A 55,118-nucleotide genomic window follows, 5' to 3' on the forward strand; every position below is an offset into this window, starting at 1 on the left:
CAAGGCCCTCAACCAGCTGAAATCCCTCGGCTACGACGTCCAACTCACACCACGAGCCGCGGCCTGAGGTCACCATGTTTTCCTAGGAGACCCGGTGTCGTCAGCAGGGCGGGTCTGCAGACCCTTGTTCTTGTGCGGGTGGATCTCGAGACGCCCGCTGCGGGCTGCTCGATCAGCAGGCGGAACGCGGGGGAGCTCACGGGGCACGCGGGTAGCGTGGGGCGGATGGAGCGACGGGCACGGCGGCTGCGGCAGTGGGACGAGGGCGTGGCGGCGGCGCGGGACGGGCTGTCGTGCGAGGTGTCGGCGGGGATCGTGCTGTGCGGGCTGGCCGGTGGTGGGCTGGCGGCGGCGCTCGCGCTGGCGTCCGGCGGGATCCTCGAGTCGGCGCCGGTGGCGCTGCGGACGGTCACGGCCTTCGCGCTCGCGCTGATCGCAGGCGGGGTCCTCGTGGCGACCGCCACCGCCCTGCGGCGACGGACGGAGGCCGCGGGAGCCCGCTTCGCCCGGGCCGCGTGGCCGGTCCCCGCCGACCTCGGCCGGGACGACCTCGCGGAGACCGCCGATCTGCCGTTCGACGTGCGCCTGCCGGAGGACGCGCTCTCGCCGGCGGACCTCGTCGGCATCCTCGCGCCGTCGCGTGCGGCACGGGCCGAGGCGAGGAGGAGGGCGGCCACGCGGGATCTGCGGGCCCACTCCCTCCTGTTCTCGGCGCTCTCGCTCGTCGGCATCGTCCTCGCGCTCGCCGGCGTGCTGCTGATGATCGCGGCGATCGCCCTGCAGGGCTCGGAGGGGGCCGTCGTCACCGCGGCGGTCGTCGTCGCGGCCGGAGCTGCGGCCGGGATCGGCTCGTCCCAGGCGAACGGGCTGCCGCTGGCGGTGCTGCGCGCGTCCGACGCCGCCCTGGCCCGGAGCCGCGGGCTGCTGGTCGAGCGCTGGCCGGGGGATCTCGAGGAAGGACCGCTGTCGGTGCGCGGGGGAGTGGCGGCGATCGACCGCCGTCGGCTGACCGGACTGGCGCGGAGGCCGGCGCCGTCGAGCGCGGGTGCGGGACGGGTGGCGCCGATCGTGATGCTCGCGGTGGCGCTGCTGCTGGTGGCGGGGCTGCCGCTGCTGTCCTAGCGGCCGGCGCATCGGGATCGGGCGACTCGTCGCGCAGAACATCAGCGGAGAGTGCTGCTCATCGCCGATGGCGGATGACGAGTGCTCTCGGCTGATGTTCTGCGCGTGAACGCTCGTCAGCGGGCGGCGTCGCGGGCGAGGCGGCGCAGGCCGCCCTTGGGCGGGACGAGCACGGGCTCCGGCCAGCGCGGGGAGAGGTGGTCGCCCAGGGTCACCCGGCGGATCTTCCGGCCGACGAGGGGGAGCACCCAGTCGTGCGCCCAGCGGTACTGGTCGCGCAGCAGCTCGCGCGGCGTGAGCGGCTCGGGCGGGTCCCACGGGCCCACCGAGATCGTGTGCGGCACGCCGAGGACGTCCAGCACCTGGGCCGCGAGCACGCGGTGCCCGCGCTTGGAGAGGTGCATCCGGTCGCTCGACCACATCGCGGCGTCGCGGAACGCCTGCATCCGCCAGTAGTCGACGAGGACGGCGCCGCGCTCGCGGGCGATGCGGCGGACGGCGCTGTTGTAGACGCGGTTGCGCTTCACGAACATCCGCGGGGCGGGCAGCCCGGGGATGTCGAAGCCGGTGAAGAGCACGAGCGACGCGCCCGTCGTCGCCAGGGCGTCGACCAGGTGCTCGTAAGCGTCGATCAGCACGCGCATGTCGGTGCCGAGGTCGAGGATGTCGTTGCCGCCGGCGTAGAGGGTGACGAGGGTCGGCCGCAGTTCGAGCGCGGGCGTCAGCTGCTCCGCGGTGATCTGGGCGAGCCGCTTGCTGCGGATCGCGAGGTTGGCGTACTCCCAGCCGGGTTCGGCGCGGGCGAGCCGGTCGGCCACGCGGTCGGCCCAGCCGCGCACGCCGTTGGGCAGGAGCCGGTGCGGGTCGCCGACGCCCTCGGTGAAGGAGTCGCCGATCGCGACGTAGCGGCGCCGGCCGGCCTCCACCGCGCGCTCGTCCGTCCCCGACTGCTCCGCCATCCCCCGAAGGGTCGCCCGCCGGGGAGGCCGGGCGGTGACGCCGCGGTGGCGGGGAGGTGTCGGGCTGCTCCGAGCCGACGGCGAGGCCGCGCGGCTAGGGTGTTGCGGTGATCGACAGCAGACCCGAGGACGACCGGGACGACGACGCGCTCAGCTGGGCGGGCGAGGGCGGCGACCCCACCCTGGTGGCCGGTGACGGGACCGCGCGGCGGAAGGCGCCGCGGGCGGTCCGCTCGGCCCCGGCGGAGCGCGCGGCGCGCGAGGGCGACGTCGAGGAGCTGCCGGACGAGCTGCGCGAGGACGACGCGGACGAGGAGCCGGACGACGACGACGAGCGCGATCCCGCGGAGGCGGCGGCCGCCTCCTCGGTGCTGCTGGTGGCGATGGGTGTCGCGGCGGGTCTCTACCTCCTCTCCACGATCGGCTGGATGATCACCGCGACGCGGCAGAACGCCACGGTCGCCGCGACGTTCGCGGGCGACGCGCTCGGCGGCGGGCTCTACGGGCTCGGACTCTGGCTCGCGGTCGCGGGGCCGGCCGCCTGGTTCGCGGCCGTGCTGCTCGGCACGCGGAACGCCCGCACCCGGACCAGGGTGCTCTGGCTGATCGCCGGGCTGATCCTGCTGGCACCCCTGCCGTTCCTGAAGGGGGCGTGATGAGCGACACCGCATCGACCGACTCCACCTCGACCGAGAGCTCGGCGAAGGCGACCCTCGGCGGTGCGCGCCGCAGCGACCCGCGCCGGCGCCTCCTCCTCTCGGTGCTGATCGCCGCAGTCTTCGCGCTCTTCTTCGCCTGGGACGTCTGGGAGGGGATCGGCAACCTGGTCGGCCTGCGCACCTACGCCGCGACGCTCGGCACGGACCTGAACAGCACGGGCTGGACGGTGCTGCTGCTCGGGCTGGCGCTGCCGGTGGTCTGCTTCGTGCTGGCGCTGGTGCTCGGCCGTCGGCGCGGGCTCCTGGCGCGGACCGGGCTGCTCGTCGCGGCGCTCTGCCTCTCCGCGGCGCTGTCGCTCGACGTGCAGCTGATCCTCGGATTCGAGAGCCTCGTCTCGCTCTAGACGCGTCGTTCGCCACCGGGCGAGACCGGACGTCACACGGCCGGGGACGGCTGCGGCCCTCCGCTACAGTGGCGGGGGCTCCACCGGCCCTCGTGCTCGGTGCCCGCTCCGTCCCCTCCCCGAAGGAAGCGCCTCTCGTGACTAAGCCGGTCGTCCTGATCGCCGAAGAACTCTCGCCCGCCACCGTGGACGCCCTCGGTCCCGACTTCGAGATCCGCTCCGTGGACGGCACCGACCGCCCCGCGCTGCTCGAGGCGCTCGGCTCGGCCGACGCGATCCTGGTCCGCTCCGCGACGCAGGTCGACGCGGAGGCGATCGCCGCGGCCCCCTCGCTGAAGGTCGTCGCGCGCGCCGGCGTGGGTCTCGACAACGTCGACATCACCGCGGCGACCGCCGCAGGCGTCATGGTCGTGAACGCGCCGACCTCGAACATCATCTCGGCGGCCGAGCTCACCGTCGGCCACATCCTGAGCCTCGCCCGGCACATCCCGGCGGCGCACAGCGCGCTCGCGCAGGGTCTCTGGAAGCGCTCGAAGTACACCGGCGTCGAGCTCTACGAGAAGACCGTCGGCATCATCGGCCTGGGCCGCATCGGCGCGCTGATCACCGCGCGCCTGCAGGCCTTCGGCGTGAACGTCGTCGCCTACGACCCCTACGTCACCAGCGCCCGCGCGCAGCAGCTCGGCGTGACGCTCCTGCCGCTCGAGGAGCTCCTCGCGCAGAGCGACTTCATCACCATCCACATGCCGAAGACCCCGGAGACCACCGGGATGATCTCGGACGCGCAGCTCGCGCTGATGAAGCCGACCGCCTTCCTGGTGAACGTCGCCCGCGGTGGGCTGATCGACGAGGACGCGCTGCACCGCGCGCTCGTCGCGAAGACCATCGCCGGCGCCGGGCTCGACGTGTTCGTCAAGGAGCCGCCGACCGACTCGCCGCTGCTCGCCCTCGAGAACGTGGTCGTCACTCCGCACCTCGGCGCGTCGACCGACGAGGCGCAGGAGAAGGCGGGCGTCTCGGTCGCGAAGTCGGTGCGGCTCGCGCTCTCGGGCGAGCTCGTGCCGGACGCGGTGAACGTCGCCGGCGGCGTCATCGACCCATACGTCCGCCCGGGCATCCCGCTGGTGGAGAAGCTGGGCCAGGTCTTCTCCGGCCTCGCCGCCTCGCCGGTGACGTCGATCGACGTCGAGGTGCGCGGCGAGCTGGCCGGCTTCGACGTCAAGGTGCTCAAGCTCGCGGCGCTCAAGGGCGTCTTCAGCAACGTGGTGTCGGAGACGGTGTCGTACGTCAACGCGCCGGTGCTCGCGGAGCAGCGCGGCATCGAGGTGCGGCTGATCACGGACGCGGTCTCGGACGAGTACCGCAACGTGATCACGCTCCGCGGCGCCCTCTCGGACGGCTCGCAGATCTCGGTCTCGGGCACGCTGACCGGCACCAAGCAGGTCGAGAAGCTCGTCGCGATCAACGGCTACGACGTCGAGGTGCCGCTCGCGAAGCACCACGTGGTGATGAGCTACGTCGACCGCCCCGGGATCGTCGCGGTCTACGGCCGCGAGTTCGGCGAGGCCTCCGTCAACATCGCGGGCATGCAGATCGCGCGCACCGAGGCGGGCGGCAAGGCCCTCTCGGTGATCACGATCGACTCGCCGGCGCCGGACGGACTGCTGGAGAAGGTCCGCGTCGCGATCGACGCCGACCTGATGCAGGAGATCGACATCACGGAGTAGGTCCGGGCGCGGCGGAGGAGACGGCAGCATGGAGCGCAGATTCGCCCAGGTCGACGTGTTCGGCGCGGAGCCGTTCCTCGGCAACCCCGTGGCGGTGGTCGTCGACGGCGACGGCGTGTCCGACGCGTCGATGGCCGCGTTCGCGCGCTGGACGAACCTGTCGGAGACGACGTTCCTGCTGCCGCCGACGTCGCCCGAGGCCGACTACCGGCTGCGGATCCTCACGCCGCGGCGCGAGCTGCCCTTCGCCGGGCACCCGACGCTCGGCAGTGCGCACGCCTGGCTCGCGGCCGGGGGAGTGCCCCGCGACTCCGGAGTGCTGGTGCAGGAGTGCGCGGCCGGGCTCGTGCGGCTCCGGGTGTCGGACGGGGCGATCGCGTTCGCGGCGCCGCCGCGGCAGCGCACGGGGCCGGTGGACGAGCCGACGCTGGCGCGTGCGGCGGCGGCGCTGGGGCTCGCGCGCGAGGAGATCCTCGGGCACGAGTGGGCGGACAACGGGCCGGGCTGGCTGGCGCTGCGGCTGGAGTCGGCGGAGCGGGTGCTCGCGATCCGGCCGGAGTCGGCGCGGCTCGGCGGGCTCGCCGTCGGCGTGGTAGGACCGCATCCGGCGGGTGCGGAGTGCGCCTTCGAGGTGCGCGCGTTCATCCCGGATGCGGGGGTCGCCGAGGATCCGGTGACGGGGAGTCTCAACGCGGGGATCGCGCAGTGGCTGATCGGGGCCGGGCTGGCGCCCGAGCGGTACGTCGCGGCGCAGGGGACCGCGATGGGGCGCGCTGGACGCGTGCTCGTGGAGCGCGTGGGGGACGACGTGTGGATCGGCGGGGCGACGGCGACGCTGATCGAGGGGACCGTGCGGCTGTAGGGGGCGGGTCTCGATACGCCGGCCTGCGGCCGGCTACTCGACCAGCATGCCCACAGGCATGGCATGGCAGCGCGTGGCAGGCGCATCAGCCGCTGCTCCTTGCATGCTGATCGAGTAGCCCGCGGAGCGGGAGTATCGAGATCCGGCGTGCTGGCGGTGATGGGTCTCGATACGCCGGCCTGCGGCCGGCTACTCGACCAGCATGCTCCGCGGCCTGCGGCCGGCTGGTCGACCAGCATGCCCACGTCCTGTGGACGGCGGGTCGACCAGCAAAGAGGGCGGGCGGCCGCGACTGCGGACGCTCCTCAGACGGTCGCGGATGCGGCCGCTCCACCGGCGGCGGGGACGGCGCCGCTCCTCCGGGGTCAGCTCGGGAGGAGGCGGGCGATGACGGCGAGGACGTCGGCGGCCTCGCCGCGGGGGCTGTCGCCGGTGGGGAGCAGGGCGGAGTTGTAGTAGAGGCCGTCGCTCAGCAGGACGATGGCGCGGGCGACCAGGGGGTCGCCGACGGCCTCGGCGACGACGGCGTACCAGCTGTCGTGGATGCGGGCGAGGCCGGCGCTCGCGCGCTCGTCGTGGCCCTGGGCCACGCGCGAGACGGCGAGGATGGTGCGGTCGAAGGGGGTGTCCGCGGCGAACGAGGTGCGGATCAGGTACGGGACGACGCCCTCGTCGGACGTGCGGATCCGATCGATGTCCTCGGCGAGGCGGTCGTCGAGCCGTCCGACGAGTCCGTCGACGAGGGCGTCCTTCGAGGGGAAGTGATAGAGCAGCCCGCCCTTGGAGACTCCGGCGGCCTTCGCGACGGCGTCGAGGGTGGCCGAGCGCTCGCCCTGCTCGATCAGCAGGGCCTCGAACGCGTCGAGGACGCGGTCGCGGGCGGGGGCGGCGGGCATGGGCTCCATCCTAGGGACGGATCCCGGTTCCGCCCCTGGCTACTGTACCGGCTGGACGGTATACTCGGTGGCGATCACCCCGTTCGAGAGAGAGCATCACTGTGTCCGCCCGCACCGCACCTGTCACCACCGTCACGACCCCCGGCCCCGCCTCGCGCGCCGCCGTCGAGCCCGACGGTCCCCGCGTCGGGCGCCGCGCCTGGTTCGCGCTGGCCGTGCTGATGCTGCCGGTGCTGCTCGTCTCGGTCGACAACACCGTCCTCAACTTCGCGCTGCCGCTGATCGCGGAGGACCTCGGTCCCTCCGGCACCGAGCTGCTCTGGATCGTCGACGCCTACCCGCTCGTGCTCGCCGGACTGCTGGTGGCGATGGGCAGCCTTGGCGACCGGGTCGGCCGGCGAAAGCTCCTGCTGATCGGCGCGGTCGGCTTCGCGGTGGTCTCGGTCGCGGCGGCCTTCGCACCGACGGCCGGCGCGCTCATCGCCGCCCGCGCGGCGCTCGGTCTCTTCGGCGCGACGCTGATGCCGTCGACCCTCTCCCTCCTGCGCAGCCTCTTCCCGAACCGCGACCAGCGCCGGATGGCGATCGCGATCTGGGCGACCGGGTTCGCGGTCGGCTCGGCCGTCGGCCCGCTGGTCGGCGGCGTGCTGCTGGAGAACTTCCCCTGGGGCTCCGTGTTCCTGCTCGCGGTGCCGGTGCTGCTGCCGCTGGTGGTGCTCGCGCCGATCCTGGTGCCGGAGTCGCGCGACCCCAAGCCGGGCCCGGTCGACGTCGTCAGCATCGTGCTCTCGCTCGCGACGATGGCGCCGATCGTCTACGCGATCAAGTCGGCCGCCGAGCACGGGATCGACGCGGTCGCGGTGCTCTCGCTCGTCGTCGGCGTCGTGAGCGGCGTGCTCTTCGTGCGCCGGCAGCAGCGCCGCGAGGTGCCGATGCTCGATCTCTCGCTCTTCCGCCGCGGCTCGTTCAGCGCGGCCATCCTGGTCAACCTGCTCAGCGTCGTCGCGCTGGTCGGCGGGCTGTTCTTCGTCTCGCAGCACCTCCAGCTCGTGGTCGGCCTCTCGCCGCTCGAGGCGGGGCTCGTGCTGGTCCCGGGACTCGTCGTGATGATCGGCGCGGGGCTCGGCGTGGTGCCGATCGCCCGGCGGATCTCGCCGCGGATCGTCGTGCCGGCCGGACTCGTGATCTCGGCGGTGGGCTACGCGCTGCTCGCCATCGGCAGCGCGGCGCCCGGCGGCGCCTCCGCGCTGACCGTCGCGGTCTCGTTCGCCTTCCTCGGCCTCGGCATCGGCGCGGCCGAGACGGTCTCCAACGAGCTGGTGCTCGCGAACGCGCCCGCCGACAAGGCCGGGTCCGCCTCGGCGGTGTCGGAGACGGCGTACGAGCTGGGCGCGGTGCTCGGCACGGCGACGCTCGGCACGGTGCTGACGGCCGCCTACCGGAGCGGCGTAGTGCTGCCCGAGGGCCTCGACGCCGGCCAGGCGCAGCGCGCGGGGGAGACCCTGGGCGGGGCGGTCGCGGTCGCGGGCGAGATCCCTGCGGAGTCGGCGTCGAGCCTGCTCGCCTCGGCCGGAGCCGCGTTCGACGCGGGCGTCGGCTGGTCGGCCTGGATCGGCGTCGGACTGGTGCTGCTCGCCGGTGTGGTGGCGGCCTGGCGCCTGCGCCGGAGCTGACGCGGCGCGACCGGCGCGGGCGGCGGCCCGAGAGTACGCTGGGCTGGTCTCCTGCCCCGCACGCTCGAGTGCTCCGCACGCCCAGTGCTCTGGACGCGCAGCACTCCGGCCCGTGCCCCCCGCACGTCTGAGGACCGCCATGACCCGCACCGTGAAGCTCGCCGTCATCCCCGGAGACGGGATCGGACCGGAGGTGATCGCCGAGGCCGTGAAGGTCCTCGACGCCGTCACCGCCGACTCCGACCTGGTGATCGAGAAGACGTCGTTCTCGCTCGGCGCCGGCCGGTACCTCGAGACCGGCGACGTCCTCACCGACGAGGACCTCGCCTCGATCTCCGCGCACGACGCGATCCTGCTCGGCGCCGTCGGCGGCGTGCCCGGCGACCCGCGCCTCAAGGACGCGAACATCGAGCGCGGGCTGCTGCTGCGCCTGCGCTTCGCGCTCGACCATTACGTCAACCTCCGCCCGACCCGCCTCTACGCGGGCGTGCCGTCGCCGCTGTCGGCGCCGGGCGAGGTCGACTTCGTCGTCGTCCGCGAGGGCACCGAGGGGCCGTACGTCGGCAACGGCGGGTCGATCCGCCAGGGGACGCCGCACGAGATCGCCAACGAGGTCTCGGTGAACACGGCCTACGGCGTCGAGCGCGTCGTCCGGCACGCCTTCGAGCTGGCCCGCAAGCGCCGCTCGAAGCTGACGCTGGTGCACAAGACGAACGTGCTGGTCTTCGCGGGCTCGCTGTGGAAGCGACTCGTGGACGAGGTAGGGGCCACCTACGAGGACGTGGCCGTCGACTACCTCCACGTGGACGCGGCGACGATCTTCCTGGTGACCGATCCTGCTAGGTTCGACGTCATCGTCACCGACAACCTGTTCGGCGACATCCTGACCGATCTGGCCGGCGCGATCAGCGGCGGCATCGGACTCGCGGCCTCGGGCAACATCAACCCCGACGGCGCGTTCCCCAGCATGTTCGAGCCGGTCCACGGATCCGCGCCCGACATCGCCGGGAAGCAGCTCGCCGATCCGACCGCCGCGATCCTGTCGGTGGCGCTGCTGCTCGACCACCTGGGTCGCGGCGACGAGGCCGCCCGCGTGACGGCGGCCGTGACCGCCGACATCGAGTCGCGCGACGGCACCCTGCGCTCCACGGCCGCGATCGGCGACTCCGTCGTCTCGCGGCTCCGCTGACCCTCCTCTCCGGCCCCCGCCCCCGGGCCCCACGCCACTCCAGGAAGAACCCCTCATGACCGACACCCTCCCCGCGCAGGACCTCGCCTTCGAGGTGACCGCCAATCCCGCGCCCCGCTCCGACGAGGAGCGCGCCCGCATCCTCGCGAACCCCGGCTTCGGGGTCCACTTCACCGACCACATGGTCGACATCCGCTGGTCGCGCGCCGGCGGCTGGGACCAGGCGCGCGTCGAGCCGTACGGCCCGATCCAGCTCGACCCGGCCGCGGCCGTGCTGCACTACGCGCAGGAGATCTTCGAGGGGATGAAGGCCTACCGCCACGCGGACGGCTCGATCTGGACCTTCCGCCCGGAGGCGAACGCCGGCCGGCTGCAGCGCTCCGCCCGCCGGCTCGCACTGCCCGAGCTGCCGACCGAGCTGTTCGTCGAGTCGCTGCGTCAGCTGATCGCGGCGGACGGCGCCTGGGTGCCGTCCGAGCCGGAGACGAGCCTGTACCTGCGGCCGTTCATGTTCGCCAAGGAGGCGTTCCTCGGCGTGCGCGCGGCCGAGGAGGTCGGCTACTACGTGATCGCGAGCCCGGCCGGCGCCTACTTCTCCGGCGGCGTGGCCCCGGTGTCGATCTGGCTGTCGACGTCCTTCGCCCGCGCGGGCAAGGGCGGCACGGGAGCGGCGAAGACCGGCGGCAACTACGCCTCGTCGCTGCTGCCGCAGCAGGAGGCGTACCAGCACGGCTGCGCGCAGGTGCTCTTCCTCGACTCGCAGGAGTCGCGCTGGATCGAGGAGCTCGGCGGCATGAACGTGGTGCTGGTGAAGAAGGACGGCACGCTCGTCACGCCGGAGTCGGACTCGATCCTCGAGGGGATCACCCGCGACAGCGTGCTGCAGCTGGCCGAGGACCGCGGTCACCGCGTGGAACGCCGCCAGGTGTCGATCGACGAGTGGCGCGACGGGGTCGAGTCCGGCGACGTGGTGGAGGTGTTCGCCTGCGGGACCGCGGCGGTCATCACGCCGATCGCCGAGCTCAAGGGCGACGGCTTCTCGGTGGGCCACGAGGGCGCGCCGGCCGGCGCGCTGACGATGTCGCTGCGCGAGGAGCTGACCGACATCCAGTACGGACGTCGCGAGGACACGCACGGCTGGATGACGAGGTTGGACGCATGAAGATCGCACGATTCGCCACGCAGCGCTCCGGAGACAACGGGGGCGCGATCCACTTCGGGATCCTGGACGAGGACGACCTGGTCGTGCTCGCCGGCGACCCGATGTTCGCGGGCTTCGAGACCACGGGGGAGCGGATCCCGCTCGCCGAGGCGAAGCTGCTCGCGCCGGTGATCCCGCGCTCGAAGGTGATCGGGATCGGCAAGAACTACTCCGACCACGCGGCCGAGATGGGCGGCGACGCTCCGGCCGAGCCGCTGATGTTCCTGAAGCCGAACACCTCGGTGATCGGGCCGGACGAGGCGATCGTGCTGCCCGAGGACAGCCAGCAGGTGGAGTTCGAGGGCGAGCTCGCGGTCGTGATCGGGGCGATCGCGCGGAACGTGCGGGCGGAGGACTACGAGGACGTCGTCTTCGGCTACACGATCGCGAACGACGTCACGGCGCGCGACCTGCAGAAGTCGGACGGGCAGTGGGCCCGGGCGAAGGGCTACGACACGTTCTGCCCGATCGGGCCGGTCATCGAGACCGAGTTCGTCTGGAACGAGAGCGCGCTCGAGACGCGGGTGAACGGGCGGCGGCTGCAGTCCGGCAACACCGGCGACATGATCCACGGGGTGCCCGAGATCATCGCCTACGTCTCGCGGGTGTTCACGCTGCTGCCGGGCGACATCATCCTGACCGGGACGCCCGCCGGCGTCGGGCCGATCGCCAACGGCGACACGGTCGCGATCGACATCGAGGGCATCGGCACGCTCTTCAGCCCGGTGGTGTCCCGGGCCTGACCCGTCTCGCGAGATGCCACTTGTGCACGCCTTTCACGGCGTGTCGCGCGCACAAGTGGCATCTCGCGGTTCTTGGCGGGCTCGAGTCAGTCGGCGGAGGCGCGGTCGTCGGTGACGGGGCCGTCGGTGTCGTCCGGGAGGTCGGCGTCGCCGGAGACGGTGTCACCGGCGCTGTCGTCCTCCGTGACGGTGTCGGAGACGCCGCGGTCGATCGCGGTGCCGCCGGGAGCGGCGCCCGCGGCGCTCGCGTCGGTCGCGTCCTCACCGGGCAGCACGGTCTGGGCGCCGCCGGTGTTCGGGGTCAGGTCGGACTCCTGCTCGGGCAGGTCCTCGTTCACGTTCTCGGGCACGGGGGCTCCTCTCGTCGGTGGATCCATCGGAGCATGCGGGTGGTCGCGGGCGGCAGGGTCTTGACACGTTCCGGCGGTAGGTGGGTCTCGATACGCGCCTGCGGCGCTACTCGACCAGCATGGGGCGCTCCGGCGCTCCGGCGCTCTGCGACCGGCGCGGGGCGGGGCGGTGGCTTCACCGTGCTCCCCGGAGCTGTCAAGTGGAGACGCTCGGCGGGGGCGGAGTCGTAGCGTCGAAGCATGAGCTCGTCCCGCACGACCCGCAGTTCCGATACCACCGCCACGAAGAAGACCACTGCCACGACGACCGCCGCCGCTGAGAAGAGCCGCGCGAAGAAGACCACCGCGAAGAAGACCGCCACGAAGAAGATCACGCGCAGCAGCGTCGATCGGATCGCTCGCGAGGACTTCGGCTGGACGTCGCTGCTGCCGGGGCAGCGCGAGGCCATCGAGTCGGCCGCCGCGGGCCGGGACACGCTGCTCGTGCTCGCCACGGGCGGTGGCAAGTCCGCCGTGTACCAGATCGCCGGCGCCGAGCGCGGGGGCGTCGTGCTCGTCGTCTCGCCGCTCGTCGCGCTGCAGGCCGACCAGCTCGCCTCGATCGAGGCCGCGCCGGCTGCGCCGCCCGCCGTCGCCATCAACTCCGCGCAGGGCACCGCCGCCGTCGCGCGGGCCTGGGAGCGCATCGACGAGGGCGGCCCGCTGTACGTGCTGCTCGCTCCGGAGCAGCTGGCCAAGGAGGAGAACGTCGCCCGGCTCGCCGCGGCCGGCGTCTCGCTCCTGGTCGTCGACGAGGCGCACTGCGTCTCCTCCTGGGGCCACGACTTCCGCCCGGACTACCTGCGACTCAAGGACGTCCGCAGTGCGCTGGGCGACCCGCCGGTGCTCGCGATGACGGCCACCGCCTCCCGGCCGGTGCGCGAGGAGATCATCGACCGGCTCGGCATGACCGACCCCGAGGTGCAGGTGCACGGCGTCGACCGCCCCGAGATCCGCCTCGTGGTGCACCGCCACGAGAGCGAGAACGAGAAGCGCGCGGCCGTGGTCGAGGAGGCGCGCAGCTGGACGGCGCCGGGGCTCGTCTACGTCGCCACGCGCAAGGAGACCGAGACCTATGCGGCGGAGATCGCGGACTCGGGCCGGAGCGTCGCGGCGTACCACGCGGGGCTCAAGACGAGCGAGCGGCGCGCGGTGCACGAGCGCTGGCGCGACGGCGAGCTCGACGTGGTGATCGCCACCTCCGCCTTCGGGATGGGGATCGACCGCGCCGACGTGCGCTACGTGCTGCACGCGACGACGACCGAGTCGCTAGACGCCTACTACCAGGAGATCGGGCGCTCGGGGCGCGACGGCGAGCCCGCGACCGGTGCGCTGCACTACCGGCTCGAGGATCTGGGGCTGCGGCGCTTCTTCGCCAAGCGCCGGGTCGAGCCGGCCGCGCTGCGGGTGGTCTGGGCGGCCGTGTCCGACAGGCCGGGCGTCCAGGTCGAGGAGTTGGCGGAGGCGCTGGGCAAGTCGCCGCGCACCGTCGCGCGGCTGGTCAACGACCTCGCCGAGGCGGATCTGCTCGAGACCGAGGGCGGCCTGCGGGCCGTGAGCGACGCCAGCGGGGACGACGCGGTGCGCGCGGTGAAGGAGGAGCTCGCCTCGCGCGAGCGGATCGCCGAGTCGCGGCTGTCGATGATGCGGGCCTACGCGGAGACCTCGCAGTGCCGGCGGCGCGTGCTGCTGGACTACTTCGGCGTCGAGGGGCCGGAGTGGTGCGGCAACTGCGACGGCTGCGAGCGGCACGAGGCGCGCCAGGAGGCGGCCGACGAGGCGGCGTCCGCGGCTCCCTCCGAGGCGCCGTTGAGCGTCGACGAGGCCGTCGAGCACCGCGAGTGGGGTGCGGGGACCGTCATGAGCGTCGAGGACGACCGCGCGACGATCTTCTTCGAGTCCGAGGGCTACAAGGTGCTGTCGTTCGCGGCACTGGAGTCCGGTGTGCTGAAGGAGCGCGAGGAGGTCTCGGCCTGAGTGCGGGCGGGGCGGGGTCTCGATACGCCGTCCTGCGGACGGCTACTCGACCAGCATGGAAGGGCAGCCGCACTGGAGGTGCGACCTCTCATCGTGACGCGGGGCTGCTCGGCCAGCGTGGAGAGGGAGCCGCACCGCAGGTGCGGCCTCTACGTGCGAGATGCCACTTGTGAGCGGGCGACACGGCGTGTCGCGCTCACAAGTGGCATCTCGCGGAGGGGTCAGACGTTCGAGACGGCGGAGCTCACGTCGGTGGGCTTGTCGTAGTCGCCGGCCGGGATGGCGCGGAGGGCGTCGAGGACGTCGCTGTCGGCGCCCTCCTTCTCGGCGGTCTCGACGATCGTGTCCTTCGAGGCCGGGTAGTCGATCCCGGAGAGGTACTTCTGGACCTGGATCGGGTTGGGGGCATCCATCGTTCTGTCCTTTCGTCGTTCGGTCAGTGCTGGTGCTCTTCGGTGAAGAGCCGGTCGAAGGCGTCCACGCACCGGTCGGTGACCGTCGTGGGCGTCTCGAGGTGCACGGCGCCGCTGGGGACGAGCCCCGCGCCGCCGAAGCGCTCCATGACGCGCCACTGCGCGGCGACGTCCTCGCCGCTGTGCTCCGGGGGCAGCTGCTCCCAGAAGTCGAACCCGCCGCAGGCGACGAGCGCCTCGCGACGGTAGAGCACGCACGCGCCGAGCCAGGCGACGCGGTAGGCGCGCCAGGCGCCCTCCGGCACGTCGAGGCGGGCGGCGACGTGGGTGAGGTTCGCCGCGTTGTGCAGCGGCCAGCGCTGGAACTCCGGCGTGCCGCGCCGGATCCGCTCGGGCTGCACGCCGTCGTCCCAAGGCTCGAAGGCGGTCTGCTCGTGCGGCCGCTCGTCGCCGAGGTAGGACAGGCCCTGCACGGCCGAGCCGACGAAGCCGCAGCCGAGGCGCCCGAGTGCCTCGTGCAGCCGCGCCAGCGTGCCCGGCTCGAGCCAGACGTCGTCGTCGAGGTAGAGGACCGCCGGGGCGGTCGCGAGCGAGAGGAGGTAGTGCCGCTGCTCCGCGAGGCCGCGGCGGGGGAGGTGCCGGCGCACGAGCGGAGCGCGGCCCTGCGTGGCGAGGATCCGCAGCATCGAGACGACGGTCGGGTCCGTCTCCGTGACCGCGGTGTCCGACTGGTCGCTGACGACGACGCGGAACGGCGGATCGTCCTGCGCGGCGAGGCCCGCGAGGGTCGCCGCCAGCTCGGCCGAGCGGCCGGCCGTCGGGATCAGGACGTCGACGGCCGGGGCCTCCGGGGGCAGGTCGCGCCCCCAGAGACCCGACCAGCGCCGGCTGCTCACGGCGCCGACGACGAGCGGATGCGCTGGACCATCTCGGTCGTCGAGTGCTCGGAGACGTAGCCCACGGTGGTGACGGTGCCGCCGTAGGAGCGGACGACCACCGCCTCCGCGAGCATGTCGGGGGCGTAGTCGCCGCCCTTCACGTAGACGTCGGGCTGCACTCGCTCGAGCAGCGGGATCGGGGTGTCACCGCTGAAGAGCGTGACGTAGTCGACGCAGCCCAGCTCGGCGATGACGCCCGCGCGGTCGCCCTCGGGGTTGATCGGGCGGCCCTCGCCCTTCAGCCGGCGGACGGAGTCGTCGTCGTTCACGGCGACGACCAGCACGTCGCCGAGCTCGCGCGCCTGACGGAGGTAGGCGGTGTGACCGCGGTGCAGCACGTCGAAGCAGCCGTTGGTGAAGACGATGCGGCGGCCGCGGCGGGCCTCCTCGGCGAGCACCTCGACCAGTCCGTCCTCGCCGAGCACGACAGCGCCGGGCGCGGCGAGCGAGGCGAGCAGGTCGTCCGCGGTGCAGACGGAGGTGCCGGGGCGCTGCACGACGACGTCCGCGGCGGCCTGCGCCAGGTCGACGGCAGTCGCCAGCGAGCGGCCGGCGGCGAGGGCGAGGGTCGCGGTGGCGGCGAAGGTGTCGCCGGCGCCCGAGGCCTGCTTCTCCTCGGCGGGCTGCGCGAAGGTGCGGCTGACGGTTCCGTCGGCGTCGAGGGCGGTCGAGCCGTCGCGGTCGAGGGTGACCACGACGTGGCGGGCGCCGGAGCGCTCGCGGAGCCTCTGGGCCGCGGCGCGGACGGCGGCGGCGCGCTCGGTGCCGCGGCCGAGCGGGGCACCGAGGAGGCGCTCGGCCTCCTTCGCGTTCGGGGTGACCAGGTCGGGCGCCGCGAAGGCCCAGTCGGCGAGCTCGTGCGCGTCGATCACGAGGAGGCCGGGGCGCTGCGCGGCGAGCACGCGCTCGACGGCCTCGCGGAGGATCCCGGAGCCGTAGTCGCAGACCAGCACGGCATCGGCGCCGTCGGCCGCGCGGACGGCGGCCTCGGCGAGCTCGGCCAGCTCGGGGTCGGACGGGCGGTGCGGGCCGGAGTCGACGCGCAGCATGACGCTGTCACCGCCGACGACCCGGGTCTTGATCGTGGTCGCGGCGTCGCTGCGGACGATCGCGCCGGTGTCCAGGCCCGCGCGCTCGAGCGCGGCGAGGAGGCGGTCGCCCTCGGGGTCGCGTCCGGCGACGCCGACCGTGCGGACCACGGCGCCGAGCGCGCAGAGGTTCGCCGCGGTGTTGGCCGCGCCGCCCGCGACGTCGACGACGTCCTCGAGGCGCAGCACCGGGGCGGGGGCCTCGCGGGTCACCCGTTCCGCCTCGCCGAGCCACCAGGAGTCGAGGATGAGGTCGCCGACCACGGCGACGACCGGCGGCCGCTCGCGCACATGCGCGACCAGCGCGCTCGCCCGCTGGAGCGCGGAGCCCTCGAGGCTCATCGCCCGGCGCCGGGGAGGACGGGGAGGCCGAAGTGCACGACCGTGGTGGTGGTCATCTCGTCGAGCAGCTCCGGGCCGTAGCCGAAGCCCGAGCCGCTGGTGCCGCGGGGCTGGGCGCTGCCGCCGGGGGCGCCGCCGAAGACTCCGTTGATCTTGACCGTGCCGACCGGGAGGGTCGCCGCGGCGCGGTGCGCGTGCTCCATGTCGGCGGTGAGGACGGTGGCCGCGAGGCCGTAGGGACCGGCGGCGGCGCGGGTGAGCGCCTCGTCGAAGTCGTCGACGACGAGGACGGGGGCGACGGGGCCGAAGGTCTCCTCGGTCATCACCAGCATCTCGTCGGTGCAGTCGGCGAGGACGGTGGCCGGGTAGAAGGTGCCGTCACCAGGCTCGCCGCCGGTGAGGATGCGGGCGCCGTCGCGGACGGCGGAGGTGACGTGCTCGTGCACGGCGTCGCGCATCCGCGCGTCGACCAGGCGGGGGAGCGGGCCGTCGCGCCAGCGCTCGGCCTCGACGACCAGCGCGGCGGTGAAGGCCTCGGCGACGTCGCGGTGCACGTAGATCCGCTCGACGGAGGTGCAGATCTGGCCCGCGTTGGCGAAGGCGCCGAGGGCGGCCTGCTCGGCGGCCCAGACGGGGTCGACGTCGCGGTCGACGACGAGCGCGTCGTTGCCGCCGTTCTCGAGGATGGTGTGCGCGCCGGTGACGGCGGCGATCCGGGCGAGGGCGCGGCCGGTGGCGGTCGAGCCGACGTGCGCCAGGACGTCGACGCCGTCGGTGCGGGCCAGGGCGTCGCCCACGGCGCCGTCGCCCTCGACGAGGGTCAGCACGCCCTCGGGCAGGGCGTCGGCGAGCAGGCGCGTGAAGAGCGCGCCGGTGCCGGGGCTGCGCTCGCTCGGCTTGTGCACGACGACGTCACCGGAGACGATCGCGGCGCCGAGCATGCCTGCGGCGACGGCGACCGGGTCGTTCCAGGGGGTGAGCGCGAGGACCACACCGCGCGGGTGCGGCAGGGCGAGGTCGACGTTGAGGGCGCCGCCGCGAAGGCTCTTGCCGCGGTGCAGGGGGCCGAGCTCGGCGTACTGCAGCAGGGTGTCGACGCCGGCGCGGACGCCGCCGAGGGCGTCGCCCGCGGGCTTGCCGGTCTCCTCGGTGTTGAGGTCGGCGAGCTCCTGCTCGCGGGCGGCCACGCGGTGGGCGGCGGCGCGCAGCAGGGCGCCGCGCTCGGCGGGCGCGGTGGCGGCCCAGGCGGGGAAGGCGGCGCGGGCGCGGGAGACGGCGTCGGCGGCGAGGTCGGCGGTGGCGCCGGTCGTGCCGGCGGCGGGGGTCGCGGTGTCGATGGTCACGGTCACCTCTCGGTCGGAGGCGTCCGCAGGGGTCGCGGACGCGCGTGCAGACCTCCGGTACCCGCGCGGCGGCGGCTCAAACGGATACCGCCGCAGAACATCAGCTGAGAAGGCGACTCACCGCCGATGACCGTTGAGAGGCCGATTCAGCTGATGTTCTGCATCCGCGGCGGGGGTCAGGCGGCGCCGAGGCGGGTGACGGCGGAGGTGATCGCGGGGGTGGTCTCGCCGTCGGGCCAGCGGAGGGTGACGCCCTCACCGGGGACGACGCGGCCGATCGCCGCGGTCGTGCTGTGCGGCGTGCCCATGCGGGAGGCGCCGGGGCGGTCGGCGGTGAGCATCGCGAAGCCGGGGAAGCAGGAGAGCCAGTCGGCGAGTCCCGCGGCGGCGGGGCGGGGGATCGCGGCGACGTCGAGCTCGGCGCCCGCGCCGGACGCCTCGGCGCTCATGCCGACGGTGCCGACCAGCCCGGCCATGCTGACGTCCTTCGCGCCGTCGGGGGCGGCGGCGCCAACGCTCGCCGCGAGCGCCCGCAGCACCTCCGGTGAGCGGCCCGAGGTCGAGTCCCACTGCAGTCCGGCGTAGCCCGGGCGCCAGCCGCCGGCGAGGTCGGCGGTCAGGCTCAGCTCGTGGCCGATCGGGGCGCTGCCCGGGACCGGGCGCGCGGTGCGGCCGAGGCCGGTGACGGAGAGGGCGGCCGGGACGCCGAGCTGGGTGTGCCCGCCGAGCAGCGGGACGCCCCAGGCCTCGGCGCCGGCGCGCAGTCCGCGGAGGACGCGCGCGGCGAAGGAGGCGTCGCGCGCGGCGACCGCGTCGAGCAGGCCGACCGGATCGGCGCCCATGGCCGTGAGGTCGTTGACGTTGACGAGCACCGAGCACCAGCCCGCCCACTCCGGGTCGCGCTCGACCATCGAGGGGACGATCGCGTCGCAGACGGCGACGAGGTCGGAGCCGGGGACGGGGGCGCCGTCGTCGCCGCGGAAGCCCGGGCCGCCGAGCTGGCCGGCGAAGGCGTCGAGCAGCGGCCCGAGGGCGGCCTTGGCTCCGCGCGCGAGACGGTCGAACCGGTCGATGGGCCAGCGCATCCGCACATGGGGAGTCCCCGCGACCTCGACGGCGCCGAGCCGATCCCAGCCGAGCCGGCGGAAGAGAACCTCGTTCTGCGTCTGCACCGTCGCCTCGAAGCGGATCACGCCGCGCGCCTCGGCCTCGGCGCAGGCGGCGCGCACCAGTGCGGCGCCGATCCCGGCCCCGCCTCGGGCGCTGCGGCGGACGACCAATCGACTGCCGGTCCACCAGCCGAGGTCCTGCTCGAGCGCGGGCGCGATCCGCACCCCGCCGAGCACGCCGTCGGCCGAGCGGGCCACCAGCACGACGGTGCGCGGATCCTCGTCGAGTGCATCGCGGTCGTCGGCGTCGAAGAGGCCCTGCTCGCCGACGAAGACCTCACGGCGCACGGCGCGGTAGGCGGCCACCTCGGCCGGGTCGGCGACCACGACCACGAAGGCCTCGCGGGCGGCCGGTGCGACCGCGCGGACCCCCTCGAGGATCGAGAGCTCCATCAGGCGCCGGCGGTCTTCAGCACGCCGCAGGCGCCGCAGGCCGCGCAGCCCGCCTTCTGCCCGGAGGAGAGCATGCCGGCAGCGATCAGCAGCGCGGCGACCTGCTCGCTGACCTTCTCCAGCAGCGAGCCGGCCGGCGGCAGGACGTGGTCCACCTCCGTCGCCAGCGTGCCCTTGAGCGGCCGGAACGGCACCACGAACGGGTAGATCCCGCGCTCGATCAGCTCGCCGGCGCTGGCGACCAGCTCGTCTGGGTCCTCGCCGAGGCCGACGAGCAGGTAGGTCGAGACCTGGTTGCGGCCGAAGATCCGCACCGCCTCGTCCCAGGCCTCCCAGTACTTCGCGGTCGAGACGCGCGCCTTGCCGGGCGTCCAGCGGCGGCGGATGTCGTCGTCCATCGACTCGATGTGGATGCCGATGGAGAGGGCGCCGGCGTCCTTGAGCTCCTGCAGGGCGGCGAGGTCCTCCGGCGGCTCGCACTGCACCTGGATCGGCAGCCCGGGGACGGCCTGCAGCACCGCGCGGACGCAGCGGGCGAGGTGCCGGGCGCCGCGGTCGCGGCCCTTGGAGGTGCCGGTGGTCATCACCATCTGGCGGATGCCGTCGAGCCGGGCGGCCGCCTCGGCGACTTCGGCGAGCTGCGCGGGGGTCTTCACCGCGATGGTGGAGTCGTTGGCGAGCGAGGCCTCGATCGCGCAGAAGCGGCAGCGCTCGGCCTCGTCGTAGCGCATGCAGGTCTGCACGACGGTGGTGGCGAGGATGTTCCGGCCGTGCAGGCGGGCGATCTTCTCGTAGGAGACGCCGTCGGCGGTGCTCAGGTCGTAGAAGCGCGGGCGCTTCACCGGCTCGACGTCCAGGCCGATGTCGGCGCCGTCGAGCAGGAGGCGGCCGTTGGTGACGGCGTAGGGGCTCTTCGGGTTCACCGGGATGGCGGCGCCGAGCCCGCCGAGCATCACGTGCCCGTCGTCGCTCGGGCCGGCGCCGGCCTCGCGGTGCACGGGGGCGTCGACGCGGATGCCCTGGAGGGCGATGTCGACGCGGGTGCGCAGGGCGGAGGAGCCGGTGCGGCGGACGGGGGCGGAGCCGCAGGCGTCGGCGGCGCAGGAGGAGTCGGTGGAGTCGGAGGGTGCGGGATCGGCGGTGCGGAGGCGGGGCGTCTGCAGATCGGTCATGGTGCTCCTCGGAGTCTCGAGTCGAGCGGTGCGCGACGGCGGAGTCCGACGTCGTGAGCCTCCATTAGGTCAACGGGGTGTTTCGGAGCGATGACATCGGGAACGCGATCGTGTTACATCCGGCGGCGGCCCCGACGCCGGCCCGATGCCCGCCCGGCGTCACGCAGGCTTCTTCTGGCCGAAACCACTTCGAAACACGAGCGGCCTTGACTGGACGCAGTCGGGACGAACGCTCCCGACCCGGCCCCGTCGCTCCGCTCGTCCTCTGTCCCGCCCGAGCGGCGCCGGCCTCTGCATCACAGCACCGCCCGTTCCACCCGGCACTCCTGTCCCTGCACCACTCGCTCGCGCCCCGCCCGGCGCGCTCCTCACCGAACCCCGGAGGTTCTCATGACCGACGACCAGACCACCCCCGCCGACCACAGCACCGACGACCAGGCCGCGATCGAAGAGCAGATCAGCGCCAACATCGAGAAGTCGCGCTCCGAGATCGCGCACCCCTCGCTGCCCAAGGGCAGCAACCTCTACGGCTCCACCAAGGTGTTCCCCGACTACCAGGCCGAGCCCGGCCAGTCCTACTTCACCCTCGTGCACGGCATCGCGCACGAGTCCTCGGTCAGCTTCGTCGCGATCCTGCAGGCGACCCGCGCGGCCCGCAAGGGCTTCGAGTCGGCCGTCTACTTCTACGGCCCCGGCACGATCAACGCGATGGCGACCCGCGGCTTCCCGACCGTCGGCGACTCCGGCTTCCCGGGCGAGCAGAACATCAACGACGCCCTGAAGACCTTCATCGACGAGGGCAACCGCGTCTTCGTCTGCCGCTTCGGCATGGCCCTGCACGGCCTGCGCGAGGAGGACCTGATCGAGGGCACCATCCCCTGCCACCCGCTCGACGTCCAGGACGCCGTCATCCACTACGCCCGCAAGGGCGCCATCATCAACTCGACCTACAACCTCTAGGCGCCCGCCATGACCGTCGTCGGATCGGTCGCGGCGAACTTCACCCGCGACCTCGATGAGAACTACGCGCTCATCGCCGCGCTGGCCGAGGAGGCCCGCGAGAAGCGGGTCGAGTTCCTCGTCCTGCCCGAGGCCGCGATCGGCGGCTACCTCTCCTCGCTCGGCAATCACGGCGACACGGTCAAGACGACCACCCGCTCGATGCCCCCGGCGATCGCGCTGGACGGGCCGGAGCTGCGCCGAGTGCAGGAGATCGCCGGCGACCTGCTGGTCGCGATCGGCTTCTGCGAGCTCGACGCGGACGGCGAGACCCGCTACAACGCGGCCGCCCTGCTCGACGGCGGGCAGATCTACGGCAGCTACCGCAAGGTGCACCAGCCGCTCGGCGAGCACATGTCGTACTCGCCCGGGCCCGGCTACTCGGTCTTCGAGACCCCGGTCGGCCGGGTCGGGCTGCAGATCTGCTACGACAAGGCGTTCCCGGAGGCGGCCCGCTCGATGGCGCTGGACGGTGCGGAGATCATCGCCTCGCTCTCGGCCTGGCCGGCCGCGCGGACGGCGACGGCGGAGAACCTGCAGGAGGACCGCTGGACCTACCGCTTCAACCAGTTCGACATCGCCCGGGCCCTGGACAACCAGGTGTTCTGGCTGGCGTCGAACCAGTCGGGCACGTTCGGCTCGCTGCGCTACGTGGGCAACGCGAAGGTCGTCGATCCGGGCGGCAACATCCTCGCGACGACGCTGCTCGGCTCGGGCATGGCGGTCGCCGACATCGACGTGCGCGGCACCTTCGAGGCGATGCGCGGTGGGATGTTCCACCTCCGCGACCGCCGGCCGGACGCCTACGACATCGACCGCGTCTGGAGCGGAGGGCTGGTCCATGCCTGAGATGACCTTCCACGTCCGCTGGCCGGACGGCGTCGAGGAGCGCTGCTACTCGCCGAGCCTGGTGATGCACGACTACCTCGCCGAGGGCGAGAGCTACCCGATCGAGGACTTCGTCGGGCGCTCGACCGAGGCTCTGCGGCTGGCGAGCGAGCGGGTGCGCGCGAAGTTCGGCTTCGCCTGCACCTCCGCGCTGCAGCAGGAGTCGGAGATCCTCGCGGCCGCCGCGCGCTTCGACGGCGGCCGCGTGCGGGTGCTGGCGATGGATCCGCCGCTGCCTCCGTCGTCCGCTCCGTCGTCCGCTCCGTCGTCCGCGTCCGCGCAGGGGGCGCGCGCATGACCGCGCTCGAGAACGGCCGGCACCTCCCGGTCGCCGTGATCGGCGCCGGCCAGGCCGGGCTGTCGATCAGCCGCCTGCTCACCGACCAGGGCGTCGAGCACCTCGTGATCGAGCGCGACAGCATCGCGCACGACTGGATCGACCGCCGCTGGGACAACTTCACGCTGGTCACGCCGAACTGGCAGTGCCGGCTCCCGGGCTACCCCTACGACGGCGACGACCCCGACGGCTTCATGACCCGCGCCGAGGTGCACGCCTGGGTGCGGCGCTATGCGGAGTCGTTCGGCGCTCCCGTCGCCGAGGACACCGAGGTGCTCCGGTTGCGCGAGAGCGCGGACGGGGCCTTCGAGATCGTCACCTCGCGCGGCACGATCACCGCCGATCAGGTCGTCGTCGCCACCGGCGGCTACCACCGGCCGGTGCTGCCGGCGGTCGCGCACCGCATCCCCGACTCGATCGTGCAGCTGCACTCCGCCGACTACCGCTCGGCCGCGGCGCTGCCCGAGGGCGGCGTGCTCGTGGTCGGCTCCGGCCAGTCCGGCGCGCAGATCGCGGAGGACCTCTTCCTCGAGGGGCGCGACGTGCACCTGGCGCTGGGGACGGCCCCGCGGGTCGCCCGGTTCTACCGCGGGCGCGACTGCGTCGCCTGGCTCGCGGACATGGGCGTCTACGACGTGCCCGTGCACGCGCAGGTGGGCGGGCTCTCCAAGCGGGAGTCGACCAACCACTACGTCACCGGGCGCGGCGGCGGCCGCGACATCGACCTGCGGGCGTTCGCGCGCGACGGGATGACGCTCTACGGCCGGCTGCAGCAGGTCGACGGCGGGTCGCTCCGATTCGCCCCGACGGCGGAGGCGTCGCTCGACTACGCGGACTCGGTCGCGGAGTCGATCAAGAACGACATCGACGCCTACATCGAGCGCTCGGGGGTCTCGGCGCCGACCGAGGCCCGGTACGCGCCGGTCTGGCGGCCGGAACACGAGATCGAGGAGCTGGATCTGGCGGCCGCCGGGATCACGAGCATCGTCTGGGCGGTCGGCTTCCGCTCCGACTACTCCTGGATGCAGATCGGCGTCTTCGACGGCGCCGGGCACCCCACCCACCGGCGCGGCGCGACCGCCGTGCCCGGGCTGCACTTCCTCGGGCTGCCGTGGCTGAACACCTGGGGCTCCGGGCGCTTCGAGGCGATCGCGCGCGACGCGGAGCACGTGGCGGAGCAGCTGCTCGGCGGCGCGCGGATGGACCGGCTCGAGGGCGCCGCGGTACGGTGACGGCCACGCGCTCGGCCCGAGCGCACCGCTCTGCCGCGCGGGGCGGAGGAGGGCGGAGGCTCTCCGTCCGCCCCGGCGCACCGTCCGCCTGCAGAGGGCGGGAGAGAAGGACCATGTCGACGATCACGATGGCCGCGGTCGCGGCGCACTTCGGCCGCGACATCGAGCGCACCCTCGTCAAGCTGCCCGGCATGATCGCGAGCGCTCAGGAGCGCGGGATCGACCTGCTGGTGCTGCCGGACGCGACCCTCGGCGGCTACCTCCTCGACATGCACCACCCCGGCCCCGACGACCTGCCGCAGGCCGTCGAGGTCGACGGGCCGGAGGTGGCGGCCGTCGCGGCGATGGCGGGCGACACCACGGTGTGCTTCGGCATCGCGGAGCGCGCGCTGGAGGGCGGCGAGGTGCGGCGCTACAACTCGGCGGTCTGCGTGCAGGGCGGTGAGGTGATCGGGACGCACCGCAAGGTGCACCTGCCGCTGGGCGAGTCCGAGGCCTACGCCGCGGGCGACTCCTTCCGCTCGTTCGACTCGGCCGTGGGGCGGATCGGGATGATGATCGACTTCGACAAGACCTTCCCGGAGTCGGCCCGCTCGCTCGCCCTCGACGGGGCCGAGATCCTCTGCTGCCTCAGCGCCTGGCCCGCGAGCGTCACCGACCGCTCCGATCGGATCCGCAACGACCGCCAGGCGCACCTGTTCGACCTCTACGACTGCGCGCGCGCCGCGGAGAACCAGGTCTACCTGGTCTCCTCGAACCAGACCGGGGTGCTCGGCGGGCTGCGCTTCCTCGGGCAGGCGAAGGTCGTGGACCCGGCCGGCGAGATCCTCGCGAAGACCTGGGCGAAGGGCGGGCTGGCGGTCGCGACCGACGACGTCTCGGCCTCCGTCGCCCGGGCCCGCCGCAGCATGGACCACCTGCGCGACCGCGCCGAGCACGCGTACCACCGCGCGGCTCCCACCGTCTGAACCCGGGGCCGCCCGTCCGACCGGTGCCGCCCGCGGGCGCCGCCCCGCCTGAAGGAGACCCCGTGCGGATCGCGCAGCTGACCTACTCCACGAAGCCCCGCGGCGGCGTGGTGCACACGCTCGCGCTGTCGGAGGCGCTGGCCCGGCGCGGGCACGAGGTGACCGTCTGGACGCTCGGCCGCGGCGGCGACTCCGCCTTCTTCCGCGCGGTCGACCCGGCGGTGGCGGTGCGCGTGGTGCCGTTCGCGGCGCGCGACGGGGAGGACGTCGGCGACCGGATCGTCCGCTCGCTCGACGCGCTCGCGGTGGCGCTCGGCGACGACGGCGAGGAGTGGGACGTCGTGCACGCGCAGGACTGCATCTCGGCGAACGCCGCGCTCGACGCCGGATTCGCGGGGGCCGGCGGGCTGCTCCGCACGGTGCACCACCTGGACGCCTTCACGACGCCCGCCCTGATCGCCTGCCACGAGCGCGCGATCACCGGGCCGGCCGGGCTGCTCGCGGTGTCGCGGGCTGTCGCGGACGAGGTGGCGGCGGGCTGGGGGCGGACGCCCGCGGTGATCCCGAACGGCGTCGACGCCGCGCGGTTCGCCGCCGCGGCCGGCGGTGCCGCGGCGGGGGCGTGGCGGGCCGAGCTCGGCCGCTACGTGCTCGCGCTCGGCGGCATCGAGCCGCGGAAGGGCAGCATCGACCTGCTGGAGGCGTTCGCGGGGCTGGCTCCGGGGACCGCGCTCGTCTTCGGCGGCGGGGAGACGCTGTTCGACTACCGGGGCTACCGCGAGGAGTTCGAGCGCCGGGCGGCGGAGCTGGGCGTGACGCCGGTCGTGCTCGGCACGGTGCCGGAGGAGCGGCTCGCGGCGCTCGTCGCCGGTGCGGCGGTGCTCGGCTTCGTCTCGACCAAGGAGGGCTTCGGGCTGGCGGCGATGGAGGCGCTCGCCGCGGGGGTGCCGGTCGTCGCGCGCGATCTGCCGGTGCTGCGCGAGGTGTTCGGGGAGACCGTGGCGTACGGGAGCGACGTGGCGGGGATCCGGGGTGCGCTCGCCGCGGCGCTCGCGGGGGCGGCGCCGAGGCCCGGGCCCGGGCGGGAGCTCGCGTTCTCGCACTCGTGGGACGACGTCGCGGCGAGTCACGAGGCGCTGTACCTCTCTCACGTCGGCGGCAGCTGATGCGCCGGTCGTTCTCGCGCTGCTTCTCGGCGCTGGCCGAGCAGGACCCCGAGCGCGTCGTGGTCGTCGCGGACGACGCGACCCTCACCGCGGGAGCCCTGGACCGGGCCTCGAACCGGCTCGCGCGCGCCTACGCGGCGCGGGGCGTCACTCCGGACTCGCTCGTCGCCGTCTCGCTGCCGAACAGTGCCGAGCTGGTGCTGGCCTGCGCCGCGATCTGGAAGGCGGGCGCGACGCCGCAGCCGCTGTCGCGCGGGCTGTCGGCGCGGGAGCTCGCCGAGGTCGGCGCGCTCGGGCGGCCGTCGCTGAGCATCGGCGTGGAGCTGGAGGGCGTGCCCTTCGTGCCCGCGGGCTTCGCGCCCGACCCCTCGCTGCCGGACGACGAGCTGCCGGATCTCTGGGCGTCCTCGTGGAAGGCGCCCGCCTCCTCCGGCAGCACCGGGCGGCCGAAGATCGTGCTCGCGGCGGCGCCTGCGCTGATGGATCCGACGCAGCCGGTCGCGGCGTTCCTGCCGCGAGAGGGGGTGCAGCTGGTGGCCGGGCCGCTCCTGCACTCCGCGACCTTCACCTACGCCTTCCGCGGGCTGCTGACCGGGCAGCGGCTGGTGATCCTGCCGCGCTTCGACGAGGCGCGGGTGCTCGCGGCGATCGCGGAGCACCGGGTGACCTGGGCGCTGCTGGTGCCGACGATGATCCACCGGCTGCTGCGGACGCCCGCGCACCGGGACGCGGACGTGTCGTCGCTGGAGACGGTGCTGCACCTGGGCTCGCCGTGCCCGCCCGCGGACAAGCGCGCACTGATCGACTGGATCGGTGCCGAGCGGGTCGTCGAGGTCTACGCCGGCAGCGAGTCGAACGGGCTGACGATGATCCGCGGCGACGAGTGGCTCGAGCGGCCGGGGAGCGTCGGCCGGCCGATCGGCGGGACGGAGCTGCGGGTGCTGCGGTCGGACGGGTCGGAGTGCGGGCCCGGCGAGGCCGGGCTCGTGCAGATGCGCCGCGGGGACGCGACCTACCGCTATCTCGGCGGGGAGTCGAAGCGGACCGACGACGGCTGGGACACCCTCGGCGACCTGGGCTCCGTCGATGCGGACGGCTACCTCACGGTGCTGGACCGGGAGGACGACCTGATCCTGCGCGGCGGGGTGAACGTCTACCCGGCGGAGATCGAGCGGGTGCTGGAGGAGCACCCGGCGGTGCGCGGGGCGGTCGCCTTCGGCGTCCCGGACGCCGAGCTCGGCCAGGCGATCGAGGCGGTCGTCGACATCGCGGACGCCGCCGTGACGGACGAGGAGCTGCTCGCCTTCGCGCGCGAGCACCTCGGCTCCCGGGCACCGCGGGCTCTGCGACTCCAGCGCTCACCGCTGCGCGACGACGCGGGCAAGATCCGCCGCGGGGCTCTCGCCGGCGACTGAGCAGCCGCGCAGGCGGGCCTGCGCGGGCCCGCCGCCCGCAGGTCGCCGCACAACATCAGCTGAGAGGGGGGTCCCTCCCTCCACAGCGGAGGCCCTCCCATCTCAGCTGATGTTGTGCGGGGCTCGACGGCCGCCTCCGGTTTCGGATCGCCTCCGACGGGGAAGAGGAGGAGTGCCCCTTCCCCGGAGTCGCCGCGCGCGACTCCGCCCCACCGAGAGGAACGACCGTGGTCGCCATCGCCCCGCTCCGAGACCGCTTCGACGGAGTCGAGAGGATCGCCGTGCTGCGCGGCGGCGGACTGGGCGACCTGCTGTTCGCGCTGCCCGCCGTGGACGCGCTCGCCGCCGCCTACCCGGGCGCCGAGATCGTGCTGCTCGGCACTCCGGCGCACCGCGTGCTGCTGCAGGGCGTGGAGTCGCCGGTGAGCGACGTCGAGATCCTGCCGGTGGCGCAGGGCGTCCGCGACGGCGAGGGTGAGGACCCGCGGGTCGTCGAGGACTTCACCGAGCGGATGCGCGCGCGCCGCTTCGACCTCGCGGTGCAGCTGCACGGCGGCGGCCGCTTCTCCAACCCGTTCCTGCAGCGCCTCGGCGCACGGCACACCGTCGGCTCGCGCACCGACGACGCGGCCGAGTTGGAGCGCACGATCCCCTACGTCTACTACCAGCACGAGATGCTGCGGGCGCTCGAGATCGTCGGGTTGGCGGGGGCCCCTGCGGTGCGCCTCGAGGCGTCGCTGCAGGTCGACCCGGAGCGCCGCGACCGCCTCGCCGCCGCCCTGCCCGCCGGCGGGCCGCTGGTGCTGATCCACCCGGGCGCGACCGACGTCCGGCGCCGCTGGAGCTCCGCGAACTTCGCAGAGGTGGCCCGCGCGCTGCTGGCCGACGGGGCGCGCGTGCTCGTCGTGGGCGACGCCTCCGACGCGCCCGCCGCGGACGCGATCGTCGCGGGCGCTCCGGGCGCGGTGTCCTGGGCGGACCGGGTCGAGCTCCCAGATCTCGGTCCGCTGCTCTCGCTCGCCGACCTCGTCCTCGGCAACGACAGCGGACCGCGGCACCTCGCGGCGGCGGTCGGTGCGCCCACGGTCGGCGTCTTCTGGGTCGGCAATGCCATCAACGCCCAGCCCCTCGGCCGCCAGCGCCACCGCGTGCAGCTGAGCTGGACCACCCGCTGCCCGATCTGCGGCATCGACGTCACCCAGGTCGGCTGGACCGCCCCGCGCTGCGAGCACGAGCTGTCCTTCGTCGACGACGTCCCCGTCGCCCGGGTCCTCGAGGACGTCCGCGGCGTCCTCGCCTCCACCCGCTGACGTCGCCCGGGCCCTGCCCCCCACCACGAGATGCCACTTATGAGCGGCGACACCGGCGTGTCGCGCTCATAAGTGGCATCTCGCGGGAGGGGTCGGACGCGGGGGAGCGTCAGACGTCCTGGGCGTCAGCGGCTCACGGCCAGGAGGGCTCCTCCTCGTGGGTGATGACGAGCTCGCGGACCTCGCAGCCGCGGGGCTGGCCGAGGACGAACATCACGGCGTTGGCGACGTTCTCCGGGTCGTTGAGGAGCGCGTCGGGGCCCGGCTTGTACTGGGCGTCGCGGTCGTCGAAGAAGCGGGTCTTCATGCCGGAGGGGATCAGCGTGGTGACGCCGATCTCGCCCTTGGTCTCGGCCGCGAGGGCGCGGGTGAAGCCGAGCACGCCGAACTTCGACGCGCAGTAGGCGGTGGCGTCCGAGACGGCCTTGATCGCGAGCGAGGACGCGACGGTGACGACGCGGCCGTGGGTCTCGGTGAGGAACGGCAGCGCGGCGCGGACGACGGCGGCGGTGCCGAGCAGGTTGACCGAGATCACGCGCTCCCACTCCTCCGGCTCGACGTCGACGAGGCGGCCGCAGCGGTCGATGCCGGCCGCGGTGACGACGGCGTCGAGGCCGCCGTGCTCGCGGGCGATCTCGACGACGGCCTTCTCGGCCTCGCGGGTCCTGGCGACGTCCACCTGGTAGGCGGCGACGCCCTCCTGCACGTTCGACACGTCGCGGTCGAGGACGATCGGCGTGCCGCCCGCGGCCGTGACGGCGGCGGCGACGGCGGCTCCGAGTCCGGAGGCGCCTCCGGTGATCAGGACGCGGCCGATGGGGGTGGGGGTGGTGGTCATGGGTGTCCCTTCCAGGATCGTCAGCGCCGACGGGGTCGGCGCAGCGGGGCGGTGGTCGGCCGGAGCCGACGCGGTCAGCCGACGCGCGCGAGCGCGGCGGCGAGATGGGTGGTCGAGCGGCCCGCGTGGTACGGCACCGTCAGGACGCGGCCGCCCCACTCGGCGACCGTCGCGGTCTCGGGCAGCGATTCGGCGGAGTAGTCGCCGCCCTTCACCCAGACGTCCGGGCGGATGCGGCGCAGCGCCTCGTCGGGGGTGTCCTCGCCGAAGACGAGCACCGCGTCGACGCACTCGAGCGCGAGCAGCAGGTCGACCCGGTCGTCCTCGGGGATGATCGGCCGGGCCGGTCCCTTGAGCCGGCGGACGGAGTCGTCGGAGTTGAGGCAGACGATCAGGCAGTCGCCGAGCGCCCGGGCGGCCGAGAGCGTGCGGGCGTGGCCGGCGTGCAGCAGGTCGAAGCAGCCGCCGGTGGCGACCACGGTGCCGCCGGCGCCGCGGACGGCCTCGGCGACGCGCAGCGCGTCCACTCCGGACGCCCCGTGCAGGGCGGCGGTGTCGGCCGGAGCGCCGAGGGAGGAGACTCCGCCCGCGAGCAGGTAGGCCCCGGCCGCGGCGACGGCCGCGCCGACCGCCTCGGAGGGGGTGGCCCCGCCGGCCAGCGCGACGGCGGCGGAGGCGGCGAAGCGGTCGCCCGCCCCGCAGGGATCGGTCGGCGGCACGGCGGCGGCGGGGTGCACCACCGGCACGCCGGCGCCGCGCGAGCGGACCAGAGCGCCGCCGGAGCCCATCGTCACCGCGACCGCGCCGCAGCCCCAGCGCTCGAGCAGCGTCGTCGCGGCGGTCTCGGCGAGGGTGACGCCGCGGCCCGAGGCCCCGGAGAAGCCGGTCGCCTCGCCCAGGTTCGGCGTCGCGAGAGTCGTCCCGGCGACCGGCTCGGTCCCGCGCGGATGCGGATCCCAGACCAGCGGCACGGTGAGCGCGTCGAGGGCCGCGCGGAGCGAGGCGTCCTCGGTGAGCCGGCGGCCGTAGTCCGCGACGACGACCGCGTCGACCTCGCCGAGCGCGGCGAGCATCTCCTCGGTCACGGTCGGCACCGGCGGGCGCTCGCAGCCGCGGTCGAAGCGGACGACCGCCTGACCGGAGGCGGCGACGCGCGTCTTCACGGGCGTCGGCGCGCCGGAGGGCCCGGCGACCACTCGGACACCGTCGAGGGCGGCGAGCAGCTCGGCCGCATCGGGATCGGCGGCATCGGCCAGCGCCGTCACCAGCACGACCTCGTGGCCGTCGCGCACCAGCATCCGCGCCACCAGCCCGGCGCCGCCGGCGCGCACCCCGCGGGTCGACACGTCGACCACGGGCACCGGCGCGTCGGGGCTCAGCCGCTCGGCCGGCCCGGAGAGGTCGACGTCGAGCATCACGTCGCCGACCACGGCGATCCGCAGGCGGCTCACGCGGCCGCCCCCGTCCGCACGCGGATCCGGTGCTCGAACGCCCGGCAGAGCGCGTGCACCAGCACGAGCTGCGCCTCCTGCACGTTCGAGCCGTGGCCCTCGAGCGCGATCGACTCGTCGCAGGCCTCGGTCAGCGGGTTCGGTCCGTCGCCGGTGAGCGCCCAGGTGCGGGCGCCCGCCGCGCGGGCCGCCTCGGCCGCGTGCAGCAGGTTGGCGCTGCGGCCGCTGGTCGAGAGCAGCACGACGATGTCGCCGCTGCGGGCGTGCGCGGTGACCTGGCGGGCGAAGACGTGGTCGAAGCCGTAGTCGTTGCCGATCGCGGTGAGGCTCGAGGTCTCGGAGTGCAGCGAGATCGCGGAGAAGGGGATGCGGTCGCCGTCGAAGCGGCCGACCAGCTCCGCGGTGAGGTGCTGCGCCTCCGCGGCCGAGCCGCCGTTGCCGGCCGCGAGCAGCCGGGCGCCGGTGTGCAGGCGGTCGGCCAGCTCGACGCCCCAGGCGACGATCCGGTCGGAGTGCCGCTCCAGCTGCGCGACGACGTCGAGCGCGCGGGCGACGTGGTCGTCGACGAGGCGCCGGGCGGCGTCCGTCGGGGAGCCGGACGGCGTGTCCGTCGGGGTGTCCAGAACGGTGTCGATGCTCATCTGCGCGGGGCCGCCTTCCGGGGGGTGGAGGAGAGGGAGGTGCGAGCGGTGCCGCTCATGGCGGCATCGCCGTCGCCGAGTCCGGCGAGGGTGGTCAGGTAGGCGCGCTCGGTGTCCGCGGCGACGCGGTCCCAGGAGTAGCGCGACTCGACGCGGGCGCGGCCGGCGGCTCCGTAGGCGCGGGCGCGCTCGGGGTCGGCGATCAGCGCGGCGAGGGCCTCGGCGAGGGCGGCGGGGTCGCGCGGCGGCACGTGCACGCCGGTGACGTCCTCGACGACCGTGTCGATCAGCCCGCCGACGGAGGAGGCGACCACCGGCACGCCGCAAGCCATCGCCTCCAGCGGAGTGATGCCGAACGGCTCGTACCAGGGCGCGCAGATCACGATGTCGGCGGAGCGGAGCATCGCCGGCATCTCGGTCTGCGAGAGCTGGCCGGCGAAGACGACGCGGTCGGCGACTCCGAGGCCCTCGGCGACGCCGTGCAGGCGCTGGTACTCCGGGTCGGCGATCAGCGCGTCGCCCGAGCCGGAGCCGCCGACGACGACCAGCTCGGCGTCGCAGCCGTCGCCGACCAGGCGGGCGAGCGCCTCGATCGCGTGGCCCATGCCCTTGCGGGGCACGAGGCGGCCGATGCTCATCAGGCGTACCCGCCCGGTGCGCTCGGCGACCGGCCCCCCGGGCGTGAAGCGCTCGAGGTCCACGCCGCAGGGCACCACCGAGATGCTCGAGGTGGGCACGCCGAGGCCCTTCAGCTCGAAGGCCTCGTCGGAGCAGGTGGCGACGACGCCGTCCGCCCGCTGGCCGACGCCGGGCTCGAGCCAGGCGCGCTCCTCGGGGCTGGTGTCGAGCGCGCCCTGCTGGCGGCGCTTCACCACGCCGAGCGCGTGGAAGGTGTGGAAGACGGGCACGCGGCGCCCGGTGGCGCGCTCCACCCGCTCGGAGGCGTCGAGCGCGGCGACCCCGGACATCCAGAAGTGGCTGTGCACCAGGTCGGGGCGGGAGTCGAGCCAGTCGTTCGCGAGGTCGACCGCGAAGTCGCCCATGAACGGCAGCAGCTCGTCCTTGGAGACCTTGGCGGCCGGGCCCGCGTCGATGTGCACGACCTCGACGCCGGAGGTGAAGGGCACCCGGCGGGGGAGCGACGCGTCGTCGCGCCGGGTGTAGACGGTGACGCGGTGGCCGCGGCGTGCGAGCGCGTCGGCGAGCGCCGCGACGTGCACGTTCTGGCCGCCGGCGTCCACGCCGCCGAGCGTCGCCAGCGGGCTGGCGTGCTCGGAGACCATCGCGATCGAGAGGGGACGGGGGGTGCTCATCGGGTGCTCCCTTCGCGGGTTCCGGCGGTGGAGAGGGTGCGCGGGGCGGCGGCGAGGTCGCCGAGCAGCTCGTCCCAGTCGCGGTGGAAGCGGCCGAGGCTGTAGCGCGCCAGCGCGGCCTCGCGGGCGACCGCACCGGCGACGGCGGCCCGCTCCGGGTCCTCCATCAGCGCACGGGCGGCTGCCGCCAGCGCGTCGAGGTCGTTCGAGACCGCCCCGGCCTCGGGCGGCACGGCGCGGCCGGCCTCCGTGGTCTCCAGCGCGACGACCGGCATGCCCAGGTGCATCGCCTCGAGCAGCGCGAGGCCGAGCGAGGTCCAGCGGAACGGGTGCAGGTAGACCCGGCGGCGGGCCAGCTCCGCGTGCATCGCGCCGGTCTTCACGTCGCCGAGCACGTCGAGGCGGTCGGCGGGCAGCCCGGGCGTCCCGACGAGGCCCTCGGTCTTCATCCCGAAGACGTCGAGCGGCGCGACCGCGGCGAAGCGCGGCAGGAGGTCGGTGCCGGTCACCCGCTGCCGGCGCACCGGCTCGTTGATGACGACGCCGAAGCGCGCGAGCTCGCCGGTGTAGAGGGGGCTGGGGTCGTTGATCCCGTGCTCGATCACCGTGGTGCGCGTCGATCCGGTGTCCCACATCAGCGCGTTGAAGTGCGTCACGTGCACGAGGAGGAGGTCGTCGCGGTCGGCGAGCGGGTGGCGGTTGTCGGGCACGTCGCCGCGGGGCGTGTTGTGCTCGACGTAGACCGCCGGGATCTCGCGGCCGAGCCGGCGGCCGAGCAGGCGCTCCGCCTCGGCGAGCTCGTCGGGGCGCTGGAGGAGGACGACGTCGACGTCGGCGTCGCGCAGCTCCTCCGGTGCGATCTCGATCGTGTTCGGCCAGTCGCGGCCGCCGGTGCCGAGGCCCCAGCCGTCGCGGGCGGGGGTGGTGGGCAGCAGGTACTCGTGGTCGCCGCGGACGAACGCGTCCGCCCAGCCGCCGTGCACGTGCCAGAGCAGGATCCTCATGCGAGCGCCTCCGAGGGTGTCGTGGTGGATGTCGTCGAGTCGCGGCGCGGGAGCGCGCGGAGACGGTGGGAGGCGGCGACCGCCTCCTCGGCGCTCACCCCCGCGAGGCAGGGGTGGCCGGGGACCGGGCAGACACGGGCGCGCGAGCCGGCGCAGGCGGCCTGCTGGTCGCCGAGCAGCTCGACCGGGACGCCGTAGGGCGCCCAGCGGATCGCCGGAACGACGGGCGCGAACAGACTGACCACCGGGGTGCCGACGGCCGCCGCGAGGTGTGCCGGCCCGGTGTTGCCGCTGATGACGACCTCGGCGCGGGCGAGCACCTCGGCCGCACCGGCGAAGTCGGTCGCGCCGCCGAGGTCGATGCCGCGGCTGCCCGCGACCTGCGCGGTGAGCGCGCGCTCGCCGGGGCCGCCGGTGACGGCGACCGCGAGTCCGGAGTCGGCGAGCAGCTCGACCGCGCGCGCCGCGTTCTCGGCCGGCCAGGCACGGGCGGGCACGGCGGCTCCCGGGTGCACGACGACGTACGGTCCGACACCCTCGAGCGCGGCGGGTAGGACGCCGCCGCGGTCGACCCGCAGGAGCCCGTCGTCGCCCTCCGGCAGCGCGAAGCCCGCGGCCGCCGCAATGGCGAGGGCGCGCTCCGGCTCCGGCTGGTCCTCCTCGAGCGTCTCGCCGGGCACCAGCCGAACATCGAGCAGCGCACCGGCGAAGTCGACCGAGGCCCCGGAGATCCGCGCGACGCCGGACAGGCGCAGCAGCAGCGCCAGCGGCAGCGGTGACTGGTGGAAGGAGGTGAGGATCACGGCCTCGTCCGGAGCGAACTCCTCGACGATCGACCGCAGCTCCGCCACGAGGGCGGCGTCGACCGCCTTCGAGGCGTCGCCGATCCACGGGCAGGACCAGGTGCGCACCTGCGTCGGCCCCGGCAGCAGTGCCGCAGCGGGCGCGCCCTGCGGCCCGGCGAGCAGCAGCACCTCGGCGTCGGCGGCGATCGCCCGCACAGCGGGCCCGCAGAGCAGCACGTCGCCCGCGCTGTCGAGGCGCGCCACCAGCACGCGGCGGGTCACTCGGCGTCCTCGTCCGGCTGCATCGCCAGCAGCAGCTCGACGGCCTCGAGGAGCGTCGCCGCGCGCAGCGGAGCGGCGGCCACCTCCTCGGCCCGGGTGATCGGGGTGGGCACGAGCACGCCGCGGGCCCCCGCGGCCGCCGCCGCGCCGATGTCGGCGCCGATGTCGCCGATCACTGCGAGGGTGTCGGCGGGCAGCCCGAGGGTCTGCGCGGCGTCGAGCACCATGCCCGGCGCGGGCTTGCGGCAGGCGCAGCCGTCCTCCGGGCCGTGCGGGCAGAGCATCCAGGCGTCGAAGCCGCCGAACAGCTCGTCGACGCGGCGGTTCACGGCGTCGGCCTGCGCGCGGTCGATGATGCCGCGGGCGATGCCGGACTGGTTCGTGACGACGCCGAGCTTCAGTCCCGCCTCGCGGGCCCGCTCGACCGCGTCCAGCGCGGTGGGCATCGGCTCGACCCGCGCCGGGTCGCCGTTGTAGGGCACGTCGACCACGAGCGTCGCGTCGCGGTCGAAGAGGATTCCGCGCAGCCGCGCAGCGCGCGGGGCGGGGGCGTCCTCCGCGGTGCGGTGCGCGGAGCCCGGCTGGATCGAGTCGTTCACCTCTCCCTCGTACCCCCCTCCTCCGGGTTCCAAACGCGGGGGAGGAGAAGTGGTCCGCTCGGGCGCGTCGGAGCCGCGGGGCCGCCCGGGCGAGATCCGCGCGTCTGAGGTCGCCGGAGCGGGGTACGGGACCTCCGACAGGAAGGAGGCGCCGTGCGCGCTCTCACCGACCCGGACGGAACCCCGGAGATCCTCGCCCTGCGAGCCCTCAAGCTCGGCGACATCCTCGTGGCCGTCCCCGCCCTCAAGGCGCTGCGCCGCGGCTTCCCCGAGCATCGGCTGATCCTCGCGACCACGCCCTGGCTGGAGCCGATCGTCGACCTGATCGACGGCCTCGACGCCCTCGTGCCGACTCTGCGCGGGCTGGATGATCCGCTGCCGGTCGCGCCCGGTCGCATCGAGCTGGCCGTCAACCTGCACGGCAACGGCCCGGAGTCCCGCGACGCCCTGATCGCGCTCGAGCCCGAGCGCCGCCTCGAGTTCCGCGTGCCCGCCCTCGACCCCGACGCGAGCCACGACGACCCGCGCCCGCTCTGGCTCGACGGCGAGCTGGAGCGCGCGCGCTGGGCCCGCCTCGTCAACTCGATCGGCCTCGACGCCGACCCCGAGGACGTCGGCATCGCCGTCCCGGCCGTGCCTGCGCCCGTCGACGGCGCGGCGATCGTGCACATCGGCGCGTTCTACGGCTCGCGCGAGTGGCCGGAGGAGCGCTTCGCCGCGGTCGCGCAGTCGCTGGCCGCCGAGGGGCACCGCGTCGTCTACACCGGGGGCGCGAACGAGGCCGACCGCGCCCGCCGCGTCGCCGAGCTGGCCGGAACGGGCGAGGTGCTCGCCGGCGCGATCGATCTCAGCGGATTCGCCGCCGTCGTCGCCGCGGCCGAGGTGCTCGTCACGGTGGACACCGGTGCCGCGCACCTCGCCTCCGCCTACGGCATCCCGTCGGTCGTGATCTTCGGACCGGCGCCGCCCGAGGCCTGGGGTCCGCCGGCGAGCGGACCGCACATCGTGCTGACCGTCGCGTCGCTGCGCCGCGGCGACGTCTTCTCCTCCGAGCCCGACCCGGCGCTGCTCGCGGTACAGACCGAGCACGTCCTCGACGCGCTCGCCACCCTGCCCTCGCGCGCCGACGCGCACCTCAGGCGGTCCGCAGCCGCGCCGCAGGGTGGACGGGCGTGACGGTCGCGACCCCGTTCCGGGGCGCCTTCGGCTGATGACCGCGCGAGGGGGCGCCGAGGCGGTCGGCGAGCTGCGCGAGGATCCGGCGCTGCAGCCGCGAGACCTGCATCTGCGTGGTGCCGAGCGCGTCGGCGATCTGCTGCTGCGTCATCTCCTCGACGAAGCGCATCCGGAGCAGCTCGCGCTGGCCGTTCTCGAGCTCGGCGAGCGCCCGGGCCAGGCCGTGCCGGCGGTCGATCGCCGCGAGGTCCTCGTCCTCCCCGCCGATCGTCTCGGCCAGCCGGACGCCGGTCTCGCCGACGGTCTCGTCGAGGGAGAGCGGATGCCCGGCCGCGCGCGCGTCGGCGACCTCGGCCGGCTCGACGCCGAGCCGCGCGGCGATCTCCCGATCACTCGGGTGGCGGCCGAGCTCCTGCGCGAGCTCGTCGGCGACGACGGCCGAGCGGCGGTGCAGCTCCTGCACGCCGCGGGGCGGGCGGATCATCCAGCCGAGGTCGCGCAGGTGGCGCTTGAGCTCGCCGGTGATGGTGGGCACCGCGAAGGCGGCGAAGCTGTCGCCGCGCTCCGGCGTGAAGCGGCGGGCGGCCTTGACCAGCCCCACGTAGGCGACCTGGCGGAGATCCGCGCGGTCGCCGCCGGCGCGGGACACCCGGTTCGCCATCGCCTCGGCCAGCCCGAGGTGGTCGAGCACGATCCGCTCGCGGATCCGGGCGCCCTCGGCGTCGTCGGCGGTCGCCGCCGCCTGGAAGAGCGAGAGGGTGCGCGCGTCCTTCTCCTCGCGCGGCGAGGCGGGCTCGCTCGGCGAGTCGATCGCAGGGGCGAGCGCTGAGAGGGCGGTGTCGAGAACGACCGTGCTCATCGGGACCCCTTTCCGGGCATGCTGGCGCGTCCGGGGCGGCGGGATGCGACGCGCTCGTCGTCGAGCGGCCCCGGGGGAGAAGCAGTAGCCACAGGCCACCACTGCTCCTCCCGTTCGAGAAGTCCGTTGACTCGGAGCACTGCTTCGCGCTAAGAGCTCCGGCCGCCCCGCACCCCGCCGCTGCGACCTCCGGCTCGCGATTACTCCTCCGGCTCGCCGAATCCCCTGATTCCCGCGTGCCGGAGCAGTTTCCGAGTGTCGAACGTCCACCCGCCCCGCCTCCGGCTCGCAATCCCGCCTCCGGCTCGCGGAATCGCGCGTTTCCCGCGTGCCGGAGCTGTTCCGGCGTGCCGAGCGTCCGCCCGCGCCACCTCCGGCTCGCGATCCCTCCTCCGGCTCGCCGAAACACCCACTTGCCGCGTGCCGGAGCAGTTCCGGCGTGCCGAACGTCCACCTGCGCCACCTCCGGCTCGCGATTCCACCCTCGGCGCGCCGAATCCCCGGATTCCCGCGTGCCGAACGGGATTCCACGAGCCGGACGTCCACCCGAGCAGGCCCCCTGTCCAGTCCGGGCGCCGATCCCCGCCCCGCCGCTAGAATCGCCCCGTATGTCTGAGCTCACCCCGCCCTCCGATCGCGCCCACGACGCGCACCCGTTCACGACCGCGACCGGGAGCGACGTCCGCGTCCGCTTCTGCCCGTCCCCGACCGGGACGCCGCACGTCGGCCTCATCCGCACCGCCCTGTTCAACTGGGCCTACGCGCGGCACACCGGAGGCACCTTCGTCTTCCGGATCGAGGACACCGACGCGGCCCGCGACAGCGAGGAGAGCTACGAGCAGCTCATCGACGCGCTCCGCTGGCTGAAGCTCGACTGGGACGAGGGCGTCGGAGTCGGCGGCCCGCACGGCCCGTACCGGCAGTCCGAGCGCAGCGACGTCTACACCGACGTCATCCAGCGCCTGCTCGCCTCCGGCCACCTCTACGAGAGCTACTCGAACGCGGAGGAGATCGACGCGCGCAACGAGGCGGCCGGCCGCGCCAAGCAGCACGGCTACGACAACTTCGACCGCGACCTCACCGAGGAGCAGCGCGCCGCCTTCCGCGCCGAGGGCCGGAGCCCGGCGCTGCGCCTGCGCGTCCCGGACGCCGACCTCTCCTTCGACGACCTCGTCCGCGGCGAGATCACCTTCCCGGCCGGCTCCTTCAGCGACTTCGTCGTCGTCCGCCCCAACGGCCAGCCGCTCTACACGCTGGTGAACCCGGTCGACGACGCGCTGATGCAGATCACGCACGTCCTCCGCGGCGAGGACATCCTGCCCTCGACCGCGCGCCAGATCGCGCTGTACCACGCGCTGATCGACATCGGACTGACCACGTTCGTCCCGCGCTTCGGCCACCTGCCCTACGTGATGGGCGAGGGCAACAAGAAGCTCTCCAAGCGCGACCCCTCCGCCAACCTCTTCCACCACCGCGACCGCGGCTTCATCCCCGAGGGCCTGGTCAACTACCTCGCCCTGCTCGGCTGGTCGCTCACCCACGACCGCGACGTCTTCTCGATCGACGAGATGATCGCCGCCTTCGACGTCGCCGACGTGAACCCCAACCCGGCCCGCTTCGACCTCAAGAAGGCCGAGTCGATCAACGGCGACCACATCCGCCTGCTCGCGGTCGACGACTTCACCGAGCGGACGATCCCCTACCTGATCGCCGCCGGCGTCCTCGAGACCGAGCCGACCGCCGACCAGCGCGCCGTCCTCGACGCCGCCGCCCCGCTCGTCCAGGAGCGCATCGGCCTGCTCGGCGAGGCGCCCGGCATGCTCGGCTTCCTCTTCACCACCGCCGACGCCCTCTCCTACGACGAGGACGCGCTGAAGGGCCTGCCCGCGAACGCCGGCGAGGTCCTCGCCGCGTCGATCGGCGCCCTCGAGCTCGTGCCCGAGGGGGAGTGGCTGACCGCCTCGATCCAGGAGGCGCTCGCCGGCGCGCTGATCGAGGGCCTGGGCCTCAAGCCCCGCATCGCCTACGGGCCGCTGCGCACCGCGATCTCGGGCCGCCGCGTCTCGCCGCCGCTGTTCGAGTCGATGGAGATCCTCGGCAAGTCCGAGTCGATCGCCCGCCTCGCCCGCCTCGCCGACACCCGGAGCTGATCGTGGCGGAGGTGCAGGGCGGCCACTACGACGTCGTCATCATCGGCGCCGGTCCCGCGGGGCTCTCGGCGGGGCTGAACCTCGTCCGCGCGCGCCGCAGCGTGCTGCTGCTCGACAGCAACCGGCCGCGCAACGCGGCGACCCTGCACTCGCACGGCTTCCTCACCCGCGACGGCGTCTCGCCGCTCGAGCTGCGCCGCCTCGGCCGCGCCGAGCTCGAGCAGTACGACGAGGCCGAGGTGCACAACGCGATGGTCACCGCCGTCGAGCGCTCCGGCGGCGAGTTCGTCGTCACCGCGAAGGGCGTCCGCGGCTCGGCCGACCGCTCGGTGCTGGCGACCGCGGTCGTCGTCGCGGGCGGCCTCTCCGAGCGCCTCCCGACGCTGCCCAGCCTCCGCGCCTACTACGGCACCGCCGTGCACAGCTGCATGGAGTGCGACGGCTATGAGAAGGCCGGCGAGCCGCTGGCCCTGATCGGCGAGACCGCCGACCTCGCCGAGCGCGCCATGCTCCTCTCCCAGTGGTCGACCGACCTGATCGTCTTCACCAACAGCGTCGGCGTCGTCAGCGACACCGACGAGTCGCTCCTGAACTCGATCGGCATCCGCATCGAGCGCCGCCCCGTCGCGGACCTGGTGGGGGAGCGGGCCGTGATGACCGGCGTCGCCCTCGCCGACGGCGATGTGATCCCGCGCACCGGCGCCTTCGTCCGCCCGGTCTGGGTGCCCGTCCTCGACTACCTCGACCCGGCCGGCCCCGAGGTCGACCCCGAGGGCTTCCTCCGCGTCGACGCCGGCGGCCGCACTTCCGTCCCCGGCCTCTACGCCGCCGGCGAGGTCACCGCCCCCGGACCGCAGCAGCTGATCGTCGCCGCGGGCTCCGGCGCGCAGGTCGCCTCGGCGATCAACCGCGACCTCGTCCGCGCCCGCCTCGGCGAGGCCGCGCCCGAGTCGGAGGCCCTCGCCGTGCACGATCGCGGAGCCGATTTGAGCGGCGTGCGTCCGTAGGGTACTGTCGTCTCTCGGCGCCGAGTTCCACTCCGGCCGCCGCCTGGTCCCGGCCTCACCGCCGGATGACCATTGGGGTATGGTGTAATTGGCAACACGACTGATTCTGGTTCAGTTGTTCTTGGTTCGAGTCCAGGTACCCCAGCACTGATGTCTTCGCGAGAGTCGAAGCATCGCCCGGCGTTCGTCGCCGCTGGCATTCCTCTCGCTGCGATTCCGCCCGTGCGTCCGCTCTTCGCGATCGCGCCGATCCGCCTCGTCGCGCGGCGACCCGAGCGCGGTCCTGCTCTCCGCCCGGAACCTCCGCGCGTCCCGCTCGAACCAGCACGCATCCGCCGTCCGGCCGACGCCCGGGAACCCCGTCCATGCCACGATGAACCTGTACATCGCTCAGAAACCCGCCCCGCGCGGGTTCCGAGAAGGGGGTCCCTCGTCCATGAATTCTGATCTGCTCTGGGTCGTCGGCGCCGGCATCGTCGTCGGTGTCGTGCTGCTGCTCGCCATCATCGGCTTCTTCATCTTCCGCGCCTGGTACCAGGTCCCGCAGGCCGATGAGGCGATCGTGATCGTCGGAAAGAAGCAGAAGGGCGACGACGGCCTGACCTCGAACATGACCGTCATCACCGGCGGCGGCGCGTTCGTCAACAAGCTGACCCAGCGCTCCGACCGCATCTCGCTGCGGTCGCGGCAGATCAAGATGGAGCCGGTCGCGCAGACCAAGAACGGCGTCACGATCCACCTCGCGGGCGTCGCCCTCGTCAAGATCGGCTCCACGCCCGACCAGGTGCGCGCCGCCGCCGAGCGCTTCGCCTCGCAGGACCAGTCGATCGACGTCTTCACGACCGAGCAGCTCGAGGGCGCGCTGCGCGGCGTCGTGGCGAAGCTCAGCGTCGAGGAGGTCATGCAGGACCGCCAGAAGCTCGGCGACGAGATCGCCGAGGGCATCAAGGGCGACCTGCTCGCCCAGGGACTCGTCCTCGACTCCTTCGCCATCCAGGGCGTCACCGACCGCAACGGCTACATCGAGGCGCTCGGCGCGCAGGAGATCGAGCGCGTCCGCCGCGAGGCCGACGTCGCCCGGATCAACGCGGCCCGCGAGGTCAAGGCCCGTCAGCTCGCCACCGACGAGGCGAACCTGATCGAGCAGACCGCCTTCGACAAGAACACCGCCGCCTCGAAGTCCGAGGTCGGCCGCGCCAACGCCGAGGCGGAGCAGGCCGAGAACCTGGCCCGCGCCGAGCGCGAGCAGGCCGTCCTCGTCCAGCGCGCCGAGAACCGGCAGGCCGAGCTCGACGCCGACGTCAAGCGCGTGGCCGACGCCGAGAAGTACCGGCGCCAGACCGAGGCCGACGCCGACGCCTACGGCCGAGCGAAGAAGGCCGAGACCGACCGCCAGGTCGCGCAGCAGGTGTCCGACGCCGAGGCCTACGCCGTCCAGCGCCAGGCGGAGGCCCGTCAGGCGTCCGCCGCGGCCGAGGCGGCGGCGGTCAGCGCCCGCGCCGAGGCGGAGGCCCACGCTCTGCGCGCCAAGGCCGGCGCCGAGGCCGAGGCCCTGCGCGCGAACGCCTCCGCCGAGGCGGAGGCCATCCGCACCAAGGGTGAGGCGAGCGCGGCCGCGATCCAGGCCGAGGCGGAGGCGCTCCGCGAGAACCAGGAGGCGATCCTGGGCCGCGAGCTCATCGGCCAGCTGCCGTCCCTGATGGCGGAGTTCGCGAAGGGCTACCAGAACGTCGGCACCATCACCCTGATCGGAGGCGACACCGCGGCCACGCACATCGCCCGCGAGCAGGCGGCGAGCCTGTCGGCCACGTTCGACAGCGTCAAGTCCGCGACCGGCGTCGACCTCGGAGCCATCCTCCAGGGCCAGGCCTTCGGCCGGGGCGTGGCCTCGACCTCGGCCGCCGAGCCCGCCCCGTCGGCCGATCCCACCGCCGTCCCCTCGACGAGCTGACGTCCCCGGGCCGCCCGCCCTCGACGCAGGCGGCCCGACGTCCTGTCGGCGGGTGCGGCCCCGCCCGCTCTACCGCCGCATCGATCCGTCACCGACGGCTGCCTCGACGGCTCCCACACGACCCTCCGTGCCGGATCGACGCGCCCCCTCGTGCGCCGAGCACGCGGAGGCCGATCCGTCCACTCCCGGTGCGCTCCGCAGCTGCGACGTACGCTGGCCCGATGAGGCGGGGTCGGGGGCGCGCGGCGGGCGCCGCGGCCCTCGCCCTGACGGCGGTACTCCTGCTGACGGGCTGCAGCGGCGACTCCTTCCGCGCCGACTTCACACGCACCTTCGGCAGCGACGACGCGGTCGCCGACGTCGAGCTCGCGACGGTCGAGGACATGCCGTTCACCGGCGGAGTCAGCGCCGAGGTCGTCGCCCGCGAGGACCTCTCCGACGCCGACCTGACGTCCCTCGCCGACCGGTTGGCCGCCTTCGCCGCGAAGCGCCCGACGGGCGACGTGCGGATCCTCCTCGACGCCGACGACCTCACCCTGCCCGTGTCCGGCGACGAGGACCTCACGTCCGGCCGGATCGCCGCCGCGCTCGCGCTGCGCGAGGACCCGCGAGTCGAGTCCCTCGCCCTCGCCGCCGACGACAGCGAGGACCGCGCGAGCGGCCTGAGCCTCTTCCTCTCGGAGCAGGCGACCGCCGACGACGCCTTCGCGCTCGCCCGCGACGCCCCCGCGCTCCTCCCCGACGCCCCGCCCCTGCACGTGAGCGTCCAGAGCGCCGACCGCTCGCTGCTCGTCACCGGCACTCCGGGCCCCTGGCTCGACGACGCCCAGCGCCTCTGGACCGCGATCTCGGCCGCCGTCCCCACCGCGGGCTTCCGCGCCGCCCCCGACCACCTCGCCGTGACCCTGACGAGCGACGCCGACCGCGCCGCGGCGACACTCGCCGCCGCCGCCGTCCCCAGCGGCGCGACCGCCGTCACGTTCTCCGGCCCCTGACCGCCGAGGACGCCACTCCGTTCGCTGCCCATCACGCAGCGCACGCCAGAGTGACGCTCACCGGGCCGACCACGGTCAAAACAGTCCTGATTTCGGTACTCTTTTGGCAGAGGAGGGCGAGATGGGATATCGCAGAGACCTGTGGGAGTTGGCCGCCGCGCGGAGCGGCGTGGTGACCATCGCGGAGGCGGGGGATGCCGGCGTTCCGGCCGTCGAGGTCCGGAAGCTCGCTGCTCGTGGGGCGCTCCGGGCGCACGGCCAGGGTGTGTACACGCACCGCGACGTGCCGACGACCCGGGTCACCCAGCCGGCGATCGCCGTCGCGCTCGCGGGGGAGGGTGCGTTCCTGCATCGGGAGTCCGTGCTCGATCTGCTGACACTCGGGCAGTTCAATCCGCCGAAGGTGCGCGTGGGCACCCGCCGCCGGGTTCGGCGGGCTCTGCCGGACTGGCTCGATCTGCAGAACCGGACCGACCTCTCCGACCACGAGCTCACCCGCTACGAGGGTGTCCCGGCGACGACCGTTCGGCGAGCGCTGGAGGACATGGAGCACCGGATGCCGCCCGACCGCTGGTCCGCCCTGGTCGAGGAGGCCGGACGGCGCGGGCTGGTCGACGACCAGGAGATCGGGCCATGGAAGGCAGCGGCGCGATGACGGTGGTGCCGCCGCTGAACCTGACACGCCTGAAGGAGGCTGATGCTCGCGCATCAAGACTCTCGCGCGCAGCTCATTCAGAAGTCGTTCTGAACTACGATCGAGAGATGGCGACCACCCCGATCCCGACGTTCCAGTCCTCCGAGCTGAGCCGGAACGCGCGCGCCGTCTTCGCCGCGGCGGAGGAGCAGCCGGTCGACGTCACGCGTCGCGACGGGGACGACCTCGTGCTTATGTCCAAGCGCGAGGCGGACTCGCGCGAGCAGCTGCTGCAGCTGGCTGCTCAGCTCATCGCGGTGTCGACCGACGACCGGGGGACGCTCGGCGACCGGATGGCGCAGGTCTTCCCCTGGATGCTCGCGCTGTCCGGCTCGGACCGGGAGCAGTGCGCGAAGGATCTGCTGTCGACGGCGCGCGCGTCCTTCGCCACCGGTCACGCGCACCTGGCCGCGGCCGAGCTGGTCTCCTGGCGGGAGTCGGCCACGGCGATCGCCGACGGACTCGCGATCATGCCGGTCGACTGGCTCGAGACCGGCATCGTCGTCGAGCGTCCGTAGCCGTGGCGAGGGACAGCCGCGTCGAGCGGCCTCTCAAGAAGTCGGAGTACGAGATCCGCTTCGCCACGCTGCAGGCGCAGAAGGGCTGGACCGACCTCTGCGCCACCAGCCGGAACGCCCTGGCGGAGGCGTGGGACTTCCTGACGAGAACGCCGACAGAGACGACCCCGTCGAACTACCGGTTGCGGGGCGAGCTCGGCACCGTGACGAAGGGTGCTGACGTCCACGAGCGCTGGCAGCACAAGCCGACGCGGCAGGGCGACGCGCGCCTCCGGTTCTTCGTGGTGGGCCGGACGGTGTTCCTCGAGCAGGTGCACACCCGGCACCCGAACGCAACGAAGTGAGTCACTCCTCCGCGGCGCCGAGCTCCTTGCGCATCTGGATCGACGTCGGCTCGTAGCCGAGCGACTCGTACAGTCCCCGCGCCGTCGCGTTGAAGCCGAAGACGTTGAGCGCGAGCGCCCGGTAGCCGCGCGAGCGGGCGTGCTCCTCCGCCAGCAGCATCGCCGCGCGGCCGAACCCGCGGCCGCGCTCGGACGGGTCGACCTCGACGTCCCAGATGTAGGCGACGCCCTCGAGCTCCTGCGGGTGGGGGCCGACCCAGAGCACGCCGACCGGGCGCCCCTCGTCGAGGATCCGCAGCAGGTCGTGGCCCGGTGCGAGCACTCCGCCCGGGAACAGCCGCTCGTCGTTCGCGTCCGCGTTCCGCAGCGCCGCCGTCTCGTCGTCGCCCGCGCGGATCCGGTCCGCGACGTAGGACGCACGCTGGACGGACATCCACTCGGCGAGTTCGGCGAGCGGGAACGGCGCGAGGGAGGCGGACATGCCCCACGGTCCCACACCTGCGCTGACCTCATCAGCCGGCGCGGAGATCACCTCTGCAGACGTCCGCTCCGCGTCGTCGGAGGCTGCTCGCCGGATGGTTCAGAGACGTCGTCGACCCAGTCATTGCGTATTACGATAATCCGCATGACCGATGAGGAGACGATCGCCGGCCGACCGGTGACGGAGGAGCAGATCGCAGCCTGGGCCGCCGAGGCGGAACGCGGGTACGACGTCGATGCGCTCAAGGCGAGAGGACGGGGACGCCCGGGACGGGGCGCGCAGCCCTCGCAGGTCGTCGCGGTACGGCTGACGATCGAGGAGCTCGCCGCGCTCGACGAGCGTGCCGCGAGAGAGCACAAGACCCGCTCCGAGGTCGTCCGGGAGGCGCTCGCCTCCGCCGCGGCGTGAGAGTCCACGCCTCTGCTCTGAGGCACGGCATCTCCGAGGAGGACGCCGTTCACGCGGCGGCTCTGGCGCTCTGGGTCGAGGACCTGGACGAGGACTCACCGGCACGTCAGCTCCGCCTCGGCTTCGACACACACGGTCGCCTCCTCGAGACGGTCGTCCTGGTCTTCGACAGCGGGAACGAACTCGTCATCCACGCCATGAAGGCCCGCCCGGGAATGATCGACCTCCTGCCCTGACCGGCACCCGCTGGATGTTCTGCGCCACCCCTGCGGAAGTCCGTGCCGTCGAGAGCATCCTGCCGCCGGACACCGCTCAGGAGCGGTCGGAGCTCTCCGCCGCCTCGACCTGCTCCGCGTGCTTCTTCTTGCCGAAGCGCGTCGCCAGGAACAGCAGCGTCCCGACGACCACGTAGCCCGCGGTCCCGAGCCAGACCACGCCGGTCTGCTGCGTCAGCAGCACGACGCTCGCGATGATCGCGAGGATCGGGACGACCCGCGGCACCGAGAAGTGCGGGTGGTCGACGCGGTCCTTCTTCAGCACCAGCACCGAGATGTTCGCCGAGATGAAGACCAGGAGCAGCAGGAGCACGGTCGTCTCGGCCAGCGTGCCGACGTCGCCGATCAGGCTGAGCAGCATGGTCACGCCGCCGACGACGACGATCGAGACCCAGGGGGTGCGGCGGTTCGGCAGCACGCGGCCGAAGGCGCTGGGCAGCAGACCGGAGGACGCCAGTCCGAACCCGACCCGGCTCGCCATCACCATGAACAGCAGCGCGCCGTTCGCGATCGCGATGAGCGCGATCAGGCCGAAGAGCCACGGCGGCACCGCCACTCCGCTGGCCGCGACCACGTCGAGCAGCGGGCCGGTCGACTCCGCGAGTTCCTCGTTCGGCAGCACGATCACGGCGCCGAGGGCGATCAGCAGGTAGACCACGGCGGCGGTGATCAGCGCGCCGAACAGCGCGCGCGGGTAGACCTTCGAGGGATTGCGCACCTCCTCGGCCATGTTCGCCGCGGCCTCGAAGCCGAGGAAGGAGAAGAAGGCGACGATGGAGGCGGCGAACGCGCCCTGCAGCGGCGCGACCTCCGGGTTGAACTCCAGGACGCGGCCGGCGTCGCCGTTGCCGCCGCCGAAGAAGATCGCGGCGCAGACGATCACGATCACGAGTCCGCTGACCTCGATCACCGAGGCGACCAGGTTCGCGGTCAGCGACTCCTTCACCCCGCGCAGGTTGATCAGCGTGAGCACGGCGATGAAGACGATCGCGGTCGGCACGGGCGGCACGTCGAGCAGCGCGCCGAGGTAGTCGCCGGCGAAGGCGTTGGCGAGCGAGGCGGCGGTGGTGATCCCGGAGGCCATCATCAGGAAGCCGACCAGGAACGACAGGTACGGCTTGCCGAACGCCCGGTCCACGTAGCGGGCGGCGCCGCCGGCGTGCGGGTACTTGGTGATCAGCTCGGCGTACGTGCCGGCCGTCAGCAGCGCGATGACGAGCGCGATCAGCAGCGGCAGCCAGATGACGCCGCCGACGTCCGCGGCCATCGTGCCGACGAGCGTGTAGATGCCGGCGCCGAGTGTGTCGCCGACGATGAAGGCGAAGAGCAGCGGTCCGGTGATGACCTTCTTCAGCGACCCTCCGCCCTTCGCGGGGGCACTGGCGGCGGCGTTCGTCGTTTCGGTCATCCGGCGATTCCAACGAGAACCGGGCCCAGGCGCAACCCCTGCCGCGAGATCGCTGCGTGATTTCTCATGCTGGAAACACGCCACGAAGTGCGCGGATGCGGTCCCGAGGGTCTCCGGAGCCGAGCGGGACGCTCGTTCGTCCCGGTCCGGTCGACCCGCAGGCTCCCGGACGACGCCCCGCCCGTCTCCCCGCCCGCCACCCAGTGCGCCACGATGAGCGGACGCCCCGCGACGGATCGAGGACCCCCTGCACGACAGCACCCCGCGTCCCGGTCTGCCTGAGCGGCTCGCGCGCCTGATCCGCCTCCGCACCGTCTCGGCCGAGCTCGAGACCGTCGACGAGGCGCTCGCGCTGCTCCGCGAGCTCTACCCCCTGACTCACGAGCGTCTCGAGCCCGAGCGGATCACCGACCGCGGACTCCTCTACCGCTGGCCGGGCCGCGACTCCCGTGCGGACCCGCTGGTCCTGATGGCGCACCTGGACGTGGTGCCGGTCGAGGACCCGGCCGCCTGGACGCACCCGCCCTTCGGCGGCGACATCGTCGAGGGCGCCGTCTGGGGCCGTGGCGCCCTCGACGACAAGGGCCCGCTCGTCGTCGTGCTCGAGGCGGTCGAGAACCTGCTGTCCGCCGGCGTCGTGCCGGCCCGCGACGTCCTGCTGGCCTTCGGAGGCGACGAGGAGGTGCGCGGGGCATCGGCCCGTGCGATCGCCGAGACGCTGCACGAGCGCGGGATCGTTCCCTGGCTCGTGCTCGACGAGGGCAGCGCCGTCGTCGAGGCGCCGCTGCCCGGGGTCGTCGGGCCGGTCGCGATGATCGGCGTCGGCGAGAAGGGCCTGCTCACGCTCCGGCTGACCGCGCGCTCCGCCGGCGGTCACGCCTCCGCCCCGCCGCGACTCACCGCGGTCGGCCGCCTGGCGCGGGCGATCACCCGGCTCACGCCCTCGACCTTCCCCGCCCGGGTCCCGGAGGCGCTGGCCCGCGCGCTCGCGCTCCTCGCCGACCGAGCCCCCGGCGCTCGCGGCGCGCTCTACCGGCTGCTCGGCGCCCGGCCGCAGCTGGCCGCGCCCGTGCTCGCGGCGCTCGGCGGCGAGACGGCGGCCCTGGTCCGCACGACGATCGCGCCGACGATGCTCCGCGCGGGGACCGCCGACAACGTGCTCGCGGCGGAGGCCTCCGCCGTGCTGAACCTGCGCCTCGCCCCCGGGGAGACCGCGGCCGGGGCCGCCGAGCGCGTCCGCCGGCGGATCCGCGACCGCGAGGTGACCGTCGAGGTGGTGCTGGGGGAGGACCCGTCGCCGCAGTCGCCGAGCGGCGGCGCCCCCTTCGCGGCGCTGCGGGCGGCGCTGGCCGTCTCGCACCCCGAGGCGGCGGTCGTCCCCTACGTCATCAATGCGGCGACCGACTCCCGCCACCTGCACCGCTTCGCCCCCGCGGTGTACCGCTTCGCACCGCTCCTGATGACGAAGGAGCAGCGCGCCGGGATCCACGGCGTCGACGAGCACACCGACATCGCGGCCCTCGAGCGCGGCGAGCGCTTCCACCGCGCCCTGATCACCGGGCTCGACGCGTGAGGGCCCGGTGAGCCGCAGGCCGCGCAGGCGCCGGGTGTAGGTTCGTCCGTCGTGGAGACGGTGCCGATGCAGACCCAGGATCACGAGCGGACCCAGGACGGGCCACCGGCCGGGGACCGCGTGCTCACCGATCTGCGCGAGCTGCTCGGCGACCGCGTCCTCACCGACCACGACGTCCTCGAGGCCTACCGCCACGACGACGCCGAGTGGGCGCCCTCCGGGCTGCCGCTGGCGGTCGTCCTCGCCGAGAGCGCGGAGGACGTGGCGCACGCCGTCCGCGTCGCCGCCCGCGCGGGTCTGAGCGTCGTCCCGCGCGGAGCCGGCACCGGCCTCTCCGGCGGCGCCAACGCGCTCGCCGGCTGCCTCGTCGTCTCACTCGAGCGGATGGACGCCGTCCTCGAGATCGACGCCGACGAGCGCTTCGTCGTCGCCCAGCCCGGCGTGATCAACGACGCGCTGCGGGCGGCGGTCGCAGAGGCCGGACTCTGGTACCCGCCGGACCCGGCCAGCTCCGCCATCTCGACCATCGGCGGCAACGCCGCCACCAACGCCGGCGGCATCTGCTGCGTGAAGTACGGCGTCACCCGCGACTACGTCCTCGGGATGAAGGTCGTCCTCGCCGACGGTTCGCTCGTCAGCCTCGGCCGCCGCACCGCGAAGGGCGTCGTCGGCTACGACCTCACCGGCCTGATGGTCGGCTCGGAGGGCACACTCGGCATCATCGTCGAGCTGACGCTCCGCCTGCTCCCGCTCGCGGGCCGTGAGCAGCGCGCGATCGTCGGCTCCTTCGGCTCGCTCGAGGACGCCGGAGTCGCGGTCGCCGCGATCTCGGCCGCCGGAATCATCCCCTCCGCCCTCGAGATCATCGACAGCACCTGCCTGCGCGCCGTCGACGACTGGCAGCACCTCGGGCTGCCGCACGGCGTCGACACGCTGCTGCTGGCTAAGGTCGACGAGCCGGGGGAGGCGGGCCGCACCGCCGCCGACCGCGTCGAGGCGCTGATGGCCGGCGCCCGCGCGCTCTCGGTCGAGCAGGCCACCGACCAGGCCGAGGTCGACCGGCTCTTCCTCGCCCGCCGCCTCGCCTATCCGGCGCTGGAGCGCCTCGGGCCGGTGCTCACCGAGGACGTCTGCGTGCCGCGCCGCGCGGTCCCGGAGATGCTCGCCCGCATCCGCTCGGCCGCCGCCGACCACGACGTGGTCATCGCGACCATCGCGCACGCCGGCGACGGCAACCTGCACCCGCTGATCATCGCGCCCGAGGGCGACGACGCCGCGAAGGCCCGCGCGAAGAGCGCCTTCGACCGCATCGTCGAGGACTGCCTCGACCTCGGCGGCACCGTCACCGGCGAGCACGGCGTGGGGCTGCTGAAGCTGCCGGGAGCGGCCGACGAGCTCGGCCCGCGCGTGCTCGGCATGCACCGCTCGATCAAGGACGCGCTCGATCCGCTCGGCGTGCTCAACCCTGGCAAGGCGTTTCCGGGCTGAAGCGCCGCTCTCGGTTCTCCCGGGATCAGCGCGCCAGGAACTCCAGCAGCGCCTCGGTGAAGACCTTCGGCTGCTCGATGTTCGCCGCGTGGCCGTCCTTCTCGATCACGAGGGAGTCGCCGCGCGGGGCGAGCGAGGCCGCGGCCGCCGCGTGCTCGGCCGGCCAGAACTCGCTCTCGCGCCCGGCGACGAAGAGCACCGGCACGCTCGTCCGCGCGATCACCGGCCGCCAGTCCGCCTTCGCGTGGTCGTTCAGCAGCCGCCGCTCGGTCTCCGTCAGCTCCCGGCGCTCGCCGCCGCCGAGCGCCTTCAGCAGCCGCGCGATCCGCACCGGCCCCTTCGAGGCGATGCTCCAGCGCCCGGGATCCGGGATCGTCGTCGCGAAGAGGGTGTCGCGGTTCGCCTCGGTGTAGTCGTAGAAGCCGTAGGGCCAGTCGTCGCCGTTGAGCATGCGCGGCGTCTGGTCGACGATCACGATGCGGTCGACGCGGCTCTCGTCGGTGCTCTCGTCGGCGCTTCCGTCGGTGCTCTCGTCGGCACTTCCCGCCGTACCTGCTGCGGAGCCGGCCAGGAACGCCCAGATCGAGTTCCCGCCCATCGACCCGCCGACCAGCGCCGCGCCGCGCAGATCCAGGTGGCGCAGCAGCTGCGCGAGATCCGCGCCGTGCCGGAGCATCGTCGCGCCGGCCTCCGTCCGCTCGGACAGCCCGTGCCCGCGCCGGTCGAACGAGATCACCCGGTAGCCGGCCTCCGCGAGCGGCCCCTGCTGCGGCTTCCAGCTCGTCGCCGGCGCCTTGAATCCGGCGATCAGCACCACCGGCCGACCGGCCGGGTCGCCCTGCTCGGTCCAGCTCAGCCGGACCCCGTCGTCCGTGGTGAAGTCCGGCATCGTGGCCCCTCGTCGCTCTCGTTGCGGCCTGCTCAGGCCGTTCCCCGCCACGCTAGTGCGGCGCGAGTGGCGCGTCGCCCGCCCGCGGGGGAGGCACTCGCGATCAGGCCTCCTCGAGCACGCTCCGCACCGCGTCGTTGGCCTCCCGCCACTCCTCCGGGTCGGCCTCCTCCCAGAGCTCGGTGAGCTCGCTGCCGGGGGAGTCGGCGGCGGCCAGCGCGACGAGGGCGAGCGCGACGAGCTCGTCGTCGGGACGCCCGGCCCGCTGCACGAAGTGCGCGATCGTCTCGGCGTGCGGACCGCCCTCCCGGCCGAGCCCGCGCGCGACCACCTCGGCGGCGGCGATCGCGAGAGTCGCCGCATCCGCGTCCACCTGCGTCGGCGCGACGGCGGCGTCCAGCGCCTCGCGGACGTACTGCCAGTCGCCGGCCTCGTCGAGCTCGTAGACCCAGTCGCTCGCCGTGTCGTTGCCGAACGGCTCTCCACTCCATGCACCCATGGCCCGACGCTACGCCGACGCGCGCGCGGCCGCACCGCCGACGCTCCGATCGATCCGTCGGGGAAGCACCTGCCGGAGAACGCGAGGCAGCCCTTCACGACGGATCGAAGCGGGCGGGACAGCCCTTCGCGACGGATCGATCCGAGCGGAGGAGGGTCGCGCGTCAGGCCAGCCGCTCGCTGAGCGCGACGATGACGCCCTCCGGTCCGCGGACGTACGCCATCCGCCAGACCCCCTCGTACTCGCCGACACCGCCGACCAGCCCGTACCCGTCGGCCGCGAGCCGCTCGAGGACGGCGGCGAGGTCGTCGACGACGAAGGCGAGACTCCGCAGCCCCGGCTCGTCCGCCTCGACGGGGGCGGGAACGGAACGCGGTGCGGGCCGGACGAACCGCGAGAGCTCGACGGCGGTCCCGCCGCCGGGCGGCCGCAGCATCACGATGTCGGTCCGGGCGTCCTGCATGCCGACCACCGTGTCGAGGAACTCGCCCTCCACGGGCGCCCGGCCCTCGAGCACGAGGCCCAGCCCGACGAAGAACGCGGTCGCCGTCTCGAGATCGTGCACCGTCACGCCGACGTGGTCGAATGCGGTGATCCCCGCCATGAGCGCCTCCTCGTGTCGAGCCCAGTCAGGCAGGACGGGGGCCCGCTGTCAATGCGCGGCTGATCCCTGCTCCGGCGCTTCGACCGGGCTGGTCGGAAAGCCGCATCGAGTTCCCGAGGCGTTCATCACTGGAGTCCCCTCGCGCGTGACCCGGCTCGCCCGCACTGGGTAGGCTGTACTGCTCCGTCGTCGAGGGGGAGCGGTCGCGGAGGAACGATGGGCAAGAAGCGCAATCAGGGACGATCCGGGAACGGGCGCTCCGGCGGCTCCGGCGGCCAGGGCGGCGGCCGCACGGCCGAGACCGCGCTGATGGTGCGGTTCCGCAGCTGGTACCGGTCGCACCTCGCCGACGTCGCCGTCCTGCACGAGCACCTCGACGTCGACGAGGCCGTGGAGGTCCTCACCGACCTCTTCGCCATGACCCGCGACCTCCGCCCGCGCGGCTCGTTCGCCCAGCCGGACGCCGAGCTCCTCGAGGCCGTCTTCGACCAGATCGAGGCCGACCTCTCCGGCGAGGAGAGCGAGGCCGACCTGGACGACACCCTCTTCACCGTCGCCGAGGTCGTCGAGCACTTCCTCGACTTCCTCACCGACGAGGACCTCTGGACCGGCGCCGACGAGGAGCTCGACGAGTGCCAGGCCGTGCTCGACGAGGTCCTCGACCTCGCCGGCTCCTTCGTCGAGGCCGTCCTCGACGACCTGCTCGAGGTCGAGGAGATCCCGGACGCCGAGATGCTCTCCGCCGCCCGCGCCACCGCCCTCGTGCACGCCGCCGACGTCGTCGTCGAGCACCTCGCCGCCACCGACGGAGCGACGATCTCCGAGCGCGCCGCCCGCGAGATCGTGGTCGAGGCCGGTGTCGCCTCCGCCGGCTCGTCGCCGAGCGACGACGCCGTCCGCATCCCGGTCTCCGCTTGGTGGGACGCGCTGGTCGCCTCCGACGTGCTCGACGCCGACGGCTCCACCGCGGGCCTCGGTGACGCCGCGCCGGCCTGGCGCAGCTCCGAGACGCGCGAGGCCACGGTCGAGCGCATCGCCTACATCGCCCGCTTCATCGAGCTCTGGCTCGTCAGCGCGCAGGAGGCGCTCGCCGCCGCCGACACCGAGAACGGCGCGTTCTCGCCGCGCGAGCGCGCGATCACCACCACCGACGCCGTCCTCGCCCGGATCGCGGTCGCCTGCCAGGCGCAGATCCACGAGGGCCTCGTCGTCGGCGAGCTGGTCGACGAGCTCGCCGCCGAGCTCGACGTCTCGCTCGAGGACGCCCTGGACGAGCGCGAGCGGATGGTCGGCGCGGCCGAGCGGATGCTCGACGACGCCGCCGAGCTCGGCCTGCTGCTGCACTCGCCCGAGTTCGGCTACGTGCTCCCCGAGGGCCTGCAGCCGGTCCTCGCCTCGGTCGTCCGCGCGAGCATCGTGCTGCTCGGCGCCCGCGACGCCACCCGCCTCGAGATCCTCGACGAGGCGACGGAGGACACCGACTCCGCCTACGCCCTGCACGTCTCGCTGCTCGGCACGAAGCCGGTCGTCTGGCGCCGGCTCGAGCTGTCCTCGGAGTCGTCGCTGCGCGATCTGCACCTCGCCCTGCAGCTCTCGCTCGGCTGGACCGACGCGCAGCCGCACTACTTCAGCGTCGGCGTGCCCGACGAGGAGCAGGCGCCGATCGGCTCGCCGGCCGACGCGGAGGAGCTCGGCTCCGGCCTCGTCGACGAGGGCGGCGTCGCGCTCGCCGAGGTGCTCGAGAGCGTCGGCGACGAGCTGTTCTACGTCTACGACCTCGAGGACGAGTGGCGCCACGTCATCCGCCTCGAGTCGGTGTCGCCGCTGGGTGCAACCCTGCCGCGCTGCACCGGCGCGCGCGGTGCCGCTCCGCTCGACGCGCCCGGCGGCCCGGCCGCCTGGGCCGACACGG

53 protein-coding genes and 1 tRNA gene (1 of these 54 running past the window's edge) are annotated in these 55,118 nt (G+C 74.0%); 32 read left to right on the forward strand and 22 right to left on the reverse strand.

What is annotated here, in order from left to right:
- The first annotated feature begins 225 nt into the window (after positions 1 to 225).
- Positions 226 to 1,122 (forward strand): hypothetical protein, encoded by an 897-nt coding sequence (locus EDF43_RS19650; protein WP_132438302.1) that lies wholly within the window; start codon positions 226 to 228, stop codon positions 1,120 to 1,122.
- Between the two features lie 116 nt (positions 1,123 to 1,238).
- Here EDF43_RS19650 and EDF43_RS19655 read toward each other — a convergent pair whose 3' ends face one another.
- The gene (locus EDF43_RS19655) at positions 1,239 to 2,081 is read right to left on the reverse strand and encodes an SGNH/GDSL hydrolase family protein (protein WP_132438301.1); all 843 of its coding nucleotides are present in this window, start codon (positions 2,079 to 2,081) and stop codon (positions 1,239 to 1,241) included.
- A 107-nt stretch (positions 2,082 to 2,188) separates the two neighbouring features.
- Between EDF43_RS19655 and EDF43_RS19660 the strand changes: the two genes are divergently transcribed.
- From EDF43_RS19660 to EDF43_RS19675, 4 genes are all read left to right on the forward strand, one after another.
- Positions 2,189 to 2,737 carry a hypothetical protein gene (locus EDF43_RS19660; RefSeq protein WP_132438300.1) on the forward strand — a complete coding sequence of 183 codons (549 nt, stop codon included), beginning with the start codon at positions 2,189 to 2,191 and terminating at the stop codon, positions 2,735 to 2,737.
- Entirely contained in the window at positions 2,737 to 3,144 is a 408-nt protein-coding gene (locus EDF43_RS19665; RefSeq protein WP_132438299.1) for a hypothetical protein, read from the forward strand. The genes EDF43_RS19660 and EDF43_RS19665 overlap by 1 nt, the downstream gene beginning before the upstream one ends.
- A 137-nt stretch (positions 3,145 to 3,281) precedes the next feature.
- The gene (gene serA, locus EDF43_RS19670; RefSeq protein ID WP_123447972.1) at positions 3,282 to 4,871 is read left to right on the forward strand and encodes a phosphoglycerate dehydrogenase; all 1,590 of its coding nucleotides are present in this window, start codon (positions 3,282 to 3,284) and stop codon (positions 4,869 to 4,871) included.
- Positions 4,872 to 4,899: 28 nt separating this feature from the next.
- Positions 4,900 to 5,733, forward strand: a complete 834-nt coding sequence (locus EDF43_RS19675; RefSeq protein ID WP_132438298.1) for a PhzF family phenazine biosynthesis protein — start codon at positions 4,900 to 4,902, stop codon at positions 5,731 to 5,733.
- Positions 5,734 to 6,098: 365 nt separating this feature from the next.
- Here the strand turns inward: EDF43_RS19675 and EDF43_RS19680 are convergent, their stop codons facing one another.
- Positions 6,099 to 6,629, reverse strand: a complete 531-nt coding sequence (locus EDF43_RS19680) for a TetR/AcrR family transcriptional regulator (protein WP_123447970.1) — start codon at positions 6,627 to 6,629, stop codon at positions 6,099 to 6,101.
- 101 nt (positions 6,630 to 6,730) lie between these two features.
- On the opposite strand from EDF43_RS19680, the gene EDF43_RS19685 reads away from it, so the two are divergent.
- From EDF43_RS19685 to EDF43_RS19700, 4 genes are all read left to right on the forward strand, one after another.
- On the forward strand, positions 6,731 to 8,302 hold the full coding sequence (locus EDF43_RS19685) for an MFS transporter (protein WP_243646385.1): 1,572 nt from the start codon (positions 6,731 to 6,733) through the stop codon (positions 8,300 to 8,302).
- 139 nt (positions 8,303 to 8,441) lie between these two features.
- A complete protein-coding gene (locus EDF43_RS19690; RefSeq protein ID WP_132438297.1) occupies positions 8,442 to 9,491 on the forward strand; it encodes a 3-isopropylmalate dehydrogenase in 1,050 nt (349 codons plus the stop codon).
- A gap of 55 nt (positions 9,492 to 9,546) precedes the next feature.
- Positions 9,547 to 10,653, forward strand: a complete 1,107-nt coding sequence (locus tag EDF43_RS19695; protein WP_123734014.1) for a branched-chain amino acid aminotransferase — start codon at positions 9,547 to 9,549, stop codon at positions 10,651 to 10,653.
- Positions 10,650 to 11,435, forward strand: coding sequence for a fumarylacetoacetate hydrolase family protein (locus EDF43_RS19700; RefSeq protein WP_123447967.1), 786 nt, complete (start codon positions 10,650 to 10,652; stop codon positions 11,433 to 11,435). The genes EDF43_RS19695 and EDF43_RS19700 overlap by 4 nt, the downstream gene beginning before the upstream one ends.
- Before the next feature lie 86 nt (positions 11,436 to 11,521).
- Here EDF43_RS19700 and EDF43_RS22035 read toward each other — a convergent pair whose 3' ends face one another.
- On the reverse strand, positions 11,522 to 11,785 hold the full coding sequence (locus tag EDF43_RS22035; RefSeq protein ID WP_165909217.1) for a hypothetical protein: 264 nt from the start codon (positions 11,783 to 11,785) through the stop codon (positions 11,522 to 11,524).
- Between the two features lie 240 nt (positions 11,786 to 12,025).
- Here EDF43_RS22035 and EDF43_RS19710 point away from each other — a divergent pair, with 240 nt between their 5' ends.
- Complete coding sequence (locus EDF43_RS19710) at positions 12,026 to 13,801, forward strand: RecQ family ATP-dependent DNA helicase (RefSeq protein ID WP_132438296.1); 1,776 nt, start codon at positions 12,026 to 12,028, stop codon at positions 13,799 to 13,801.
- 221 nt (positions 13,802 to 14,022) lie between these two features.
- Here the strand turns inward: EDF43_RS19710 and EDF43_RS19715 are convergent, their stop codons facing one another.
- The 6 genes from EDF43_RS19715 to EDF43_RS19740 all read right to left on the reverse strand — a co-directional run bounded on the left by EDF43_RS19715 (position 14,023) and on the right by EDF43_RS19740 (position 20,659).
- A complete protein-coding gene (locus EDF43_RS19715) occupies positions 14,023 to 14,214 on the reverse strand; it encodes a DUF2795 domain-containing protein (RefSeq protein WP_123737261.1) in 192 nt (63 codons plus the stop codon).
- A 23-nt stretch (positions 14,215 to 14,237) separates the two neighbouring features.
- Positions 14,238 to 15,110, reverse strand: a complete 873-nt coding sequence (locus tag EDF43_RS19720) for a glycosyltransferase family 2 protein (protein ID WP_207901882.1) — start codon at positions 15,108 to 15,110, stop codon at positions 14,238 to 14,240.
- Positions 15,107 to 16,582 (reverse strand): D-glycero-beta-D-manno-heptose 1-phosphate adenylyltransferase, encoded by a 1,476-nt coding sequence (rfaE2, locus tag EDF43_RS19725; protein ID WP_132438295.1) that lies wholly within the window; start codon positions 16,580 to 16,582, stop codon positions 15,107 to 15,109. The genes EDF43_RS19720 and rfaE2 overlap by 4 nt, the downstream gene beginning before the upstream one ends.
- Positions 16,579 to 17,919 (reverse strand): aldehyde dehydrogenase family protein, encoded by a 1,341-nt coding sequence (locus tag EDF43_RS19730; RefSeq protein ID WP_243582389.1) that lies wholly within the window; start codon positions 17,917 to 17,919, stop codon positions 16,579 to 16,581. The genes rfaE2 and EDF43_RS19730 overlap by 4 nt, the downstream gene beginning before the upstream one ends.
- Before the next feature lie 182 nt (positions 17,920 to 18,101).
- Complete coding sequence (locus EDF43_RS19735; protein WP_132438294.1) at positions 18,102 to 19,487, reverse strand: MSMEG_0567/sll0787 family protein; 1,386 nt, start codon at positions 19,485 to 19,487, stop codon at positions 18,102 to 18,104.
- On the reverse strand, positions 19,487 to 20,659 hold the full coding sequence (locus tag EDF43_RS19740) for an MSMEG_0568 family radical SAM protein (RefSeq protein ID WP_132438293.1): 1,173 nt from the start codon (positions 20,657 to 20,659) through the stop codon (positions 19,487 to 19,489). Before EDF43_RS19740 ends, EDF43_RS19735 begins: the two co-directional genes overlap by 1 nt.
- Positions 20,660 to 21,049: 390 nt before the next feature.
- On the opposite strand from EDF43_RS19740, the gene EDF43_RS19745 reads away from it, so the two are divergent.
- The 8 genes from EDF43_RS19745 (at position 21,050) to EDF43_RS19780 (ending at position 28,974) form a co-directional block, all read left to right on the forward strand.
- A complete protein-coding gene (locus EDF43_RS19745; RefSeq protein WP_123705041.1) occupies positions 21,050 to 21,619 on the forward strand; it encodes an MSMEG_0572/Sll0783 family nitrogen starvation response protein in 570 nt (189 codons plus the stop codon).
- Between the two features lie 9 nt (positions 21,620 to 21,628).
- Positions 21,629 to 22,507, forward strand: a complete 879-nt coding sequence (locus tag EDF43_RS19750; RefSeq protein ID WP_132438292.1) for a carbon-nitrogen hydrolase family protein — start codon at positions 21,629 to 21,631, stop codon at positions 22,505 to 22,507.
- Positions 22,500 to 22,844 carry an MSMEG_0570 family nitrogen starvation response protein gene (locus EDF43_RS19755; protein WP_132438291.1) on the forward strand — a complete coding sequence of 115 codons (345 nt, stop codon included), beginning with the start codon at positions 22,500 to 22,502 and terminating at the stop codon, positions 22,842 to 22,844. Before EDF43_RS19750 ends, EDF43_RS19755 begins: the two co-directional genes overlap by 8 nt.
- Positions 22,841 to 24,115, forward strand: a complete 1,275-nt coding sequence (locus EDF43_RS19760; RefSeq protein WP_132438290.1) for an MSMEG_0569 family flavin-dependent oxidoreductase — start codon at positions 22,841 to 22,843, stop codon at positions 24,113 to 24,115. The genes EDF43_RS19755 and EDF43_RS19760 overlap by 4 nt, the downstream gene beginning before the upstream one ends.
- A gap of 113 nt (positions 24,116 to 24,228) precedes the next feature.
- A complete protein-coding gene (locus EDF43_RS19765; RefSeq protein ID WP_123734002.1) occupies positions 24,229 to 25,083 on the forward strand; it encodes a carbon-nitrogen hydrolase family protein in 855 nt (284 codons plus the stop codon).
- A 62-nt stretch (positions 25,084 to 25,145) separates the two neighbouring features.
- Complete coding sequence (locus tag EDF43_RS19770) at positions 25,146 to 26,249, forward strand: MSMEG_0565 family glycosyltransferase (RefSeq protein ID WP_132438289.1); 1,104 nt, start codon at positions 25,146 to 25,148, stop codon at positions 26,247 to 26,249.
- The gene (locus EDF43_RS19775; protein WP_132438288.1) at positions 26,249 to 27,664 is read left to right on the forward strand and encodes an AMP-binding protein; all 1,416 of its coding nucleotides are present in this window, start codon (positions 26,249 to 26,251) and stop codon (positions 27,662 to 27,664) included. The genes EDF43_RS19770 and EDF43_RS19775 overlap by 1 nt, the downstream gene beginning before the upstream one ends.
- A 227-nt stretch (positions 27,665 to 27,891) precedes the next feature.
- Positions 27,892 to 28,974, forward strand: a complete 1,083-nt coding sequence (locus EDF43_RS19780; protein WP_132438287.1) for a glycosyltransferase family 9 protein — start codon at positions 27,892 to 27,894, stop codon at positions 28,972 to 28,974.
- Positions 28,975 to 29,107: 133 nt separating this feature from the next.
- On the opposite strand, the gene EDF43_RS19785 is transcribed toward EDF43_RS19780, so the two are convergent.
- The 7 genes from EDF43_RS19785 to EDF43_RS19815 all read right to left on the reverse strand — a co-directional run bounded on the left by EDF43_RS19785 (position 29,108) and on the right by EDF43_RS19815 (position 35,887).
- Positions 29,108 to 29,812 (reverse strand): SDR family oxidoreductase, encoded by a 705-nt coding sequence (locus tag EDF43_RS19785; RefSeq protein ID WP_123705034.1) that lies wholly within the window; start codon positions 29,810 to 29,812, stop codon positions 29,108 to 29,110.
- A 74-nt stretch (positions 29,813 to 29,886) separates the two neighbouring features.
- The gene (locus tag EDF43_RS19790; RefSeq protein ID WP_132438312.1) at positions 29,887 to 31,254 is read right to left on the reverse strand and encodes a PfkB family carbohydrate kinase; all 1,368 of its coding nucleotides are present in this window, start codon (positions 31,252 to 31,254) and stop codon (positions 29,887 to 29,889) included.
- Positions 31,255 to 31,259: 5 nt separating this feature from the next.
- Complete coding sequence (locus tag EDF43_RS19795; protein ID WP_132438286.1) at positions 31,260 to 31,904, reverse strand: SIS domain-containing protein; 645 nt, start codon at positions 31,902 to 31,904, stop codon at positions 31,260 to 31,262.
- Complete coding sequence (locus EDF43_RS19800; protein WP_132438285.1) at positions 31,901 to 33,217, reverse strand: glycosyltransferase; 1,317 nt, start codon at positions 33,215 to 33,217, stop codon at positions 31,901 to 31,903. Before EDF43_RS19800 ends, EDF43_RS19795 begins: the two co-directional genes overlap by 4 nt.
- Complete coding sequence (locus EDF43_RS19805) at positions 33,214 to 34,221, reverse strand: glycosyltransferase (protein WP_132438284.1); 1,008 nt, start codon at positions 34,219 to 34,221, stop codon at positions 33,214 to 33,216. The genes EDF43_RS19800 and EDF43_RS19805 overlap by 4 nt, the downstream gene beginning before the upstream one ends.
- The gene (locus EDF43_RS19810; protein ID WP_132438283.1) at positions 34,218 to 35,288 is read right to left on the reverse strand and encodes a glycosyltransferase family 9 protein; all 1,071 of its coding nucleotides are present in this window, start codon (positions 35,286 to 35,288) and stop codon (positions 34,218 to 34,220) included. Before EDF43_RS19810 ends, EDF43_RS19805 begins: the two co-directional genes overlap by 4 nt.
- On the reverse strand, positions 35,285 to 35,887 hold the full coding sequence (locus EDF43_RS19815; protein WP_308197751.1) for an HAD-IIIA family hydrolase: 603 nt from the start codon (positions 35,885 to 35,887) through the stop codon (positions 35,285 to 35,287). The genes EDF43_RS19810 and EDF43_RS19815 overlap by 4 nt, the downstream gene beginning before the upstream one ends.
- Before the next feature lie 153 nt (positions 35,888 to 36,040).
- On the opposite strand from EDF43_RS19815, the gene EDF43_RS19820 reads away from it, so the two are divergent.
- Complete coding sequence (locus EDF43_RS19820; protein WP_132438282.1) at positions 36,041 to 37,063, forward strand: glycosyltransferase family 9 protein; 1,023 nt, start codon at positions 36,041 to 36,043, stop codon at positions 37,061 to 37,063.
- Here EDF43_RS19820 and EDF43_RS19825 read toward each other — a convergent pair.
- The gene (locus EDF43_RS19825; RefSeq protein ID WP_132438281.1) at positions 37,023 to 37,922 is read right to left on the reverse strand and encodes a sigma-70 family RNA polymerase sigma factor; all 900 of its coding nucleotides are present in this window, start codon (positions 37,920 to 37,922) and stop codon (positions 37,023 to 37,025) included. The two genes, EDF43_RS19820 and EDF43_RS19825, sit on opposite strands and share 41 nt — an antisense overlap.
- Positions 37,923 to 38,530: 608 nt before the next feature.
- On the opposite strand from EDF43_RS19825, the gene gltX reads away from it, so the two are divergent.
- The 8 genes from gltX (at position 38,531) to EDF43_RS19865 (ending at position 45,581) form a co-directional block, all read left to right on the forward strand.
- Positions 38,531 to 40,072: a glutamate--tRNA ligase gene (gene gltX, locus EDF43_RS19830; protein ID WP_132438280.1), complete on the forward strand. Its 1,542-nt coding sequence runs from the start codon at positions 38,531 to 38,533 to the stop codon at positions 40,070 to 40,072.
- Positions 40,073 to 40,074: 2 nt separating this feature from the next.
- The gene (locus EDF43_RS19835) at positions 40,075 to 41,079 is read left to right on the forward strand and encodes an NAD(P)/FAD-dependent oxidoreductase (RefSeq protein WP_243646384.1); all 1,005 of its coding nucleotides are present in this window, start codon (positions 40,075 to 40,077) and stop codon (positions 41,077 to 41,079) included.
- Between the two features lie 73 nt (positions 41,080 to 41,152).
- Positions 41,153 to 41,224: transfer RNA gene (locus EDF43_RS19840), tRNA-Gln, on the forward strand.
- Between the two features lie 291 nt (positions 41,225 to 41,515).
- Positions 41,516 to 43,030 carry an SPFH domain-containing protein gene (locus EDF43_RS19845; protein WP_123737241.1) on the forward strand — a complete coding sequence of 505 codons (1,515 nt, stop codon included), beginning with the start codon at positions 41,516 to 41,518 and terminating at the stop codon, positions 43,028 to 43,030.
- A gap of 221 nt (positions 43,031 to 43,251) precedes the next feature.
- Positions 43,252 to 44,025: a hypothetical protein gene (locus EDF43_RS19850; protein ID WP_132438279.1), complete on the forward strand. Its 774-nt coding sequence runs from the start codon at positions 43,252 to 43,254 to the stop codon at positions 44,023 to 44,025.
- 121 nt (positions 44,026 to 44,146) lie between these two features.
- Positions 44,147 to 44,680, forward strand: coding sequence for a type IV toxin-antitoxin system AbiEi family antitoxin domain-containing protein (locus tag EDF43_RS19855; protein WP_132438278.1), 534 nt, complete (start codon positions 44,147 to 44,149; stop codon positions 44,678 to 44,680).
- Between the two features lie 107 nt (positions 44,681 to 44,787).
- The gene (locus tag EDF43_RS19860) at positions 44,788 to 45,237 is read left to right on the forward strand and encodes a prevent-host-death protein (RefSeq protein WP_132438277.1); all 450 of its coding nucleotides are present in this window, start codon (positions 44,788 to 44,790) and stop codon (positions 45,235 to 45,237) included.
- Positions 45,238 to 45,239: 2 nt separating this feature from the next.
- A complete protein-coding gene (locus EDF43_RS19865) occupies positions 45,240 to 45,581 on the forward strand; it encodes a hypothetical protein (RefSeq protein ID WP_132438276.1) in 342 nt (113 codons plus the stop codon).
- Position 45,582: 1 nt separating this feature from the next.
- Here EDF43_RS19865 and EDF43_RS19870 read toward each other — a convergent pair whose 3' ends face one another.
- The gene (locus tag EDF43_RS19870; protein WP_132438275.1) at positions 45,583 to 46,062 is read right to left on the reverse strand and encodes a GNAT family N-acetyltransferase; all 480 of its coding nucleotides are present in this window, start codon (positions 46,060 to 46,062) and stop codon (positions 45,583 to 45,585) included.
- Between the two features lie 144 nt (positions 46,063 to 46,206).
- Between EDF43_RS19870 and EDF43_RS19875 the strand changes: the two genes are divergently transcribed.
- Both EDF43_RS19875 and EDF43_RS19880 read left to right on the forward strand, forming a co-directional pair.
- On the forward strand, positions 46,207 to 46,470 hold the full coding sequence (locus tag EDF43_RS19875; protein WP_132438274.1) for a ribbon-helix-helix protein, CopG family: 264 nt from the start codon (positions 46,207 to 46,209) through the stop codon (positions 46,468 to 46,470).
- A complete protein-coding gene (locus EDF43_RS19880) occupies positions 46,467 to 46,706 on the forward strand; it encodes a toxin (RefSeq protein ID WP_123733985.1) in 240 nt (79 codons plus the stop codon). The genes EDF43_RS19875 and EDF43_RS19880 overlap by 4 nt, the downstream gene beginning before the upstream one ends.
- Positions 46,707 to 46,782: 76 nt before the next feature.
- Here the strand turns inward: EDF43_RS19880 and EDF43_RS19885 are convergent, their stop codons facing one another.
- A complete protein-coding gene (locus EDF43_RS19885; RefSeq protein WP_123733984.1) occupies positions 46,783 to 48,153 on the reverse strand; it encodes an APC family permease in 1,371 nt (456 codons plus the stop codon).
- A 298-nt stretch (positions 48,154 to 48,451) separates the two neighbouring features.
- Between EDF43_RS19885 and EDF43_RS19890 the strand changes: the two genes are divergently transcribed.
- Both EDF43_RS19890 and EDF43_RS19895 read left to right on the forward strand, forming a co-directional pair.
- The gene (locus EDF43_RS19890) at positions 48,452 to 49,726 is read left to right on the forward strand and encodes a M20/M25/M40 family metallo-hydrolase (protein ID WP_279432555.1); all 1,275 of its coding nucleotides are present in this window, start codon (positions 48,452 to 48,454) and stop codon (positions 49,724 to 49,726) included.
- A gap of 66 nt (positions 49,727 to 49,792) precedes the next feature.
- Entirely contained in the window at positions 49,793 to 51,214 is a 1,422-nt protein-coding gene (locus EDF43_RS19895) for an FAD-linked oxidase C-terminal domain-containing protein (protein WP_123737233.1), read from the forward strand.
- 25 nt (positions 51,215 to 51,239) lie between these two features.
- Here the strand turns inward: EDF43_RS19895 and EDF43_RS19900 are convergent, their stop codons facing one another.
- The 3 genes from EDF43_RS19900 to EDF43_RS19910 form a co-directional block, all read right to left on the reverse strand.
- Positions 51,240 to 52,103, reverse strand: coding sequence for an alpha/beta hydrolase (locus tag EDF43_RS19900; protein ID WP_123737232.1), 864 nt, complete (start codon positions 52,101 to 52,103; stop codon positions 51,240 to 51,242).
- A gap of 103 nt (positions 52,104 to 52,206) precedes the next feature.
- Entirely contained in the window at positions 52,207 to 52,602 is a 396-nt protein-coding gene (locus tag EDF43_RS19905) for a DUF4259 domain-containing protein (protein WP_123737231.1), read from the reverse strand.
- Between the two features lie 163 nt (positions 52,603 to 52,765).
- A complete protein-coding gene (locus EDF43_RS19910; RefSeq protein WP_123705015.1) occupies positions 52,766 to 53,206 on the reverse strand; it encodes a VOC family protein in 441 nt (146 codons plus the stop codon).
- A 216-nt stretch (positions 53,207 to 53,422) separates the two neighbouring features.
- Here EDF43_RS19910 and EDF43_RS19915 point away from each other — a divergent pair, with 216 nt between their 5' ends.
- A protein-coding gene (locus EDF43_RS19915; RefSeq protein ID WP_132438272.1) for a plasmid pRiA4b ORF-3 family protein crosses the window boundary here: on the forward strand, positions 53,423 to 55,118 show its 5' portion. 146 nt of this gene lie beyond the right edge of the window; only the first 1,696 of its 1,842 coding nucleotides appear in the window; the start codon lies at positions 53,423 to 53,425; its stop codon lies beyond the right edge, outside the window.

Source organism: Rathayibacter sp. PhB179, assembly GCF_004345345.1.
In the GTDB taxonomy this organism is placed as follows: domain Bacteria; phylum Actinomycetota; class Actinomycetes; order Actinomycetales; family Microbacteriaceae; genus Rathayibacter; species Rathayibacter festucae.

What these genes read in the sequence shown, in the direction of transcription:
- rfaE2 (WP_132438295.1), bottom strand. Translation starts at nt 16,582, where the DNA reads ATGAGCCTCGAGGGCTCCGCGCTCCAGCGGGCGAGCGCGCTGGTCGCG.
- EDF43_RS19690 (WP_132438297.1), top strand. Translation starts at nt 8,442, where the DNA reads ATGACCCGCACCGTGAAGCTCGCCGTCATCCCCGGAGACGGGATCGGA.
- EDF43_RS19735 (WP_132438294.1), bottom strand. Translation starts at nt 19,487, where the DNA reads ATGGAGCTCTCGATCCTCGAGGGGGTCCGCGCGGTCGCACCGGCCGCC.
- EDF43_RS19870 (WP_132438275.1), bottom strand. Translation starts at nt 46,062, where the DNA reads ATGTCCGCCTCCCTCGCGCCGTTCCCGCTCGCCGAACTCGCCGAGTGG.
- EDF43_RS19850 (WP_132438279.1), top strand. Translation starts at nt 43,252, where the DNA reads ATGAGGCGGGGTCGGGGGCGCGCGGCGGGCGCCGCGGCCCTCGCCCTG.
- EDF43_RS19680 (WP_123447970.1), bottom strand. Translation starts at nt 6,629, where the DNA reads ATGCCCGCCGCCCCCGCCCGCGACCGCGTCCTCGACGCGTTCGAGGCC.
- EDF43_RS19755 (WP_132438291.1), top strand. Translation starts at nt 22,500, where the DNA reads ATGCCTGAGATGACCTTCCACGTCCGCTGGCCGGACGGCGTCGAGGAG.
- EDF43_RS19895 (WP_123737233.1), top strand. Translation starts at nt 49,793, where the DNA reads ATGCAGACCCAGGATCACGAGCGGACCCAGGACGGGCCACCGGCCGGG.
- EDF43_RS19860 (WP_132438277.1), top strand. Translation starts at nt 44,788, where the DNA reads ATGGCGACCACCCCGATCCCGACGTTCCAGTCCTCCGAGCTGAGCCGG.
- EDF43_RS19695 (WP_123734014.1), top strand. Translation starts at nt 9,547, where the DNA reads ATGACCGACACCCTCCCCGCGCAGGACCTCGCCTTCGAGGTGACCGCC.
- EDF43_RS19700 (WP_123447967.1), top strand. Translation starts at nt 10,650, where the DNA reads ATGAAGATCGCACGATTCGCCACGCAGCGCTCCGGAGACAACGGGGGC.
- EDF43_RS19825 (WP_132438281.1), bottom strand. Translation starts at nt 37,922, where the DNA reads ATGAGCACGGTCGTTCTCGACACCGCCCTCTCAGCGCTCGCCCCTGCG.
- EDF43_RS19855 (WP_132438278.1), top strand. Translation starts at nt 44,147, where the DNA reads ATGGGATATCGCAGAGACCTGTGGGAGTTGGCCGCCGCGCGGAGCGGC.
- EDF43_RS19905 (WP_123737231.1), bottom strand. Translation starts at nt 52,602, where the DNA reads ATGGGTGCATGGAGTGGAGAGCCGTTCGGCAACGACACGGCGAGCGAC.
- EDF43_RS19740 (WP_132438293.1), bottom strand. Translation starts at nt 20,659, where the DNA reads ATGACCGATCTGCAGACGCCCCGCCTCCGCACCGCCGATCCCGCACCC.
- EDF43_RS19785 (WP_123705034.1), bottom strand. Translation starts at nt 29,812, where the DNA reads ATGACCACCACCCCCACCCCCATCGGCCGCGTCCTGATCACCGGAGGC.
- EDF43_RS19715 (WP_123737261.1), bottom strand. Translation starts at nt 14,214, where the DNA reads ATGGATGCCCCCAACCCGATCCAGGTCCAGAAGTACCTCTCCGGGATC.
- EDF43_RS19910 (WP_123705015.1), bottom strand. Translation starts at nt 53,206, where the DNA reads ATGGCGGGGATCACCGCATTCGACCACGTCGGCGTGACGGTGCACGAT.
- EDF43_RS19650 (WP_132438302.1), top strand. Translation starts at nt 226, where the DNA reads ATGGAGCGACGGGCACGGCGGCTGCGGCAGTGGGACGAGGGCGTGGCG.
- EDF43_RS19765 (WP_123734002.1), top strand. Translation starts at nt 24,229, where the DNA reads ATGTCGACGATCACGATGGCCGCGGTCGCGGCGCACTTCGGCCGCGAC.
- EDF43_RS19710 (WP_132438296.1), top strand. Translation starts at nt 12,026, where the DNA reads ATGAGCTCGTCCCGCACGACCCGCAGTTCCGATACCACCGCCACGAAG.
- EDF43_RS19760 (WP_132438290.1), top strand. Translation starts at nt 22,841, where the DNA reads ATGACCGCGCTCGAGAACGGCCGGCACCTCCCGGTCGCCGTGATCGGC.
- EDF43_RS19845 (WP_123737241.1), top strand. Translation starts at nt 41,516, where the DNA reads ATGAATTCTGATCTGCTCTGGGTCGTCGGCGCCGGCATCGTCGTCGGT.
- gltX (WP_132438280.1), top strand. Translation starts at nt 38,531, where the DNA reads ATGTCTGAGCTCACCCCGCCCTCCGATCGCGCCCACGACGCGCACCCG.
- EDF43_RS19800 (WP_132438285.1), bottom strand. Translation starts at nt 33,217, where the DNA reads ATGAGCACCCCCCGTCCCCTCTCGATCGCGATGGTCTCCGAGCACGCC.
- EDF43_RS19675 (WP_132438298.1), top strand. Translation starts at nt 4,900, where the DNA reads ATGGAGCGCAGATTCGCCCAGGTCGACGTGTTCGGCGCGGAGCCGTTC.
- EDF43_RS19750 (WP_132438292.1), top strand. Translation starts at nt 21,629, where the DNA reads ATGACCGTCGTCGGATCGGTCGCGGCGAACTTCACCCGCGACCTCGAT.
- EDF43_RS19795 (WP_132438286.1), bottom strand. Translation starts at nt 31,904, where the DNA reads ATGAGCATCGACACCGTTCTGGACACCCCGACGGACACGCCGTCCGGC.
- EDF43_RS19900 (WP_123737232.1), bottom strand. Translation starts at nt 52,103, where the DNA reads ATGCCGGACTTCACCACGGACGACGGGGTCCGGCTGAGCTGGACCGAG.
- EDF43_RS19665 (WP_132438299.1), top strand. Translation starts at nt 2,737, where the DNA reads ATGAGCGACACCGCATCGACCGACTCCACCTCGACCGAGAGCTCGGCG.
- EDF43_RS19775 (WP_132438288.1), top strand. Translation starts at nt 26,249, where the DNA reads ATGCGCCGGTCGTTCTCGCGCTGCTTCTCGGCGCTGGCCGAGCAGGAC.
- EDF43_RS19745 (WP_123705041.1), top strand. Translation starts at nt 21,050, where the DNA reads ATGACCGACGACCAGACCACCCCCGCCGACCACAGCACCGACGACCAG.
- EDF43_RS19805 (WP_132438284.1), bottom strand. Translation starts at nt 34,221, where the DNA reads ATGAGGATCCTGCTCTGGCACGTGCACGGCGGCTGGGCGGACGCGTTC.
- EDF43_RS19885 (WP_123733984.1), bottom strand. Translation starts at nt 48,153, where the DNA reads ATGACCGAAACGACGAACGCCGCCGCCAGTGCCCCCGCGAAGGGCGGA.
- EDF43_RS19875 (WP_132438274.1), top strand. Translation starts at nt 46,207, where the DNA reads ATGACCGATGAGGAGACGATCGCCGGCCGACCGGTGACGGAGGAGCAG.
- EDF43_RS19655 (WP_132438301.1), bottom strand. Translation starts at nt 2,081, where the DNA reads ATGGCGGAGCAGTCGGGGACGGACGAGCGCGCGGTGGAGGCCGGCCGG.